This window comes from Allotamlana fucoidanivorans (genome assembly GCF_006265225.1).
In the GTDB taxonomy this organism is placed as follows: domain Bacteria; phylum Bacteroidota; class Bacteroidia; order Flavobacteriales; family Flavobacteriaceae; genus Allotamlana; species Allotamlana fucoidanivorans.
In genome coordinates this window covers 230,686-288,356 of the sequence record NZ_VDCS01000001.1, presented here as the reverse complement: position 1 = coordinate 288,356, position 57,671 = coordinate 230,686, and the positions used below count along the sequence as shown (strand labels likewise).

Annotated in this window: 53 protein-coding genes, 1 tRNA gene and 1 CRISPR repeat array (1 of these 55 running past the window's edge); of the genes, 24 read left to right on the top strand and 30 right to left on the bottom strand. The window is 34.3% G+C overall.

Translation table 11 applies throughout. From position 1 onward, the window contains the following. From FGF67_RS01245 to FGF67_RS01225, 5 genes are all read left to right on the top strand, one after another. A protein-coding gene (locus FGF67_RS01245; RefSeq protein ID WP_139694636.1) for a UvrD-helicase domain-containing protein crosses the window boundary here: on the top strand, positions 1–1,255 show its 3' portion. 1,880 nt of this gene lie to the left of the window's left edge; the window shows 1,255 of its 3,135 coding nt (coding positions 1,881–3,135); its start codon lies off the left edge, out of view; its stop codon occupies positions 1,253–1,255. Positions 1,256–1,276: 21 nt separating this feature from the next. Continuing rightward, positions 1,277–2,470, top strand: coding sequence for a glycine C-acetyltransferase (gene kbl / locus FGF67_RS01240; RefSeq protein ID WP_139694635.1), 1,194 nt, complete (start codon positions 1,277–1,279; stop codon positions 2,468–2,470). 146 nt (positions 2,471–2,616) lie between these two features. Then, entirely contained in the window at positions 2,617–3,966 is a 1,350-nt protein-coding gene (locus FGF67_RS01235) for an OmpA family protein (RefSeq protein ID WP_139694634.1), read from the top strand. 65 nt (positions 3,967–4,031) lie between these two features. Then, positions 4,032–6,788, top strand: coding sequence for a PD-(D/E)XK nuclease family protein (locus FGF67_RS01230; RefSeq protein ID WP_139694633.1), 2,757 nt, complete (start codon positions 4,032–4,034; stop codon positions 6,786–6,788). 1 nt (position 6,789) lies between these two features. Next, positions 6,790–7,635 carry an alpha/beta hydrolase family protein gene (locus tag FGF67_RS01225; protein ID WP_139694632.1) on the top strand — a complete coding sequence of 282 codons (846 nt, stop codon included), beginning with the start codon at positions 6,790–6,792 and terminating at the stop codon, positions 7,633–7,635. On the opposite strand, the gene FGF67_RS01220 is transcribed toward FGF67_RS01225, so the two are convergent. The 5 genes from FGF67_RS01220 to FGF67_RS01200 all read right to left on the bottom strand — a co-directional run bounded on the left by FGF67_RS01220 (position 7,632) and on the right by FGF67_RS01200 (position 17,665). Beyond that, positions 7,632–10,724, bottom strand: coding sequence for a glycoside hydrolase family 2 TIM barrel-domain containing protein (locus tag FGF67_RS01220; RefSeq protein WP_139694631.1), 3,093 nt, complete (start codon positions 10,722–10,724; stop codon positions 7,632–7,634). The two genes, FGF67_RS01225 and FGF67_RS01220, sit on opposite strands and share 4 nt — an antisense overlap. A gap of 257 nt (positions 10,725–10,981) precedes the next feature. Further along, a CRISPR array of direct repeats spans positions 10,982–11,710; the repeat unit is 46 nt; unit sequence GTTGTGAATTGCTTTCAGTTCTTTAAATTTATGGAGAATTCACAGG. Positions 11,711–11,819: 109 nt separating this feature from the next. Further along, on the bottom strand, positions 11,820–12,164 hold the full coding sequence (gene cas2 / locus FGF67_RS01215) for a CRISPR-associated endonuclease Cas2 (protein WP_139694630.1): 345 nt from the start codon (positions 12,162–12,164) through the stop codon (positions 11,820–11,822). A 14-nt stretch (positions 12,165–12,178) separates the two neighbouring features. Next, positions 12,179–13,099: a type II CRISPR-associated endonuclease Cas1 gene (cas1, locus tag FGF67_RS01210; protein ID WP_139694629.1), complete on the bottom strand. Its 921-nt coding sequence runs from the start codon at positions 13,097–13,099 to the stop codon at positions 12,179–12,181. Positions 13,100–13,103: 4 nt separating this feature from the next. Continuing rightward, the gene (cas9, locus tag FGF67_RS01205; protein ID WP_139694628.1) at positions 13,104–17,312 is read right to left on the bottom strand and encodes a type II CRISPR RNA-guided endonuclease Cas9; all 4,209 of its coding nucleotides are present in this window, start codon (positions 17,310–17,312) and stop codon (positions 13,104–13,106) included. Between the two features lie 279 nt (positions 17,313–17,591). Next, positions 17,592–17,665: transfer RNA gene (locus FGF67_RS01200), tRNA-Ala, on the bottom strand. Between the two features lie 242 nt (positions 17,666–17,907). Here FGF67_RS01200 and FGF67_RS01195 point away from each other — a divergent pair. Further along, entirely contained in the window at positions 17,908–18,210 is a 303-nt protein-coding gene (locus FGF67_RS01195) for a DUF3995 domain-containing protein (RefSeq protein WP_199240635.1), read from the top strand. 128 nt (positions 18,211–18,338) lie between these two features. Here the strand turns inward: FGF67_RS01195 and FGF67_RS01190 are convergent, their stop codons facing one another. Further along, entirely contained in the window at positions 18,339–18,872 is a 534-nt protein-coding gene (locus FGF67_RS01190; protein WP_139694627.1) for a hypothetical protein, read from the bottom strand. Between the two features lie 249 nt (positions 18,873–19,121). Here FGF67_RS01190 and FGF67_RS01185 point away from each other — a divergent pair, with 249 nt between their 5' ends. From FGF67_RS01185 to FGF67_RS01170, 4 genes are all read left to right on the top strand, one after another. Beyond that, entirely contained in the window at positions 19,122–19,769 is a 648-nt protein-coding gene (locus tag FGF67_RS01185) for a DUF1801 domain-containing protein (RefSeq protein ID WP_139694626.1), read from the top strand. A gap of 41 nt (positions 19,770–19,810) precedes the next feature. Further along, positions 19,811–20,044: a CBU_0592 family membrane protein gene (locus FGF67_RS17675; RefSeq protein WP_139694625.1), complete on the top strand. Its 234-nt coding sequence runs from the start codon at positions 19,811–19,813 to the stop codon at positions 20,042–20,044. A gap of 245 nt (positions 20,045–20,289) precedes the next feature. After that, entirely contained in the window at positions 20,290–21,699 is a 1,410-nt protein-coding gene (locus FGF67_RS01175; protein ID WP_139694624.1) for a sodium:solute symporter family protein, read from the top strand. A gap of 53 nt (positions 21,700–21,752) precedes the next feature. Continuing rightward, positions 21,753–22,493, top strand: coding sequence for a sulfite exporter TauE/SafE family protein (locus tag FGF67_RS01170; protein WP_139694623.1), 741 nt, complete (start codon positions 21,753–21,755; stop codon positions 22,491–22,493). 33 nt (positions 22,494–22,526) lie between these two features. Here FGF67_RS01170 and FGF67_RS01165 read toward each other — a convergent pair whose 3' ends face one another. Then, entirely contained in the window at positions 22,527–23,324 is a 798-nt protein-coding gene (locus tag FGF67_RS01165; RefSeq protein WP_139694622.1) for a universal stress protein, read from the bottom strand. Between the two features lie 188 nt (positions 23,325–23,512). Here FGF67_RS01165 and FGF67_RS01155 point away from each other — a divergent pair, with 188 nt between their 5' ends. Both FGF67_RS01155 and FGF67_RS17415 read left to right on the top strand, forming a co-directional pair. After that, positions 23,513–24,847 (top strand): MATE family efflux transporter, encoded by a 1,335-nt coding sequence (locus FGF67_RS01155; protein WP_139694621.1) that lies wholly within the window; start codon positions 23,513–23,515, stop codon positions 24,845–24,847. Positions 24,848–24,899: 52 nt separating this feature from the next. Continuing rightward, positions 24,900–25,073, top strand: coding sequence for a hypothetical protein (locus tag FGF67_RS17415; RefSeq protein WP_199240633.1), 174 nt, complete (start codon positions 24,900–24,902; stop codon positions 25,071–25,073). Positions 25,074–25,163: 90 nt separating this feature from the next. Here FGF67_RS17415 and FGF67_RS01150 read toward each other — a convergent pair whose 3' ends face one another. Next, positions 25,164–25,805 (bottom strand): 2OG-Fe(II) oxygenase, encoded by a 642-nt coding sequence (locus FGF67_RS01150; RefSeq protein ID WP_139694620.1) that lies wholly within the window; start codon positions 25,803–25,805, stop codon positions 25,164–25,166. Positions 25,806–25,914: 109 nt separating this feature from the next. Between FGF67_RS01150 and FGF67_RS01145 the strand changes: the two genes are divergently transcribed. Both FGF67_RS01145 and FGF67_RS01140 read left to right on the top strand, forming a co-directional pair. Continuing rightward, positions 25,915–26,370, top strand: a complete 456-nt coding sequence (locus FGF67_RS01145) for a 6-pyruvoyl trahydropterin synthase family protein (RefSeq protein WP_139694619.1) — start codon at positions 25,915–25,917, stop codon at positions 26,368–26,370. A gap of 156 nt (positions 26,371–26,526) precedes the next feature. Further along, on the top strand, positions 26,527–27,297 hold the full coding sequence (locus tag FGF67_RS01140; protein WP_139694618.1) for a UDP-2,3-diacylglucosamine diphosphatase: 771 nt from the start codon (positions 26,527–26,529) through the stop codon (positions 27,295–27,297). Here FGF67_RS01140 and FGF67_RS01135 read toward each other — a convergent pair. The 3 genes from FGF67_RS01135 to FGF67_RS01125 are packed head-to-tail and all read right to left on the bottom strand — an operon-like array spanning position 27,294 to position 30,717. Continuing rightward, positions 27,294–28,559 (bottom strand): MFS transporter, encoded by a 1,266-nt coding sequence (locus tag FGF67_RS01135; protein WP_139694617.1) that lies wholly within the window; start codon positions 28,557–28,559, stop codon positions 27,294–27,296. The genes FGF67_RS01140 and FGF67_RS01135 overlap by 4 nt on opposite strands. A gap of 2 nt (positions 28,560–28,561) precedes the next feature. Next, positions 28,562–30,256, bottom strand: coding sequence for a single-stranded-DNA-specific exonuclease RecJ (gene recJ, locus FGF67_RS01130; protein ID WP_139694616.1), 1,695 nt, complete (start codon positions 30,254–30,256; stop codon positions 28,562–28,564). Positions 30,257–30,270: 14 nt separating this feature from the next. Further along, positions 30,271–30,717, bottom strand: a complete 447-nt coding sequence (locus tag FGF67_RS01125; RefSeq protein WP_139694615.1) for an OsmC family protein — start codon at positions 30,715–30,717, stop codon at positions 30,271–30,273. A 55-nt stretch (positions 30,718–30,772) separates the two neighbouring features. Between FGF67_RS01125 and FGF67_RS01120 the strand changes: the two genes are divergently transcribed. Beyond that, positions 30,773–31,363: a carboxymuconolactone decarboxylase family protein gene (locus tag FGF67_RS01120; protein ID WP_139694614.1), complete on the top strand. Its 591-nt coding sequence runs from the start codon at positions 30,773–30,775 to the stop codon at positions 31,361–31,363. Positions 31,364–31,374: 11 nt separating this feature from the next. Here FGF67_RS01120 and FGF67_RS01115 read toward each other — a convergent pair whose 3' ends face one another. From FGF67_RS01115 to FGF67_RS01100, 4 genes are all read right to left on the bottom strand, one after another. Beyond that, the gene (locus FGF67_RS01115) at positions 31,375–31,944 is read right to left on the bottom strand and encodes a uracil-DNA glycosylase family protein (protein WP_139694613.1); all 570 of its coding nucleotides are present in this window, start codon (positions 31,942–31,944) and stop codon (positions 31,375–31,377) included. Positions 31,945–32,000: 56 nt separating this feature from the next. Then, positions 32,001–32,345, bottom strand: a complete 345-nt coding sequence (locus FGF67_RS01110; protein ID WP_139694612.1) for a HopJ type III effector protein — start codon at positions 32,343–32,345, stop codon at positions 32,001–32,003. A gap of 30 nt (positions 32,346–32,375) precedes the next feature. Then, positions 32,376–33,047 carry a 16S rRNA (cytidine(1402)-2'-O)-methyltransferase gene (gene rsmI, locus FGF67_RS01105; protein ID WP_139694611.1) on the bottom strand — a complete coding sequence of 224 codons (672 nt, stop codon included), beginning with the start codon at positions 33,045–33,047 and terminating at the stop codon, positions 32,376–32,378. Between the two features lie 104 nt (positions 33,048–33,151). Then, positions 33,152–33,883 (bottom strand): hypothetical protein, encoded by a 732-nt coding sequence (locus tag FGF67_RS01100; protein ID WP_139694610.1) that lies wholly within the window; start codon positions 33,881–33,883, stop codon positions 33,152–33,154. A 108-nt stretch (positions 33,884–33,991) separates the two neighbouring features. On the opposite strand from FGF67_RS01100, the gene FGF67_RS01095 reads away from it, so the two are divergent. The 6 genes from FGF67_RS01095 to FGF67_RS01070 all read left to right on the top strand — a co-directional run bounded on the left by FGF67_RS01095 (position 33,992) and on the right by FGF67_RS01070 (position 40,563). Continuing rightward, positions 33,992–34,639 (top strand): thymidine kinase, encoded by a 648-nt coding sequence (locus FGF67_RS01095; protein WP_139694609.1) that lies wholly within the window; start codon positions 33,992–33,994, stop codon positions 34,637–34,639. Next, positions 34,632–35,738 (top strand): alanine racemase, encoded by a 1,107-nt coding sequence (gene alr, locus FGF67_RS01090; RefSeq protein WP_139694608.1) that lies wholly within the window; start codon positions 34,632–34,634, stop codon positions 35,736–35,738. Before FGF67_RS01095 ends, alr begins: the two co-directional genes overlap by 8 nt. 64 nt (positions 35,739–35,802) lie before the next feature. Then, a complete protein-coding gene (gene mscL, locus FGF67_RS01085) occupies positions 35,803–36,204 on the top strand; it encodes a large-conductance mechanosensitive channel protein MscL (RefSeq protein WP_139694607.1) in 402 nt (133 codons plus the stop codon). A gap of 134 nt (positions 36,205–36,338) precedes the next feature. After that, positions 36,339–37,328: an aspartate-semialdehyde dehydrogenase gene (locus tag FGF67_RS01080; protein WP_139694606.1), complete on the top strand. Its 990-nt coding sequence runs from the start codon at positions 36,339–36,341 to the stop codon at positions 37,326–37,328. A gap of 91 nt (positions 37,329–37,419) precedes the next feature. After that, positions 37,420–39,576 (top strand): prolyl oligopeptidase family serine peptidase, encoded by a 2,157-nt coding sequence (locus tag FGF67_RS01075; RefSeq protein ID WP_139694605.1) that lies wholly within the window; start codon positions 37,420–37,422, stop codon positions 39,574–39,576. Between the two features lie 72 nt (positions 39,577–39,648). After that, positions 39,649–40,563 (top strand): ABC transporter ATP-binding protein, encoded by a 915-nt coding sequence (locus FGF67_RS01070; protein ID WP_139694604.1) that lies wholly within the window; start codon positions 39,649–39,651, stop codon positions 40,561–40,563. A 203-nt stretch (positions 40,564–40,766) separates the two neighbouring features. Here FGF67_RS01070 and FGF67_RS01065 read toward each other — a convergent pair whose 3' ends face one another. The 12 genes from FGF67_RS01065 to pdxA form a co-directional block, all read right to left on the bottom strand. Continuing rightward, complete coding sequence (locus FGF67_RS01065; RefSeq protein ID WP_139694603.1) at positions 40,767–41,120, bottom strand: DoxX family protein; 354 nt, start codon at positions 41,118–41,120, stop codon at positions 40,767–40,769. Between the two features lies 1 nt (position 41,121). Beyond that, complete coding sequence (locus FGF67_RS01060) at positions 41,122–41,982, bottom strand: SDR family oxidoreductase (RefSeq protein ID WP_139694602.1); 861 nt, start codon at positions 41,980–41,982, stop codon at positions 41,122–41,124. A gap of 49 nt (positions 41,983–42,031) precedes the next feature. Further along, a complete protein-coding gene (locus FGF67_RS01055) occupies positions 42,032–42,583 on the bottom strand; it encodes a TetR/AcrR family transcriptional regulator (RefSeq protein WP_139694601.1) in 552 nt (183 codons plus the stop codon). A gap of 145 nt (positions 42,584–42,728) precedes the next feature. Further along, the gene (locus tag FGF67_RS01050; protein WP_139694600.1) at positions 42,729–43,193 is read right to left on the bottom strand and encodes a 3-oxoacyl-ACP synthase; all 465 of its coding nucleotides are present in this window, start codon (positions 43,191–43,193) and stop codon (positions 42,729–42,731) included. After that, the gene (mtgA, locus tag FGF67_RS01045) at positions 43,180–43,872 is read right to left on the bottom strand and encodes a monofunctional biosynthetic peptidoglycan transglycosylase (protein ID WP_139694599.1); all 693 of its coding nucleotides are present in this window, start codon (positions 43,870–43,872) and stop codon (positions 43,180–43,182) included. The genes FGF67_RS01050 and mtgA overlap by 14 nt, the downstream gene beginning before the upstream one ends. Then, the gene (locus tag FGF67_RS01040; RefSeq protein ID WP_139694598.1) at positions 43,873–44,988 is read right to left on the bottom strand and encodes an NAD(P)/FAD-dependent oxidoreductase; all 1,116 of its coding nucleotides are present in this window, start codon (positions 44,986–44,988) and stop codon (positions 43,873–43,875) included. A 165-nt stretch (positions 44,989–45,153) separates the two neighbouring features. Then, positions 45,154–46,506 (bottom strand): acetyl-CoA carboxylase biotin carboxylase subunit, encoded by a 1,353-nt coding sequence (accC, locus tag FGF67_RS01035; RefSeq protein ID WP_139694597.1) that lies wholly within the window; start codon positions 46,504–46,506, stop codon positions 45,154–45,156. Positions 46,507–46,597: 91 nt separating this feature from the next. Next, complete coding sequence (accB, locus tag FGF67_RS01030; RefSeq protein WP_139694596.1) at positions 46,598–47,086, bottom strand: acetyl-CoA carboxylase biotin carboxyl carrier protein; 489 nt, start codon at positions 47,084–47,086, stop codon at positions 46,598–46,600. 33 nt (positions 47,087–47,119) lie between these two features. Beyond that, positions 47,120–48,115 carry a beta-ketoacyl-ACP synthase III gene (locus tag FGF67_RS01025; protein WP_139694595.1) on the bottom strand — a complete coding sequence of 332 codons (996 nt, stop codon included), beginning with the start codon at positions 48,113–48,115 and terminating at the stop codon, positions 47,120–47,122. Positions 48,116–48,297: 182 nt separating this feature from the next. Continuing rightward, the gene (gene rpmF / locus FGF67_RS01020) at positions 48,298–48,501 is read right to left on the bottom strand and encodes a 50S ribosomal protein L32 (RefSeq protein ID WP_109352001.1); all 204 of its coding nucleotides are present in this window, start codon (positions 48,499–48,501) and stop codon (positions 48,298–48,300) included. A 9-nt stretch (positions 48,502–48,510) separates the two neighbouring features. After that, on the bottom strand, positions 48,511–49,050 hold the full coding sequence (locus FGF67_RS01015) for a YceD family protein (RefSeq protein WP_139694594.1): 540 nt from the start codon (positions 49,048–49,050) through the stop codon (positions 48,511–48,513). Positions 49,051–49,164: 114 nt separating this feature from the next. Next, positions 49,165–50,217 (bottom strand): 4-hydroxythreonine-4-phosphate dehydrogenase PdxA, encoded by a 1,053-nt coding sequence (pdxA, locus tag FGF67_RS01010; RefSeq protein WP_139694593.1) that lies wholly within the window; start codon positions 50,215–50,217, stop codon positions 49,165–49,167. A 65-nt stretch (positions 50,218–50,282) separates the two neighbouring features. Between pdxA and FGF67_RS01005 the strand changes: the two genes are divergently transcribed. After that, on the top strand, positions 50,283–50,876 hold the full coding sequence (locus tag FGF67_RS01005; protein ID WP_139694592.1) for a riboflavin synthase: 594 nt from the start codon (positions 50,283–50,285) through the stop codon (positions 50,874–50,876). Between the two features lie 7 nt (positions 50,877–50,883). Here FGF67_RS01005 and FGF67_RS01000 read toward each other — a convergent pair whose 3' ends face one another. Together FGF67_RS01000 and FGF67_RS00995 are read right to left on the bottom strand one after the other, a co-directional pair. Then, positions 50,884–51,075 (bottom strand): hypothetical protein, encoded by a 192-nt coding sequence (locus tag FGF67_RS01000; RefSeq protein ID WP_139694591.1) that lies wholly within the window; start codon positions 51,073–51,075, stop codon positions 50,884–50,886. Between the two features lie 200 nt (positions 51,076–51,275). Beyond that, complete coding sequence (locus tag FGF67_RS00995) at positions 51,276–52,385, bottom strand: Fic family protein (protein WP_199240632.1); 1,110 nt, start codon at positions 52,383–52,385, stop codon at positions 51,276–51,278. Positions 52,386–52,962: 577 nt separating this feature from the next. Here FGF67_RS00995 and FGF67_RS00990 point away from each other — a divergent pair. Both FGF67_RS00990 and FGF67_RS00985 read left to right on the top strand, forming a co-directional pair. Then, positions 52,963–54,981 carry an IPT/TIG domain-containing protein gene (locus FGF67_RS00990; RefSeq protein WP_139694590.1) on the top strand — a complete coding sequence of 673 codons (2,019 nt, stop codon included), beginning with the start codon at positions 52,963–52,965 and terminating at the stop codon, positions 54,979–54,981. Positions 54,982–54,983: 2 nt separating this feature from the next. After that, positions 54,984–56,141: a hypothetical protein gene (locus FGF67_RS00985; RefSeq protein ID WP_139694589.1), complete on the top strand. Its 1,158-nt coding sequence runs from the start codon at positions 54,984–54,986 to the stop codon at positions 56,139–56,141. A gap of 704 nt (positions 56,142–56,845) precedes the next feature. Here the strand turns inward: FGF67_RS00985 and istB are convergent. Continuing rightward, entirely contained in the window at positions 56,846–57,571 is a 726-nt protein-coding gene (istB, locus tag FGF67_RS00980; RefSeq protein ID WP_139694588.1) for an IS21-like element helper ATPase IstB, read from the bottom strand. Positions 57,572–57,671 lie beyond the last annotated feature (100 nt).

Sequence of the window (57,671 nt, the reverse complement as noted above, 5' to 3'; positions counted from 1 at the left end):
CATTAACCAGTCACTTTCAGAGATATTCAACGATCTGGAATCTTATGGCATTACCATTTCCCATGAAAACCTATTACAACTTCCTTTATATGATTTGGTAGAAACCTTGGTGAGAAGCTTTGGTTTAACGCAACAATCTAACGCATATATTCAATTTTACTTAGATCTTATTTTAGATTTTTCTCAAAAAAAAGGGTCAGACATAGCCAGTTTCCTAGATTATTTTAACAAGAAAAAAGATAGCCTAAGCATCATTTCTCCTAAAGGTCAAAATGCGGTACAAATCATGACCATTCATAAGTCAAAAGGCCTTGAATTCCCTGTGGTCATATTTCCTTATGCCGATTTAGATATTTATGCCGAAGTGGATCCCAAAGCATGGTTTAAACTTGATAACACAAAATATGGCTCTTTACAATACACCCTATTAAATTATACGAACGATTTTGAATATTTTGGCGAAGAAGGTTACCGTATTTTCAATAAACATAGAGCCGAACAAGAATTAGATAGCATAAACTTGCTCTATGTAGCCCTAACACGAGCAGAAGAACAGCTTTACATTATTTCCTCAAAAGATATTTCGGCAAAAGGAGAAGTTAATACCAAAAGGTATTCAGGATTATTGATTAGTTATTTACAGCACAACAGCATATGGAACAATTATGAATTTACCTATGCTTTTGGAAAGCCCATAAAAGAATCGACTCCATCAAAACCAAAACACAAAACAAAAACGCAAGAGGAATTCATCTCTGTGTCTAAAAACTACCATAATATAAAAGTAGTAACCACATCAGGCTATTTATGGGATACCCGCCAAGAAAAAGCCATTGAAAAAGGGAATTTGTTACATACTATTATGTCTCATATTATTACCAAAAATGATATTGAAAGCGTTATTTCCCGTTTTATTGACGAAGGTAAAATCAACAAAGCACAAGCAACGCTACTTAAAGCGGTTGTAGATAAAATTGTTAATCATGAAAAACTACAAAAATATTTCAGTGACGCCTACACCATCTATAACGAACAAGATATTATCACTAAACAAGGCCTTATATTAAGGCCAGACCGTATAGCTATTAACTCGAAAGGACAAGCCGTAATAATAGATTACAAAACGGGTTTAGAAGATAAAACACATGCCCAACAACTACAATCTTATCAAGACGCCTTACAAAGCATGAAAATTAGCACAAAAAAGAAAATTCTTGTGTATCTAAATGAGGATATAAAAATTAAAGATGTGTAAATTTGTTAAAAATTCAAAAATATGTACGGAAAACTTAAAAATCATCTTCAAAAAGAAATTCAAGACATAAAAAATAACGGTCTTTATAAAGAAGAACGCATCATAACTTCGGCGCAAGGTGCAGAGATTACATTGAATACAAGTGAAACCGTTTTAAATTTCTGTGCAAATAATTATTTGGGCTTATCATCGCATCCTGAGGTTATTCAAGCCGCCAAAGATACGATGGATTCACATGGATTTGGCATGAGTTCCGTTCGATTTATTTGCGGCACACAAGATATTCACAAAACACTTGAACAGAAAATTGCCAGTTTCTACCAAACGGAAGACACCATACTTTATGCAGCCGCTTTTGATGCTAACGGAGGGGTGTTTGAACCTTTACTAGGCAAAGAAGATGCTATAATTTCCGACGCCTTAAACCATGCCTCAATTATAGACGGTGTACGGCTATGCAAAGCGGCAAGATACCGTTATCAAAACAACGATATGGCCGACCTCGAACAGCAATTAATATTAGCTAATGAACATGGAGCTAGATTCAAAATAATCGTTACAGATGGTGTATTCTCTATGGATGGCTTAGTAGCTCCCTTAGATAAAATTTGCGATTTAGCCGAACAATACGATGCAGTAGTTATGATTGATGAGTGCCATGCCGCTGGTTTTATTGGAGTTACCGGTCGTGGTACACCAGAAGAAAAAGGTGTTTTAAATAGAGTGGATATCATTACGGGCACCTTAGGTAAAGCCTTGGGTGGCGCTATGGGAGGCTATACTACAGGCAAAAAAGAAATTATAGATATGCTACGCCAACGCTCTCGCCCTTATTTGTTCTCTAATTCTTTAGCCCCAGCGATTGTGGGCGCCTCAATAAAAGTGTTTGACATGCTATCTACAAACACAAGCTTACGTGATACGTTAGAATGGAACACAAACTACTTCAAAAAAGGCTTAAAAACCGCTGGTTTTGATATTGTTGATGGTGACTCGGCTATAGTACCTGTTATGCTTTACGATGCTAAACTCTCTCAAACCATGGCTGATTTGTTGCTAAAAGAAGGGATTTATGTGATTGGGTTCTTTTTTCCTGTGGTACCAAAAGGAAAAGCAAGAATACGCGTACAGCTTTCAGCAAGCCATACTAAAGCCCATTTAGACAAAGCTATAGCTGCATTTATCAAAGTAGGAAAACAACTTAGCATAATCTAAACTCATTCTTAACTACTACGTAAGAAACGGGAAACAGGCATATCTAGTGATTGTTTGTACAATATTTTTATATATTTGTCTTTGTTAATAACATTTAACAACTTACATTTGTTTACAATTAACACTTAAAAATTAAACTTTTGAATATGAAAAATCTTAGCAGATTATTATGTGCTATGTTGCTTTTGTTCGTAATAAGCAACGTTAGTGCACAGGACAAAAACAATCCATGGCAGATTACCATTGGGGTAAATGCTGTTGACTTCTATCCGGTTGGAGAAAATGCACCTCGCGGTGAGTATTTCGATGAATTTTTTAACGCTACAGATCACTGGAACATTTTACCTTCATTATCTACCATCTCGGTTTCTAAATACATGGGAAGTGGATTTACATTAGGAGTTGGTGGTTCATTGAACAAAATTGATAAGTGGGGAGATTTAAACGTTGACGATTTGTCATACTACGGTCTTGATGGTACTATTAAATATAACTTCCTTCAAGGAACTACACTTGACCCTTATTTAGGTGTTGGTGGTGGTTACACTTGGGTTGATGAGATTGGTGCTGGAACTTTAAATGGAACTGTTGGTGTAAACGTTTGGTTTAGCGACAATATTGGTTTGACTTTACAAGCGTCTTACAAACATGCCTTTGAAGATTATTTAGACAAACATTTCCAACACACAATTGGGCTTTCAATTAAATTTGGAGGAACTGATACCGATGGTGATGGTATATATGATAAAGACGATGCTTGTCCAGACGTTGCTGGTTTAGCTGAGTTTAACGGATGTCCTGATACCGATGGTGATGGTATTGAAGATAGTAAAGACGACTGTCCTAACGAAGCTGGTCCTGCTGAATTTAACGGATGTCCAGATTCTGATGGTGATGGTGTTCCAGATAAAGATGACAAATGTCCTACTGTTGCTGGTTTAAAAGCACTAGACGGATGTCCTGATGCTGATGGTGACGGTGTTGCTGATGCCGATGACAAATGTCCTAACGAGCCAGGTCCTGCAGCAAACAACGGATGTCCTTGGCCAGATAGAGATGGTGATGGTGTGTTAGATAAAGATGATTTATGTCCTGATGTAAAAGGAACTGTTGCTAACAACGGTTGTCCTGAAGTGACAGAGGCTGTTAAAAAAGCATTAAACGCTTATGCTAAAACCATCTTATTCGATACAGGAAAATCTACAATCAAAGCTCAATCTTCTGAGGTATTAAAAAACATCATTGATATCTTAAAAGAATACCCTAACGCTAAGTTCACTATTGATGGTCATACAGACAGCGTAGGTTCTGAGTCATTAAACCAAAAATTATCTGAGTCTAGAGCAAAATCAGTTAAAGATTACTTAGTTGATCACGGTATTGATGGTGCTAGACTTTCTTCTAAAGGTTATGGTGAGTCAAGACCTATAGATACTAACAAAACAAGAGCTGGAAGAGCTAACAACAGACGTGTTGAAATTAACTTAGTAAAATAAGTAAAATACAAATAAACGTTTTGAAAAACGCTTCGGATATCCGAAGCGTTTTTTATTTTTATAGCATGACAACTTTCATTTTTGAAGTATTAAACGACCTTAAAAAGCAAAACGTTAATTTCTCTGAAATTACCTTTGTACTACCCAGTAAACGGGCAGGTGTTTTTCTGAAAAATCAAATTCATACGGCTTTAGAAACAACCAGCTTTGCCCCCGCTATACTGAGTATTGAAGCATTTGTTGAAGAGTTATCTTTACTTAAAAGCACCACGAATACAGAATTGCTTTTTGAGTTTTACAATACCTATTCGTTTTTAACGCCAGAAAAAGATGGTGATACTTTCGACTCGTTTTCTAAATGGGCACAAATACTCCTTCAAGATTTCAATGAAATTGATCGTTACCTCATTCCTCAGGATCATATTTTTAATTATTTAAGTGCCATTGAAGACCTAAAACATTGGTCTCTTGAAGAACCCAAAACAAACTTTGTAACTGCTTACTTAAACTTCTGGAAAAAGCTACCAATTTACTATAATCACTATACCAATCACCTGATTAAACAAGGAATAGGCTATCAAGGATTAATTTACAGGCAAGCGGTTGAACAACTACCAGATTATATAAAAAACCATCCCAATAAACAATTTGTATTTTTAGGATTTAACGCATTAAATACTGCTGAAGAAACTATAATACAGACCCTTTTAGAGCATAATCAGGCACAAATCTATTGGGATATTGACCATGCATTTATGAGCAATCAAAAACATGATGCCGCTTTATTTATGCGTCAACACAAAAAAAACTGGCATTACTTTAAAAACAACCCATTTCATTGGGTTACAAACAATTATTCCAACGCAAAAAACATCTCTATCTACGGTATTCCAAAAAATATTGGTCAGGCCAAACACATTGGTTCTATTTTAAATCAACTAAAAGTAGAACAACACACCTTACAGAATACAGCGGTAGTTTTAGGAGACGAAAATCTGCTTATTCCTGTACTAAATTCACTACCCAAGAGTGTTGATAATTTGAATGTCACAATGGGTTTCCCTTTAAAATCCATACCCCTGGCCTCCTTATTTGATGCGCTTTTTCAACTACATAAAAACACCTCAAGAAAGTATTATTACAAAGAGGTTATTAACATTATTTCGCATCAGTATATTCGTCCGTTATTAATGGTAAATGAGATTGATTTTGCCAATATCATCATAGAAACCATCAACACAAATAATCTGGTATACATTACCAATGCACGTTTAAAGGATTTGGCGCCTGAATGTTCTACAATAATTGATTTACTCTTTTCATCATGGCAAAATAGCATGGATATTGCGCTAAATAGTTGTCACAAGCTTATTTTAATCATTAAGCAACATTTAGACCAAGATAAAGACACTCATTTACTATCATTAGAATATCTCTTCCGATTCAACGAGCTATTTAATGAATTACAACGTTTAAACGCCAAACATCAGTATATAAAAGACATCGTAACGCTTTACAGTGTTTACCAGGAATTATTAAGCATTGAAACCTTAGATTTTCAAGGAGAACCCTTACAAGGGCTTCAAATTATGGGTATGCTAGAATCTCGTGTACTTGACTTTGAAACAGTGATTATTTCGTCGGTTAATGAAGGTATTCTCCCAGCAGGAAAAAGCCATAATTCTTTTATTCCTTTTGACGTGAAATTAGAAAACGGTTTACCTACCTACAAAGAAAAGGATGCCGTTTATACGTATCATTTTTACAGACTCCTGCAACGCGCTAAAAATATTTTTATTCTGTATAACACAGAAGCCGATATATTAACAGGCGGAGAAAAAAGCCGATTTATAACACAACTGGAATTAGAAAACTTACACCAGATAAATCATCAAATTGTAGCGCCTTTGGTCCCAAAAATAGAGAAGACCTTAAAAACAATAAAAAAAACAACTGCTTTAAAAGAAGCACTAATTCAGTTGGCAAAACAGGGGTTTTCTCCTTCTTCTTTAACAAATTACATAAGAAACCCGATTGATTTTTATTACCAAAGTGTTTTAAAAATAAAAGACTATAATACCGTTGAAGAGACCGTAGCAGCCAATACCCTTGGTACAGTGGTTCATAATACCTTAGAGGATTTTTACACACCGTATATTGGGCAGTATTTAAATACAGATCTTATAAAAGATTTTAAAACCAAGATTGAAGCTCGTGTTTCATACCATTTTAAAAACATTTATAAAGAAGGAGACATTTACACCGGTAAAAACCTCATTATATACGAAATAGCGAAACGTTATATTTCCAATTTCTTAGACTTAGAAATGAAATCTTTGCAACAGGGAAATACCATTAAAATACTAGCAATAGAAGCTAAAAATGAAATTAAAATCCATATTCCAGAATTAGATTTTCCGGTAACATTAAAGGGTTTTGTAGACCGTGTAGATGCGTTTAATGGGCTTACCCGAATTATTGATTACAAAACAGGTAGCGTGTTACAAAACCAAGTAGAAGTGGTTAACTGGGAAGATATAACAACAGACTACAAAAAATACAGCAAGAGTTTTCAAGTATTAACGTACGCCTATATGATGAGCAAATCAAATCAAGTTCAATTACCATTGGAAGCTGGTATTGTGTCTTTTAAAAACTTAGGACAAGGTTTCTTGAAATTTTCTAAAAAAGAACAATCATCAAGTCGTACAAAAAACACCATGATTACAGCGGAAACATTGGCCCATTTTGAAAAAGAACTTTACAAACTCATTACAGAGATTTGCAATACAAACACAGATTTTATTGAAAAAGAGCTTTAATATGAACGTCACAAAAAACATAGTCATTCTGGGTAAGCACAACAAACCTATTCTCATTGATATATATTATAATGAAACCCAACACCCTAAACCCCTCATTATATTTTGCCATGGATACAAAGGATTTAAAGATTGGGGTGCTTGGGACTTAATGGCTGAAGCCTTTGCTAAAGCTGGATTTTTCTTTACCAAATTCAATTTTTCACACAATGGCGGAACCGTTGAGCAACCCATAGATTTTCCCGATTTGGAAGCCTTTGGAAATAACAACTACTCCAAAGAACTGGATGATTTAACAACTGTTATTGATTGGATTTACAATACATCCGATTTCCAATCAGAAATAAACAGAACAAACATAACGCTAATAGGCCATAGTAGGGGAGGCGGAATAGTTACCATTAAAGCAGAAGAAGACACGAGAATTACCAACGTTGTGAGCTTAGCAGGGGTATGTGATTATGCTAAACGCACAGCAACACTAGGCGATTTAGAGCAATGGAAAAAAGATGGTGTAAAATATGTGATAAATGGCAGAACCAAACAGCACATGCCACATTTCTATCAGTTTTATGAAGATTTTAAAGCCAATGAGAAACGGTTAACCATAAAACGAGCCGTAGAACATTTAAAAATCCCTTATTTGATTATTCATGGAGACGCAGATACCAGTGTATTGATAGACGAAGCTTATCAGCTTCACAAATGGAATGCTAACAGCAAATTAAAAATCATTAAAAACGCAGACCATGTGTTCAATACAAAGCACCCATGGCAAAAAAACACATTGTCCACTGAATTAAAAACAGCGGCTGACTCTATTATTACATTTATTAAGCATGACTAATTAATAATCGGTTCAATAAAAAACGTATATTTCATCGGCTCGGGAAATATTAAATAGTCTTGATATGGTAATAGTCCCCAACTGGTATCACCTCCAACACCCATTTGTTTATAATCAATATTTAGGTTTACATGATTTCTAGGTACAATATCAATGGTATGTCTGTTTTTTCCTGTTATCTCAAAATCTTCATTATTAAAGTGATTAATATTGAAATTTAAGAGCTGATGACTTGAAAACCGCAAGCCACTATTTTTATCATTTGTAACTTCTAACCATCTTGTGTCTGTTCGATAACCATTTTCTTGCGGACGAATATATGGCACATAACATTCTTCAACCGACGCCTTATAAATACCTAAAAAAGCAGCGGTTTTGCGATCAGGGTAATTTTCATGTGGTCCTCTTCCAAAGTAACGCACATCTTTCATGCGATTAATCAATTTAAGATTCATTCCTATACGAGGCATTAACCCCGTACCTCCTGTTCTTTCAAACACATATTGCACTTTTATTTTTCCTTTGTCATCAATGGTGTAATTAACAAAAAAGTTAGCAATATCAGGATTGGATTTTTGGGTAGTCACCATAACACGATTATCCGGTAATTTTTTCCAAGATACCCTTTCTGCTTTTAAATTCGATTCTATATCCTTCCACTTAAATGATTTCTCAGGCATTTTAGCTCCCAAATCGTTATCTACTGGTGCTCTCCAAGTATTTAAAACTAATGGAGCCGTCAACCAATTGTTACCTTTAACCTCATATGCAATTAAATTTCCCGATAATTTATCGAATTTGATAATAATGTTATTAGTACTTATCACATCTATTTGACTATTAGATTCTTTAACCTTAATAGCATCAAAAGTGTTTAAATGGGTAGTAAACGCTTTCGGATTTTGTATAATAAATTGATCTTTTGCTACTTCATGCCCTTTATTCAACAAGCCTTGAGCGTCTTTTAGCTTCCAATGAAAATTAACTATATACTCCTGATTTGCTTCAAAATTTGTGATATTATTTTTTAGACTAATACTTTGCTTTGACAACGGCGCTCCTTCTAGATGTAAATTTCCACTAGATACCGAAAAACCATTCTTTAAAAGTTCCCATTCTAGATTGAATTTAGCCAAATCAGTAAAGAAGTTTTCATTAAAAATTTCGAACGTTAAATCTTCAGAATCCAACACCGTCATATGAATATTTTGATACTGTTTTTTTACTTCCCAAAGTGCCGGCTGTACTGTTCTATCAGGAAAGATTAACCCATTCAAACAAAAAGCTCCGGCATGAGGCTTGCCTTCGGGCTCAAAATCGCCACCATATCCCCAATATTCTTCACCTGAACTACTTTTCAAAGTAAGACCTTGATCAACCCAATCCCAAATAAAACCGCCCTGAACTCTTGGTTCTGTTCTTACGAAATCCCATAATTCCTTTAGATTCCCCGTACTATTTCCCATAGAATGCGCGTATTCCACCCAAATAAAGGGTCTATTAGGGTTTGCTGGCAGATGTTCTTTCTTAATATCTGCAATTGGAGCATACATATAACCTATAATATCGGTATGACGCACATGATCAAAATCTGGATCTACTTCGGCTCTATCATAAGATACTAAACGCGTACTATCCATTTTTTTTAACCAATTATAGCTATCCACAAAAGGCTGTCCTGTTCCTGTCTCGTTTCCCATAGACCATATTACTACAGACGGATTGTTTTTATCTCTGTAAAACAAACGCTGAATTCTATCGGTTATGGACTTATAATAACTAGGATCTCTTGCGACTTCGTTTACAATCCAACCGTAGCCATGGGCCTCAATATTGGCCTCATCTATTACATAGAGTCCGTACTTATTACATAGTTTATACCAATAGGGATCATTAGGATAATGTGATGTTCTAACAGCATTAATATTGAATTTTTTCATCAATTCAATATCTTTTAGCATCATCTCTTTGGTCATGACATGCCCAAGATTAGGATCATGTTCATGCCTGTTAACGCCTTTAAATAAAACTGGCTGTCCATTTATTAATAGTTGTCCATTTTTTAGCATCACAGTTCTAAATCCTATTTGATGCGACGTACACTCTAAAAGGTTATCATCACTATCTTTTACAGCTATTAGGAGGGTATATAAATTAGGCGTTTCTGCAGACCATTCTTTTACATTATCTATAAAGGTTTTAAAATTTAGTTCAGACACCTCTCCCTTTTTAACAGAGCGCTTTTGTGTTGACTCATAAACAATTGTATCACCGTCATAGAGTTTAACAACAACTTTTACTGATTTTTTAGGGCTAACATTCTTTATATCTACAGATAAATCCATTAGTCCATTTTCAAGTGATTCATCCAAAGTACTTTTTGCAAAAAAATCTTGTAGCATTAATTTTGGTCGAGCATGTAAAAACACATCTCTTTCAATTCCTGCCAAACGCCAAAAGTCAATATCTTCAATATAGCTAGCGTCTGTAAATTTGTATGCTTCAACAGCCAACTCATTTTTACCCTCCTTTAGGTATGACGTAATATTGAATTCTGCTGGTAATTTACTGCCCTGACTATAGCCCACTTTCTTTCCATTTACCCATAGGTAAAAAGCACATTTTACTGCCCCAAAATGAATATAAATCTCTTTATTAGCCCATGAGGCATCAATATCAAACTCTCTTTTATATTGACCAACTGGATTATAATCATGAGGAACTAAAGGCTTATTTTTTGAAAAAGGATAAGTAATGTTAGCATAAAAAGGATATCCAAACCCATGCATTTCCCAATTTGAAGGCACTGGTATTCTATACTTTAAAGCCTTGCTATTTAATTTATAAAAAGTTTTGTCACGTTTATCTGAATTCTCGCTCCAATTAAACTGCCAAATACCATTGAGAGATTTGTAATGTGAAGAATTAAGCTCATCTTTTAAGGCATTATCCTCTGAGTCATACGAAACAAAATAGGCATGAGGTGCTTCTTTATTAATTGCAATAACTTCAGGGTTTTCCCAGTCAAATACTTGAGAAAATGACATTAAACTAGTAAATAATAAAAGAAAGGATACTCTGGTTTTCATTTGACAGCATGTTAATCAATAGTTCATTCAAAGATAACTTTTCTTACCAAAAACCATCTTGTTAAAAACCAACAATTTGGAGAGCTATTTAACCTCACTTTTTTAATTAGTCCTTTAAAAATTAACAAATTCAAAAGGAAGCATTTTAGATGCCCTAGTTCGACTACTGAAAATAACCTAAAAATCACATAAAGACATCATAAATAATTTGGACTTGTAACAAAACATTGGACTCTAAAATGGTTCTTAAGTGAAGTGTTGTGAATTGCTTTCAGTTCTTTAAATTTATGGAGAATTCACAGGAAACTCTCCCAATAATCACCTAAGCATTGGTTGTGAATTGCTTTCAGTTCTTTAAATTTATGGAGAATTCACAGGTAAAATGTACATGCTAGGCGGAAATTTAAGGTTGTGAATTGCTTTCAGTTCTTTAAATTTATGGAGAATTCACAGGGCATCATCAGTTGCAATTAATCCATAATCAGTTGTGAATTGCTTTCAGTTCTTTAAATTTATGGAGAATTCACAGGTTACAAGATCATGGTTTCAAAGCAATTACAGTTGTGAATTGCTTTCAGTTCTTTAAATTTATGGAGAATTCACAGGCTACAGATAACATAGCTGTTACAGATTACAGTTGTGAATTGCTTTCAGTTCTTTAAATTTATGGAGAATTCACAGGATAGAGCAGGAAACACAAATGATATAAATAGTTGTGAATTGCTTTCAGTTCTTTAAATTTATGGAGAATTCACAGGTGGTGAAACACATTATCCATTCCATATCCTGTTGTGAATTGCTTTCAGTTCTTTAAATTTATGGAGAATTCACAGGGTTTTAATTTTAGACACCAAAGACACAGGTGTTGTGAATTGCTTTCAGTTCTTTAAATTTATGGAGAATTCACAGGTGGATTCTTTTTTTCTTGAAGCGTTTCCCAGTTGTGAATTGCTTTCAGTTCTTTAAATTTATGGAGAATTCACAGGATACTTGCTCTAATGGGTTGGTATCCTGTTTTTTATGGTGATGTTTAGACGGTTGCTTTATCATGGAAAGGATTAAAAACCAACAACGTTTGTATCGGTTTTTCAATTTCTAAAACAATTCTAATTGCTGTGAAGGCGGTTCTAAATGGGCTTCTTTCTGACCATGAAAGAGTTCCATCATACCAAATTGTTTATCGGTTATTTGCATGATGCAGACTTTTCCTTTTTTTGGCAACGCCTTTTTAGTACGTTTAATATGTACCGATGCATTTTCCCGACTTGCACAAAATCGGGTATAGATACTAAACTGGAACATCCCAAAACCATCATTTAATAAATTTTTTCGAAACCGTGTAGCAGCCTTACGTTCTGTAATAGTTTCGGTAGGCAGATCAAAAAACACGAGTACCCACATACATCTATATTGGTTTAATCGGGTTAAGTAGGATTCCATAGTCTGTATTCATGTTATCTGATAAAGGTTTCTAATGATGATTTGAATTCTGGGTACAACAATTTGCGCCTACTCCCTTCAAAACATTCAAACAGACTGGCCGTGGTTCGGCTCATGGCATTCATTAAGGGGCTTTGTTTACCATCAATAATAACATCTATAGCTGGAATCATTAATAAATCGGCTTTTATACTTTGGTTAAGGTCTTCAATTTGGCAACCGCTTTCTACAATGTCAAAAACAAGAGCATCTACAAAAGGTCTATAAGGTTCCATCACATCATCAGCCAAACAAAAGGCATTGTATTTATTGCTATGAAAAATACCAAACGAGGGTAAAAGGCCACTACTTACTAAGGCTCTTGCGGTTACCGCACGTAAAATAGCATACCCATAGTTGAGCAAATTGTTGGGAGCAACACCTTTTTGATTACGGCTAAAACCATTAATGTTAAAGAGGTTTTGAAAATAAAAGGCTGCTGCTAGAGCTTCTTGATTATCCAAATCACCACTTTTTACTTCTTTGGCATAACGCTTTAGTCGTAAGGCATTTTTACCACGAATCAAAAAATGATTAGCTTGATTTTCTATTTTGGCCATAACGGTTTGTTGCCATAAATTCTTTTTTAAAGGTATGCTGGCATTAAGTTGATAACGCATGCGTTCGGTTTGTTCGGTGTGGCCAACCAAGGGTTGTAACATAGAACAGGGTAAATGTTGTTGATTACAAGTAATAACAGCGGTTTTATTTTCTACCAATTTACGTAGCAACCCGTTGGTAATGGTAATTTGAGGATCTTCCAACACGATATAACCTAAATCTTCAATGGGAATGGTTTTTTCGGCCTTACCTTCTTCTGGAAAGTTCACAACTAATTGCTCATTTCGAGTACTTAAATAGGCGGGATTGCCAAAGAATAGGGTGCGTTTTATCATGGTGTTAATATTCTCCTATTTGGACTATTTGACCAATGTGATTTATTCTGACTTTTATAATTCTGTCAAGTTTTTCAGGCGTTTGAATAAAATGATATTTTTTTCCAGATAACATTTTAAGTTTTTTTAAATCATCACCATTTGTTGCCTGAGTTTCTAAATGATGTGTAAACATATAATTTTTAGTAGCAATCTTTTGAACTCTAAAGAGGTGTTGACTTATTAGATTAAAATTATTTTTATCTAATAGGTTTATTTCTTTGGGGTCAAAATCTTTCGAAGGGAACACAAACATTTCATTTTGTTTCATTGTAAATTGAAAGGTCCAACCAAAATGTTCATTTAAAGTTTTATTAATAACAGGTAGATCTTCATTAACTCGAGCAACTGCTTCATAAAACGAAACTACTTTTTCGTGTAGCTTGCCATTCGCATCTTTATATATAGCAACGTGATGATTATTTCCAGTGCTTACAAAATCTGTAGCTTGTCGGTTTCCCAAATCATCTAAAAGTTCTTTTCCTAAGTGGTCTTTTTTATGGTGTAGGGGTTCTGCATTGCTAACCCCTATTATTGTTACTCGTTTTATAGATATTCCCTTTGCTTTATTTAACCAGATTGGATTTTTTTCTAAATCTGAAAAAGCGTCTTTTGGTTTGCCATTATATTTTGAAAGCCTATCTAATAAAATTTGGCGTACTTTTAAATCGACCACTTTATTTATGGTTTTTACATCTTTAAAATTTTCTGGATTTATATCCTTTCTAATAGTAAAAATTTCCTCAAAACATAATACCTCCTTTAAAGGGTTTTCATTAAAAAGTATAAGATTTTGTTTTAAGGTATTAGTATCAAAAGCGACATCAGGGTTATTATTAAAGTTTTTTAAATGCTGTAATACTAGCTCTCGTTGCCTTTTGTCAATAATAAGACGTGCATCTTTAATGGTAAATTTTTTATTGAGTTTTGTGGCTTTGCTCAATGTTTGTTTGCTTTTACCGTAAACCGTTTCTTTATGTAGTTGCCCTCTAGGTGTTAACTGTATTTTTGTTTGGTATTTATTCTTTCCTTTTAGTTTGCTTTTGTTTATATTTTTAGTAACTACTTTATTTTTGGCCTTGTGTGAAACCAAAACAGACTCTATGTGCTTTTTGGCTTCTCCCCTAAAATTATTCATCGGCTTGATAAACTTTCGTTTACCTTCTTCGTTTTTGTAAGTGATTTTATTTCTTATACCGTAAAGTTCACTTTGTTCATTTCGTGATGCACTTAAATTGTTTAAATATTGAATATGATTATGTGATGTAAAAGCGACTGTTAAGGCGTCCATTGCATGATGTCGATGGTCATTTCTTTTAGTCCAGTCTTTAATAACTTCTACTTGTTTTAATTTTTCTGTTGATTTATCTAGGCGTTCTTCAAAAGCGGTTAAACCTAAAGCTTTATATTTAGGAAAGTTAAGTTCTTTCATCACATTGATTAAATCCCAGTCTTCACGAAGTTTATCAGTTATATTTCCAGAAGTTGGAATAACCTCAGGAAACACTTCTAGAAGCAGCTGTCTCGCTTTTTTAGCAATATATTGGCTATTGCGTAAATCACGCTCAATAAAGCCATCAGGTAGTTTAGAAAGAGGCATTAATAATTTATTGCGTTTAGCTTTTGATATGCTGCCCTTACCTTTGTTGTATAAACTTTCTACACGTTCTATATAGTTTTCTAAGTCTGACTGATATTCATCTGAAATAAAATCATAGGCAGTTCTATCTGCTTTTTTAAGATTGATATGGCGATAAGCCAAAGTTTTGTTGGAAAAAGAATCGTCAAACAATAAAGCTTTTGGTATAATGTGTTCAACATCAATTTCTTTTGAAAAGAGTTTTTCTTTTGGGATATAGGTGTTGGTGAATAACGATTTATACCCTCTTTGTTCTAACTCAAGCCACAACCGATATCTAATGACATCGTTTTTAGTTGGGTTTGGAATACCAAATTCCTTGGTAATGGACTTTTTAATATCTTCATTTCTTCTTGTTGCTGCAGCAATATTAACGGTCATTTCTCTTCTTTCATCAGCATTTTTCTTTAATTCACGAGCTAATTCTATACGCACTTCATTGGGTTTACCATACGAGTCTATCACCTGATTAATTACATTAATCATTTGATTTAGGATTTTTTCAACAACTGGATTTCGTAAACTATTCTTTTTTACTAATTCCAATTTATCGGCATATACTTTTTTAGCGCGCTCTTCTACGGTTTCAGAATTTGAATGATTGTAGCTTGCCATTTTACAGGCCTCAGAATAAATGTGTCCAGCTTTTAAATAGGGGATAATCTTTCTTATGGCTTTTGATGATAAGTTTCCGTAATCATCTTGTAGTTTTATATTGCACAAGAGGTTTGCGTATTTTGGTGCAAATCCGTATTTGGTGTGTAATTTCTTTTTTAAAGCCACATTACTGTTGCCATATAGGTTTTTATCGTCTTCTGTTATTTTTGAGTCATCTTCTGCCGAATACAGCAGGTGCCAAAGTTGATAGCTACTTTGTTTATCAAAGGCAGCGCCTTCCAACTCCGCATTAAAATCTAAAATAGAAGCATCAATACCCGTTTGAGGAAATATAGCTTTTAGTTCTTCTTTTATTTCAATAGCTGTCTTCTTATTCCAGTCGTGTCCGAAACCTTCATAGTCAGCAATTTTTTGATAGATATCAAAAAGCGCTTTGTTGGTACGATTGCCTTCTATTTTTTCAAAGTTACATTTCCATTCTTTAGGTTTTTTACCTAAAAACTTAAGAACTTCGTTGGCTTTTAAATCCCCTCTAACATTTAATTCTTCAAATAGAAGCAGTTTAATTTCTTCATCTAAAACATAATCGTTTTCAATATCTTGATTAAATAAATCATTAGTTTTTCCGTCAATTCTTTTGAATTGCAAATTATTAATATTTTGCCAAATTTTAAATTCTTGAAATAAAGGAGATGATTTAGAAATAACCCGATTACCAACAGTTCTTTTCTTTTGTTTTCCTGATTCTTTTTCGGTATAAGTTTGTTCCCAGCTTTCAAACTGACAAAAGCTCAATAACCCTTTTTGTGATTTTAATTTACGCTGATAAAAAATGATAACATCTCTAATTTCTGTTTTCAATTTTTCAGTTAATTCTGAATGAAATTTAGCTTGTGTTTCCCAAATACGTTCAAACTCATCTAAATAGTCTTGACGGTAAAAAACTTGATTTGTTAAAGATTGATGAGGGTTATTAAGAAGTTGATTATATAGATTTTCTCCAACAGTTTCATTGTTAAAAAACAGTTCTTTACTTCTGTCAGAAATAGCTCCTAAGTAACCGCTAGATTGGTTAAGATTGTTGTTAATTTCTTGTAATACAATGGCAAAATGTTCAAGAGATATTTGTTGATGCAAGGCATCAGAACGTAATTGGTAGCGTTTCAGTTTTTGTTCGGTAGCATTTCCTTCTAGTTTAATGCCTTCAATGCTAAAAGGTGTTTGACAGATTGCCCAAGTTGCTCCTTTGTTTTTGCCTTGTAATTCTTTATATAAAGCATCGGTTAAAATAGTGGGGTAATATTTTTTTTGATGTTCCCATACGTTATCAAATTCATTTTGTAAATCTGAACGATAGAAATCGGGAATATATTTTCTGTTGTCTTTTAACAATTGTAAAACATATTGCCCTGGTGTTTGATTGTTTTCGTATAGCGTTTTTGCAACAGCCATACCATCTATAGCCTGACCTTCTTCCTCATTATTTGCTTTACGACTACTTTTGTATCCTCTTTTTTTATTAATCATTAAAAAGACTCTTGCCAGATCTTCTATGCTTATTTCTGTTTTAGTTGCTAAAGCACGTAATTGTAAGGTTTGGTGCGTAGTGTTTTTCCCAATTTCCGTTAGGGGTGTTTCATGATTAATGAAGCCGTTTTTTATTAGGATTTCAATTAGGTTTTTACGACGTAATTTATAGCGTTGTAAATTTCTACGAGTACTTCTTTTTAATGTGCGGTCGGCATTGGTTGAAAGTGGACGCCCCTTTTCAAAGTTAGTTTTTTCATCTACAGTTAAGGGGTTAACACGAACGCCTAGTTTTATAATTTCTGATGTCTCATTGTTGTTTTCAGCTTCGTTTACTAACGCCCAACCTATCGAGGTAGTTCCTAAATCTAATCCTAATATTTTTTTCATATTTAAAATTTGAAGACAATTCTTTTAAACATAAGGAAAATATTTTAAGATTTAACTGACAAAAATCATTATAATTAGGGTTGAGTTACCTATATTTGTATTACTGAAAGCAATTCACAATAAGGATTATTCCGTTGTGAAAACATTTAAGCCGCCTCGACTTCCAATTCGGGGCTTTTTTATTTACTAATGTAGAGGCTCTTAATTATGCGGCGTGCAAATTGCATGTAAATAAAAAAGCTCCAAAAGAAAACATCTTTTGAAGCCTTACTGTTACTGTGGAGAAGATCGGGCTCGAACCGACGACCTCTTGACTGCCAGTCAAGCGCTCTAGCCAACTGAGCTACATCCCCGCTTACTGTTTTATAGTGTTTACAAGATTTTATACCACTACCCTATTAGGCCATCTTGCATTCACTTTCAAAAGTATGCAAATGTATACATTTTAATGTAAAAAACTACCATCAAAACACAGCCGCATTTAATTTTATTACAAAAAATGTATTGTAATACTTAACTTTTCAACCAATAGATAAACATAGCTAATTGTTTACCAAACATGTTAGTACCTCTTTAAACAAAATGAGCTAAAACTATGATTTTATCAATTTTATTAAGCGCCATTCTAGTTGGATTAGGAATGATTCATTTCAATTGGGCTATTGGAGGAACATTTGGCTTTGCAGAATCAATCCCAACCAAAGAAAATGGGCAGCGCGTTCTGAATCCGAAAAAAATAGACAGTGTAATGGTGGCGATGGGGTTAACGCTCTTTGGAATGTTTTATTTGCTCAAATCTATACTCTTAGTACTTAATCTACCTCAATGGCTTTTGAAATATGGGAGTTGGGTTATTCCAAAACTATTTTTACTACGTGCATCTGGTGACTTTAAATAGGTTGGATTTTTTCAAAAGTGTAAAACACACAACATTTGAAAAATGGGATACCAAACTGTTTTCACCTTTATGTTTGGTAATAGAAATATGTGGCATACTTATTCAGTTAATATGGTAAAAACAAGAACCTAATCTTGCTTTTTAAAAAAAACAGCATATTCCTTATCTATTCCACTTATGTCGTTACTAGGATAATCTTTATACAAGAAGAAGATTGAATCATTATTAATTTCAATTATTGGGTATGTTATAAAATCATTAGTATCGTACCCCCTGTAGTAAGTAAGTAATTCGTCTTCTATTAACCAACCATTAACACCACTGGGAAAGCACCATGGAAAATAACTAGCAGATTCTGATTCTACAAGTTTAACCAAAGATTTATTTGGATTCTCATATGGACAATCCCAACTAAAACCAATCAATTCTTTTGAATAAAATTGTATAGTATCGGTTCTGTCTCCAGTTGGCCAGTAAGTTCCAGAATCATAACTAATTTCAATTGACCCGCTAAGCATTTCACTATAGCGATATCCAAAATACCACTTACCCATTAATATTCTTTCAGAACTTGAAGATTGAGAATACAAATCCTTCCCACCAAATGGATCCGGACTTGGATGTTGATCTTTGCTATTAGATGAACACGTATAAGCAAGCATAATGATAATCAACATTATTTTACGCATAATTAACTGATATTTAATTTTTTATAAAATTACCAAATTCAATTTAAACCCCTTTATATTATTGATAATGTAAAGAAAAATCAAGAAACTACAGCCAAAATTGTAAATGCCACGACAGCTTAATTTACTATCACAAATTCAACTTGTTTTGCTAAATTTAGCACCATAGTAGTATAAAACACTCATGTCATTCTATATCAAAACCGATTAGCAAACAAAATAATGAACCAAGATGTTAATACATACTTAAACAGCCTTAAAAAATGGCAAACAGAATTAACCAAACTTCGTGAAATTGTGCTTGAATGTGCATTAAACGAAACATTCAAATGGATGCATCCATGCTACACCGATAATGGAAAAAACATTGTACTAATTCACGAATTTAAAAACTATTGTGCCTTGCTGTTTCATAAAGGTGCTTTACTAAAAGACCCTGAAAAACTGTTAGTGCAACAAACGGAAAATATGCAGTCTGCAAGACAAATTCGATTTACCAGTCTATCTGAAATAGAAGAACTCAAATCAACAATAAAAGCATACATTAAAGAAGCTATTGAAATTGAAACATTTGGAAAGCACGTTGAGAAGAAAAAGACAAGCGCCTTTAATAGACCAAAAGAGCTAGAACAAAAGTTTAAGGAAAATCCTGCTTTTGAAAAAGCATTTGATAACCTCACTGCTGGACGACAACGGGGGTATCTTTTACATTTTGACAAACCGAAACAATCAAAAACCAAAATGTCCAGAATTGAAAAAAATATGGAACGCATTATGGATGGCTATGGATTGAATGATTGTGTTTGCGGACTTTCAGAACGAAAGCCAAACTGTGATGGTTCACACAAACAATTAGAAAAAAAGGAATAGCAAAAAAGTTGTAACCAACAACTATACAACACATTAAAAGAATGAATGCAACAGATTGGATAGGTTTTGTAGGAGTATTTCAAATCTTAATAGCATATACGCTTAATGTATCAGGCAGACTAAACAACAATAGCTTAACTTTTATTCTGCTGAACCTATTTGGTGCTGTTTTAGCTTGTCTTGCGTCAGTACTCATGAAATATATGCCATTTATACTACTTGAGGGTGTGTGGTCAATGGTGTCGCTCATCGCATTGATTAAAAGAAACCATTAAATAGCTGGGGGTTATCACCATCATATTGTTGTTGACAAAAAAGACCCTGATAAAACCATTGAAGTGTTGATAAAACTATCTAAAAATCAGAAATAAACACCATGACTTTATACAACCAAATAAGATTACTCTTATCTTTAGAATGTAAAGTATTGTACATGATTTGTAAATGCCCCTACTTAATTTAATGTTTTAATTGTAGGTCTTATTTATAACGCAACGGTTTAATAATCCAAAATCTAAATATGATAAGTTTCTTCATCATAATTTACCTATTAATTACCTTGGGTATTGGGTTTTGGGCTTCTAAACGTATAAAAACCTCTAATGATTTTACACTTGCTGGAAAGAATTTATCAACGTCATTTGTTGCCATAACATTATTTGCTACTTGGTTTGGAAGTAGCCAAATCATGGGTAATCCCGGTTATTTTATTAAGGATGGTTTTTCATCTTATGTTACGCTGATTTTGTCTGGTAGCATTTGCCTATTTATTGTGGGTTGGTTCTATGCCCGTAAATTATATCGAATGAATCTGGTAACAATCAACGACTTTTTTAGGATTCGATACAACAAAAAACTAGAATTAACATCTTCCATCTTAATGATATTAGCTTATCCGCATTGGATTGCTGCACAATTTGTGGCATTAGCTTATCTATTTAATGCCGTTATTGGAATCCCCATTGAATATGGCATATTTCTAGGCGCACTTATTGTTGTATTTTACACCTATATAGGTGGCATGTGGGCTGTGGCCTATACAGATATGGTACAAAGCATCATGATTCTTCTCGGTTTGAATATAGTTCTTATAGAAGTGCTAAGTAAAACAGGAGGTATACTACCTATCTTTGAAAATAAACCTACCGAATTTTTTTATCTAGTTCCAACAGGAGGCATTGATGAGTGGTCTGATTATATTGCGCTTTTATTGGCTTTCATTATTGGTGCAATACCCGTACAAGAAATTTACCAACGTGTGTTCTCAGCAAAAAGTGAACGCTCAGCTCGTAATGGGCTTTTTCTTGGTGCTATACTTTTAGTTATCATAACCAGTATTCCTCTTATTATTGGTTTGGGAGGGGTTTACCTGTATCCTGAGTTATTAAAAGATGGTAATAATCAAGATATTATTCCCTCTTTAGTGAATACAATGACTAGTATACCAATACAAATTCTCTTTTACGGGGCTTTAATATCGGCTATTCTAAGTACCTCTAGCGGTGCTATGCTAGCGCCTGCAACGGTTATTGGTGAAAACCTTATTAAACCTTATGCAAACAAAATTTCGGATAAGAGATTACTTCTTTACACAAGATTAAGTGTCATTTTAGTCGCTCTAGCCTCTTGTTACTTTGCATATGATGATACTGATATTATACGTTTAGTTGAAGCGTCTTTAAGTCTAATTTTAGTGTGTCTTTTTGCACCATTTACTTTTGGACTTTTTTGGAAAAAGGCAAATACTCATGGTGCCTGGGCGGCTATCATAATTGGAGGTTTAACGTGGTTATTTTGTTATATTTTCAATTCAAGAATTGATCCGACAATTTATGGCACTATAATGAGTTGCACCAGTATGCTTCTGGGAAGCATGCTTAGTTTTAAGAAAGCTAAGTTAAAAAACGATGCTCTTTTAAACATTAAATAAGGAAACATTACACTAAACCCTAAAAACAAAGAACCCTGTTCTTCTAAAAATTAATGACAAACATCAATTATGTTTTTTTACTATTAGCATTAATTGCCGAAATAATTGGCACCATTGGTGGTTTTGGGTCTTCCGTATTTTTTGTGCCCATAGGCAATTTTTATTTTGATTTTTATAGTGTTTTAGGCTTAACCGCCATATTTCATTTGTCAAGCAACCTCAGTAAAATAGTATTATTTAAAAAGGGTTTAAACAAAAAGTTATTGATATACATTGGTATACCATCTGTTATTTTTGTTATTATTGGAGGTTTGGCATCAAAATTATTAAACACGTATTTTTTAGAAATATTTTTAGGATTGTTTCTGGTAAGCCTAAGTTTACTTTTTTTAATTAAAAGTAAAATTACCTTTTCAGCAAACAAGAAAAATGCCTTTATTGGCGGATCATTATCCGGGTTTTCGGCAGGCTTACTCGGCACAGGAGGCGCTATTAGAGGCTTAACTATGGCTGCTTTTAATTTAGAAAAAAGCGTGTTTATAGCCACCTCAGCTTGTATTGATTTTATGATTGACTTTTCTAGAACCTTTGTGTACTACAACAATGGTTATATTCATAAACACGACCTAAAATATATCCCCTTCTTACTAGGTATTGGGTGGTTAGGTTCCTTTCTAGGAAAGAAAATATTAGTCTATATTCCGCAAAATAAATTCAGAAGACTATCGCTGTACTTTATATTATTTATCGGTTTGGTTACTTTAATTCAGCTAGGTGTTCGTAAAATAACTTAAGCTATAAATACTCAATCTTTTAAAAATAAATACTTAGTCTTTCATACCGCTTAATACTAAAACAGGGATATTACTGTTAAAATCCTTTTTTAGAATGGTATTTTTTTCCCATTTCTTTTCAAAAAACCCTCTTTTACGCCTCACTACACAAAGCATATCTGGCTTATGTGTTTCATAGTGATATAAAAGCCCTTGAAAAACGGTGGCCTGTTCAGTAGTGGTAATTGTATTTACCACAGATTTCAAATCTTCTGTAACATCAAAATCTTCATCCTTAAAATCTGGGGTTTTCACTAGTAACAAATCAATAGAAGGATTGAATTTAGCCTTAAATTCTTTTAACGGATCTAAAGCCGTATTTTTTCTTATAATGGCAGATTTCACGGCCATTAACATATTAGTCGGTTCAGAAAACGTATACCCTTCAGGAACAATCAAGGCAGGAACCTCCATTTGTTTAATAATTTTTCCAGAGGTTTTTCCTAAATAGACTTCATCTTTTATAGAATTAGTTCTAGGCTCTACCAAAACTAAATCTACACTGGCAGCTTTACAAGCCAGCTCAAGCGTGTCTATAAACTTTCCTTTGAGTGTTTTCACAATGACCTCTACGTCTTTAGTGTCAATTTGTGCTACCAAATTGTTTAAGAAATCTATGCTTTCACGCTCAATAACTTGATCTACCTTCATTAACGTACCAGCTTTAGTGTAAACATTATACACTTGAACTACAAAAAGTTTGGCATTAAAGGCCTCGGCAAAATCTACAGCATATTGCAAGTGACTTTTCGCATTTTTTGAGGATCCTACGGGAACTAAAATATTCTTCATATGGGTAAAGCTTAAACCTAAATTTACAATAAATTTGAAACAAAAGTAAAGTATTAAATAATAAGACTAGATACCTTTTTAAAAAATCGAAGAAATCAAAAGTTTTACGAACTTCGCTGCCAGAAAAAGCTTGATGATTTTTACTTTTCAAAATAAAGTGAAACTCTCTTGAGTTAAGATTTAGTATTGTGAGCATAGATATTAGCTTAAAACACATCAATAAACTTGCTATCCCTGCATTAATTTCGGGCGTATCAGAACCTATATTATCTTTAACAGATGCCGCTATTGTTGGGAATATACCAATAAATGCCACCGAATCTTTGGCAGCAATAGGTATTGTTACCACCTTTATATCTATGCTTATTTGGGTTCTTGGGCAAACAAGAAGTGCCATATCCTCTATAGTATCTCAATATCTTGGAGCCAATCAACTCACAAACATTAAAAATCTACCTGCTCAGGCCATACTGATTATTACCTCTCTAAGCATACTCATCATTATAACGACCTACCCTTTTGCTGAACACATATTTAAACTATATAACGCCTCAGATTTAATTCTAGACTACAGTGTACTATACTATAAAATTAGAGTATTAGGCTTTCCTTTTACCTTGTTTACCATTGCCATTTTTGGCGTGTTTAGAGGGTTACAAAACACCTTTTACCCCATGATTATTGCTACCATTGGTGCCGTTTTAAACATTATTTTAGATGTTGTTCTGGTATACGGTGTTAAGGGTTTTATAGAACCTATGCACATCAAAGGTGCGGCCTATGCCAGTGTAATGGCGCAAATAGTAATGGCTGGACTCGCAGCATTTTATCTCTTAAAAAAAACAAGCATTCCCCTAAAGCCCAGCTTACCTTTTAATCCTGAAATACATCGGTTTATTTTAATGATTTTAAATCTTTTTATTAGAACCATAGCCTTAAATGTTACCTTATATTTTGCCAGCGCCTACGCCACTAGTTATGGCCCCAATTACATTGCCGCTTACACCATAGCAATAAATCTTTGGTTTTTAGGCGCGTTTATTGTTGATGGCTATGCTAGCGCAGGAAACATCCTTTCTGGTAAATTATTTGGCGCTCAGGCGTATTCCAGTTTAATATCATTAAGCAACAAACTTATAACATACGGTATTATTATTGGTATTACCCTTGGTATAACAGGTGCTATTTTATACATTCCTATTGGTAGAATTTTCACCAAAGAACCTGAGGTGTTAAATGCTTTTTATAATGTGTTTTGGATGGTTTTGGCCATGCAACCCTTCTGTACTTTAGCCTTTATTTTTGATGGTATTTTTAAAGGCCTCGGAAAAATGAAATACTTGCGTAATGTGCTACTTTTTTCAACCTTCTTAGTTTTTGTTCCTATGTTATTTTGGTTAGATAGCTACGGGTATAAATTATATGCCATTTTTATTGCGATGACCTTCTGGATTATAGCGCGGGGCATTCCACTAATTATAAAATTCAGGCGAGTATTTTTGCCCCTAGCCCAAAAGCATTAACTTTGCATCAGCCATGTACCACAAAGCCCTTAACACGTTGCTTATATAAAATATGAATCTATTTTTAACTATTTTTCAAGAGGTTAATATTGAAGAAAAAATTAAAAACGCTCCCGATAAAGCTTATGAAATTGGCGTGTTTATTGGTTCTATGCTACCTTTTGTGGTTCTTGTGACTTTGGCTTACTTGCTCTACCGCTATAATAAAAAAAGAAATTCACAATAAATCATTCATGCCATGGGAAATATACTCTTTCTTGTTCTTGCCATTTTTTTAATCATTGTATACTTTGTGAACAGATACAGAAGGCGTTAATTATCGGGTTTTTAACCACCCTGTAATACTTAAGCGCTCTTTTTTTACGGCTTTCACTTCGTGTTCAATCACTTGACTTTCAAAAACAACAATCCTTCCTGGAAACGGGTAAATAACTTTTTCTACTTCCTGGCCGTCATCATTGAGATAAAGCACCAATTCGCCACCATATTCAGGCAACCAACCGTCTTCATTTAAATAACATACAAAAGATAATTTGCGCCTATCATCATTTTGAAAGGTATCAATATGGCGTTTGTAAAAGGTGTGAGGCGGATACACCGCATAATGAAATTCTTTATGCAAAATACCCATAAAACAGGTACGGTTTAAATAAGACACCAAGCTATTTATCTTATTGAAAAACAAGGTTTCAGAAGTATTCACAGCGGTCTCATCAATCCATAAAATTAAATCGCCACGAATGGCTCTTATAATCGTTTCATTAACACGATTGCCAATAGCTGCTTTTTTAAAGGCATCCTCTTCCCGCCTTTCAATCAAAGAGTGTCTTAAGCATTCAACCTCTTCAGGGGTGAAGAAATTCTCAACAATGCTAAATTGCTGACTTCCAATATCCGAAATAATCTTTTCGTATAAAGGGTTTTCGGCAAAATCAATGGCCTCAAAAAGGTGTTTCATATGCACATCATCTACCTCTTATCTTTAATGAAATAAAAGTGCGCAAATGTAATCTAAAAACCAATTGGTAAAACAAAATGAATATCTTTGTACTTTAAATATTTTCCACATGGGAAACAACATACGTATCACCAAAAAATTTGCCTTTGAAACGGGTCATGCCCTGTATGGATATGACGGAAAATGTAAAAATGTTCACGGGCATAGTTACAAACTTTCTGTAACGGTAATTGGCAAACCTATTTCAGACAACACCAACGTAAAATACGGTATGGTTATAGATTTTGGTGATTTAAAAAAAATAGTTAAAGAAGAAATTGTGAGTGTTTTTGATCATGCCACGGTGTTCAATAAAAACACACCGCACATTGAATTAGCCAAAGAACTGGAGTCTCGAGGACATAATGTGTTACTAGTAGATTATCAGCCAACCAGTGAAATGATGGTACTCGATTTTGCAAAAAAAATCAGCCATCGCCTCCCCAGTCATATTAGCCTGCACTCGCTAAAATTGCAAGAAACAGATAGCTCTTTTGCGCAGTGGTTTGCTTACGATAATATTTAGGGCGTTACCACAAGGGTCGGGCTTTTGGTAGTCGCTTTTTTGTGTTGCATAGGTGCAACCACACAAAAAGAGCTTCAACAGTACCACAATCCCTAACGCAAAAAAGGAACAAAAATTCATACCCAGTAACCTCAACAGGAATCCTTATATTTACGCATGCAAATTCCCAAAGGAAAAAAAATATATTTCGCTTCAGATAATCACTTGGGCGCTCCCACAAATGAGGCTTCATTGCCCCGCGAAAAGAAATTTGTAGCCTGGTTAGACGCGATTAAAGAAGATGCTGCTGCTATTTTTCTATTAGGTGATTTATTTGACTTCTGGATAGATTTTAAAACCGTAGTTCCCAAAGGCTTTACCAGAACATTAGGTAAGCTGGCCGAAATTAGCGATTCTGGCATTCCTATTTATTATTTTGTGGGTAATCATGATTTATGGATGAATGGCTATTTTGAAGAAGAATTAAACATTCCTGTATTTCATCAACCTAAAGAATTCACCTTTAACAATAAAACCTTTTTTATTGGCCATGGTGATGGTTTAGGCCCTGGCGACAAAGGCTATAAACGCATGAAAAAGGTATTTACCAATCCGTTTTGCAAATGGCTATTTCGTTGGTTGCATCCAGATCTGGGCGTTCGGTTAGCCCAATACCTCTCCGTTAAAAACAAACTCATTTCTGGAGATGAAGATGCCAAGTTTCTTGGTGAAGACAATGAATGGCTTGTGCAATATTGCAAACGCAAGTTAGAAGACAAACATCGCGATTTTTTTGTATTTGGGCACAGACATCTTCCCTTAAATATTGATCTTCCCGAAAACTCAAAATACATTAATCTTGGCGACTGGATTCAATATTTCACCTACGGTGTTTTTGATGGTGACCAGTTTGAACTAAAAACATACAACCCTTTACCAAAGAATTAATCATTCAGATTAATCTGCATATCTTCTGTTAAATCCAGTTCTCGAAGCACTGGATTTTTAACTCCAATAGCAAAAACAGTAAGCAGTGTCATAAACCCGCCAAATACCACGCCAGCCACAGGCCCCATGATTTTAGCCGCCAAACCGCTTTCAAAAGCACCTAACTCATTTGAAGACCCTACAAACATGGAGTTTACAGAAGACACCCTCCCGCGCATCTCATCGGGGGTTTTTAGCTGTAATATGGTTTGACGAATAATCATAGAAATACCATCAGCAGCACCACTAATAAACAACATTAAAATACTTACCCAAAACAGAGACGACAAACCAAACCCAATAATACTCAAACCAAAAATAAAGACTGCTACTAGAAGTTTTTTACCCGTATTCTTGCTAATGGGAATATAGGTAGTAATAAACATGGTAATAATACTTCCTAATGAAATAGAGGCATTCAATATGCCAAAACCTTGACTCCCTACATTTAAAATATCTTGAGCAAACACTGATAAAATAGCTACCGTTCCTCCAAAAAGTACCGCAATCATATCTAAAGTTAAAGCCCCTAAAATGGCTTTATTTTGAAACACAAATTGAACCCCTGCTTTTAAACTATCTTTTACAGGTTCTCCAATCTTTTTATTTAAAATAGGTTTCTTTTTTATCTGAAAGGTTAAAACAAACGACAAGGCTACCAATATAAAAACCAAACAAAGTGTGGTATCTACTCCCATCCAGCTAATAAAAAACCCGCCGCAAAGCGCTCCTAGTACGGCAGCCGTTTTCCATGTACTGGTACTCCATGTAGCCGCATTTGGATATACCGCCTTAGGTACAATTAAAGCCACTAGAGAGAATATAGTGGGACCGAAAAAAGAACGTAAAAACCCACCAAAAAAAACCAAACCATAAATACCATATAAAACGGAATGTGTAGACCAGTTGCTCACTAATCTAGGCCAGGTTAACAAAAACAACCCCAAACTAATTAATGAAAACAATGCAATGCATAGTGCTAATAGATTCCGTTTTTCACGCTGATCAACAATATGTCCTGCAAACAACGCCATGGTAAAGGCTGGAATAATTTCCATAAGCCCTATAATACCCAATGACAATGGATCTTTAGTAAGACTATACACCTGCCATTCAATGACAATAAATTGCATGGACCACCCAAAAACCAATAACAGCCGCATTAAAAGAAAAATATTAAACTCCTTTATTCTGAGTGCCGCGTAAGGATCATTTTTTGCCATGGTCATGCTTTAAGATCGCGAAGTTTTAATTGAAGTGATATATTACCCTGCCATTGGTTTTCATCAACAGAATACACCGCTTTAAAAGGCTTCCCTTCAGAAATTAAGTCATATTTATCCCCCATACTAAAACCAATACAAACAAATCGGGCGGTACTATTGGGTTGTGTTGCGGTGAGTCTTAAATGGGTTTTGTCCTCACCAACACACTTGCCATAACCCGTGTCTACCAAACCATCAGTCATAAAAACAGGTGTCATATTACTTGGGCCAAATGGCGCAAACTGTTTTAGTATTCTATAAAATTTTGGGGTTATATTTTTGAGATCAATCTGGGCATCAATAGTAATTTCAGGCGTCAATAAAGTTCTATCAATAGTACCAGACACGACATCTTCAAAAGCTTGCTTAAAGGCCTCATAATTTTCTGCTTTTAGGGTTAACCCAGCCGCATATTTATGCCCGCCAAATTGCTCAATATGATCTTGACAAGCTTCTAATGCAGCATACACATCAAAGCCCCTAACCGAACGTGCTGAGGCTGCTAATTTATCACCACTTCTAGTAAACACTAAGGTTGGTCTATAATAGGTTTCTATTAATCGAGAAGCCACAATACCAATAACACCTTTATGCCAGTCTTGATGATAAACAACCGTAGTAAGACAGTTTTGTTCATTGTTATCAATAATTTGCTGGAGAGCCTCTTCAGTAATTTGTTTATCAATTTCACGTCTGTCTAGGTTATAATCATTAATTTCTGCTGCATAATTTTCCGCCTTGTCTGGCTCTTCTTCAGCGAGCAAGGTAACCGCATAGTTACCATGTTTCATGCGTCCAGCCGCATTTATTCTTGGAGCCACTAAAAAGACTACATCGGTAATGGTAAGCTCGGTTTTTTCAACCTGATTTAAAATAGCCTTGATGCCTGGACGCGGATTATTATTTATTACCTGCAACCCAAAATACGTCAATATTCTATTTTCACCATCAATAGGCACAATATCGGCACCCACAGCCGTAGCCACCAAATCGAGGTATTCTGTTAAATCATGCGCTGTTTTTCCTTCCTTTGAGGCTAGAGCCTGAATGAGTTTAAAACCAACTCCGCAACCACAAAGTTCTTTGTACGGATAGGTGCAATCATCACGTTTAGGATCTAAAACCGCAACAGCATCAGGAATAACAGCCCCTGGCCTATGATGATCACAAATAATAAAATCAATACCCATTTTTTTAGCATGCGCTACTTTTTCAATTGCTTTAATACCACAGTCTAAAGCAATAATCAGGGTGAAATCATTTTCTAAAGCAAAGTTTATCCCCTTATAAGAAACCCCGTAACCTTCATCATACCTGTTAGGTATATAGGTATACACCAAACTATGTTTAGTTTTCAGGTAAGATGCCATTAAAGCCACCGATGTTGTGCCATCTACATCATAATCGCCATATACCAAAATATTTTCTTTGTTAGCAATGGCTTGCTCAATGCGCGCTACTGCCCTATCCATATCCTTCATTAAGAATGGATCGTGCAAATCATCTAAACTCGGTCTGAAAAACTTTCGGGCTGCATCATAATTATCAACACCCCTTTGAACAAGCAGTGACGCTAAAACAGGATCAATTTGAAGCGCTTTTTGCAAGGCTTCAACGTTTTCTTTTGAAGGTTTTGGTTTTAAAGTCCAACGCATAAATTGGCCTATCGTTATTTAACAGGAAAAAAATCTACCTTGTTTATATGAAAATGTATCTGGATATCAAGCTCCGCAAACTGGCGAAACATTTCCATAACACCGCAATATTTTTCAACCGATAAATCTACCGCTTTTTGAAGTTTTTTTTCATTTAAAGCATCCCCGTGAAAATGAAAATGCATAACAACCTTATCATAAATTTTTGGGTGTTCCTCAGTGAGATTGGCCTCAATTTCAATTTTGAAATCCTCAACAGTCAACTTCATTTTCTTAATCAACGATGCCACATCCAGCCCCGAGCATCCTGCCAAAGCAGACAACATTAAAGCCTTCGGTCTGTAGCCTTCGCCTTTACCGCCATTTTCTTCGCCTGCATCAATAAATAAATTATGTCCGGATGGATTTGTACTTTCAAATCGCATATCTCCTAACCATGTTGTGGTAACTTGAACCGCCATAGGTATAATTTTTTCGTTAATTTTAAAGTCAAAAATACTACATAATAAATAAAATATGCCTTTAGTACCACCTTTATCTGCCAATCATGATTTAGAAACCAGAGAATTAGCTGAATTTTTTAATGAAACCCTTGGATTTTGCCCTAATTCGGTATTAACCATGCAACATAGACCTGCTATCAGTAAAGCTTTTATCAACTTAAACAAAGCAGTTATGGCTAATGAAGGCCAAGTAACTTCAGCCTTAAAACGTATGATTGCCTGGGTAAGTAGTAATGCAACAGGCTGCCGATATTGTCAGGCGCACGCTATTAGAGCGGCAGAACGCTATGGCGCAGAACAGGAACAACTAGAAAACATTTGGGAATATAGAACACATCCTGCTTTTAATGAGGCTGAACGCGCTGCTTTAGATTTTAGTTTGGCGGCCTCTCAAATTCCTAATGCCGTTGATGAAACAATAAAAAAACGTTTATACCAATATTGGAATGAAGGTGACATTGTTGAAATGCTGGGTGTTATTTCGCTCTTTGGTTATTTAAACCGTTGGAATGATTCTATGGCTACCTCAATGGAAGCAGGCGCCATTGAGAGTGGTGAACACTATCTAGGAAAACATGGCTGGGAAAAAGGGAAGCATGTTTAAACCTTTATTTATTAAATCAATCCCTTTACGCGGCTTCTCAATTCTGGTAAAACATCCAACTCAAACCAAGGATTCTTGGTAAGCCAAAATCGATTTCTAGGAGATGGATGTGGAAGAGGAAAATATTTTGGTAAATACGCATTATAATTTTCTACGGTTTCTGTTAAGGTATTTTTAGCTGCTTTCCCCAAATAATACTGTTGTACATACATTCCTACTAAAATTACCAATTCCACCTGTTTTAATACAGAAAACAATGGTTCATGCCATTGCGGTGCACACTCTGGTCTTGGTGGTAAATCTCCCGATTTTCCTTTACCTGGGTAACAAAACCCCATAGGAACGATAGCAAAATGAGATGTGTTATAAAAAGTTTCTCCAGAAACACCAAGCCATTTTCTAAGTTGTTTTCCACTCACATCATTCCATGGAATGCCTGAGGCGTGCACTTTAGTTCCTGGAGCCTGACCTATAATTACTATTTTTGAATCTTGATGCGCAGATACAACAGGCCTAGGCCCAAACGGTAAGTGTTCTTGGCAAATAGTACATTCTTTTATGTTTTTAAGTAGTTTTTGCATTATTCAGTACCTCTGTAAAACACATATAAGTCTGTTTTGCCTAGCTAGATGGTATACTATTTTTTAGTTAATGGCTCAGTTTCAAAACGCAATCCTTCAAAACCCGTTTTCATAAAATTCCTGATGTTTTGATGCCCTGTCCCGTTTGGATCATTTAAAACCTCATCAAAATAATACGAACCAAAACATGCTAAGGTTTCTTTCTGTGTTAATCGTTGTGCTTTAGCAAAAGCAAATAATTTGCATGACCCAGAGTTTTGCCCTGCTTCGTTTTGTAAATCACCATTTTTAAAGGCTGAAGGTTTAAAGGTATAATTGGCTTCAATGACAGCCATGGTCTCTGAAAAAGTTATATTTTTTGGATTGGTTTTTAGTTTATCTATAAATGTTGCTACGGTCATCGTATTTTTAAAATTGGAATTGTATGTCAATTATTTTTTACCTGCCACCACTATAACAATCTCACCTTTGGGTGGTTTCGCTATAAAATAATCACAGACTTCTTTCATGGTACCTCGTTGTGTTTCTTCGTATAGCTTGGAAAGTTCTCTGGAAACAGACACCTGACGTTCTTCGCCAAAATATTCACAAAAATGTCCTAACGTTTTTATGAGCTTGTGCGGACTTTCATAAAAAATCATAGTACGTGTTTCCTCGGCCAACATTAATAATCGGGTTTGACGTCCTTTTTTAACAGGCAAAAATCCCTCAAAAACGAACTTGTCATTAGGCAACCCAGAATTCACTAAGGCTGGTACAAAGGCTGTGGCGCCGGGTAAACACTCTATGGCCATATCTTGTTCTATACAGGCCCGTGTTAACAAATAACCAGGGTCTGAAATAGCTGGTGTTCCCGCATCGCTAATGAGTGCCACGGCAGTTCCTAATTTTAGCTTTTGAATAATCCCTTCAACCGTTTTGTGCTCATTATGCATATGGTGTGATTGCATGGGGGTTGATATTTCAAAGTGCTTTAACAGCTTTCCAGAAGTTCTAGTGTCTTCGGCTAAAATTAAATCGACCGACTTTAAAATCTCAATCGCCCTAAAGGTCATATCTTTTAAATTGCCAATAGGTGTTGGTACTATGTATAGTTTACTCATGTGTTAGTGGTTGTAGTGGTTAGCTTTTGGCGAGGCGGGCATCGAGCCAAAACTAGAAGCGGAAAACACGACCGCGCTTTTTGGGGCGCGGTAACACCCAAAATTTAATTAAACTTAGCTTCAATAATTTCCATAAAACGGTTTTCAAACTCTTCTTTACCTTCCCAGTTATTGTAATCTGGTTTTACAACCGATTGAATAAAATTTTTGGCATTTTCATGTAAAACAAAGGTATTGAGTTGCGACAAAACACGATCATAGTCTTCATTTTTACCTTCAAAAAGGTGTTTTATAAAAGCAATTTTATCATTGAGTCCTATTTTTAATCCGCCTACTTTAAGCGCATCATTTAGTGATTTTTTTTCATTAGATAAGCCATTGCTACTGGTTGAAGCGGGCTCAAATACAGGCAAATCTTTAAACCCTTCGGTAATAGTTTCTAAATCATCCTTTTTTTCAGATGCTTTTTCCTCTTTTGGTTTTATTTGTTGTGGTTCATCTGGCATTAACTTCAGCATAGCCTTGATTTTAGACATGGCTGGTGTGGTTATCTCTATACGGTCTGAATCATCTAAATCAATATAAATTTTGTCTTCAATCTCAATATTATCACTCACCTTATTGTTAAAAGCACTGTCTAACATCCCAAAAAAGGATGAATCATTACCAATGGTTGGTATGGCACCGTCAAAATTTTCATGAGCAAATTTAAGCACCGTTAATTTCTCATAAAGCGCAGAAACCTCGGCATGCATTTTTATAACATCTTCTTTCCCCTTCAGTTTCAAAATTCTGTGGGCTATACTTACCAGATCAGATTCTAACTTCTTCTTCATTGTTTATAATTTTTAAATTATTGCGCCTTAAGGTTTTTGATTTTTAATAAATTTACGCCACCTTTATACGAACGAATAATTGCTTTGTTTTAGTGTTAAAATTACAAAATGTTTCTTGAAAATACAGTAAATCATAAAGAACAATTTGGGTGGATTGAAGTTATTTGCGGCTCGATGTTTTCAGGAAAAACCGAAGAACTCATCCGCCGGCTAAAGCGCGCTCAATTTGCAAGGCAAAAAGTTGAAATTTTTAAACCCGCCATTGACGTACGATATGGTGAAGATATGGTGGTGTCACATGATGCTAATGAAATAAGATCTACTCCTGTTCCTGCTGCAGCCAATATTCCTATTTTAGCTGATGGTTGTGACGTAGTTGGTATTGATGAAGCTCAGTTTTTTGATGATGAAATTGTACGTATATGTAATGATTTAGCAAACAAAGGCGTTCGTGTTATTGTTGCTGGTTTAGATATGGATTTTAAAGGCAATCCGTTTGGCCCAATGCCCAATTTAATGGCTACTGCCGAATATGTGACCAAAGTACATGCTGTATGCACAAGAACTGGAAATTTAGCTCAGTACAGCTACAGAAAAAACCAAAACAACAGTTTAGTTTTGCTGGGTGAAGTTAATGAGTATGAACCTTTAAGCAGGGCTGCCTTTTATAAAGCCATGATGCGCGATAAGGTACGAAACATGAAAGTGAATGATGCCGAAGAAATAAAAACAAAACCCAAAGACCCCGATGCCTAAAGCACAAGAGACTGTGCTTGAAATAGACTTAAAAGCACTTCAACATAATTTTAACCATTTAAAATCTAAACTGAAACCCCACACCAAATTTTTGGCCGTGGTAAAGGCCTATGCTTATGGCAACAATCCGTGTGAAATTGCCAAGTATTTAGAATCTTTAAAGGTGGATTATTTTGCTGTGGCTTACATTAATGAGGGCTTAACTTTAAGAGCGGCTGGCATTGTTAGCCCTATTTTAGTGCTTCATCCACAAACGGTAAACTTTAATTTACTTGTTGAACATAGTTTAGAACCGGCATTGTACAACACTAAAATTTTAGAGGAATTTATTCAATTTGCTGAAAAAGAAAAACTAGAAAACTACCCTATACACTTAAAATTTAATACGGGGTTAAACCGCCTTGGTTTCTCAAAAGAGCAGATAGATGTTGTTGCCTCACAGGTAAAAGATAATCCTGCTTTAGAAGTGAAATCGATATTTTCTCATTTAGCCGCAAGCGAAGACCTAAACGAAAAAGACTTCACAATACGTCAAATTGAAGTATTTAAGAGCATTGCTAAAAACTTCAAATCTACTTCGGGTCTTTCTCCATGGCTTCATATGTGTAACACATCAGGAATATTGAATTATCCTGAGGCTCATTTTGATATGGTACGCAGTGGTATTGGGTTATACGGCTTTGGTAATTCTGAAAAAGAAAATCAATTTTTAAAACCTATTGGCACTTTAAAAACAGTGATTTCGCAAATTCATCATATAAAAAAGGGAGAATCGGTAGGATATAATCGCGGTTTTAAAAGTGAATCTTCCATAACAACAGCCACGCTTCCTATTGGGCATGCCGATGGTATTGGTCGCCAATACGGTAAAGAAACAGGCTACGTGATGATTCACGGTAAAAAAGCACCTATAATTGGTAATGTTTGTATGGATATGATTATGGTAAATGTTACCAAAATTGCTTGTAGTGAAGGCGATGAAGTTATTGTTTTTGGCAAAAATGAAACTGCTGAGCAGTTGGCAGAAACGGCCCAAACCATTTCTTACGAGCTCATTACCTCGGTATCACAGCGCATAAAACGCATTTTTATAAGATAAAAGTCTTAACATATGTTAAACTTTTTTACTTATTTTTGAGTGTACTAATTTTAAATTTTCTATTATGTTAAAAGAATTCAAAGAGTTTGCCATGAAAGGCAACCTAGTAGACATCGCTGTTGGTTTTGTTATGGGTGCCGCATTTAAAGAAGTGGTCACGTCATTTACTGGCGGTATAGTTTCACCGCTTATCGGATTAATTTTCAAAGCAGACTTTAAAGATTTAAAATTGGTACTAAAAGAAGGGGTTGCCAATGCTGAAGGTATTATGGAAGGTGAAGTTTCTGTGCTTTGGGGTGCTTTCTTAACTAATGTGATAGACTTTATCATTGTGGCTTTTGTCATGTTTATGATTGTAAAAGGCGTTAACAAAATGAAAAAGAAGGAAGAGCCCGCCCCAGAACCACCAAAAGGGCCTTCACAAGAAGATTTATTGACTGAAATCAGAGATTTATTGAAAAAATAACAATTTGTTAAATAAATAACTTTGTGTTATTTGTTGTTAAAAAGCCCTTGTTTTCAGAGAACAAGGGCTTTTTTTAATTTTTAAAATAGAATTAATACTTAGATTTGCACAGCAATTAATAAAAATTTAGAAAAATGAAAGTAGCCGTTGTAGGTGCCACAGGAATGGTTGGCGAGGTGATGTTAAAAGTTCTTGCAGAACGTAATTTTCCAGTAACGGAATTAATTCCAGTTGCTTCTGAAAGATCTGTTGGAAAAACCATAACGTACAAAGGAAACGATTATAAAGTTGTAGGCTTAGAAACTGCTGTTGCTATGCGTCCTGATATTGCTTTGTTTTCAGCGGGTGGCGATACCTCATTAGAATGGGCGCCTAAATTTGCCGAAGTTGGCACTACTGTGGTTGACAACTCTTCTGCTTGGCGTATGGATCCTTCAAAAAAATTAGTTGTTCCTGAAATTAATGCCTCCGAATTAACTAAAGAAGATAAAATCATTGCAAACCCTAACTGTTCAACAATTCAGTTGGTTATGGCTTTGGCTCCACTTCATAAAGCTTACACCATGAAACGTGTTATTGTATCTACATACCAATCGGTTTCTGGTACTGGTGTTAAGGCGGTAAGACAATTAGAAAATGAAATTGCTGGTATTGAAGGTGAAATGGCTTATCCTTACCCTATAGGAAGAAACGCGCTACCACATTGTGACGTGTTTCAAGATAATGGGTATACCAAAGAAGAAATGAAATTGGCTAGAGAGCCTCAAAAAATATTAAACGACAATACGTTTTCGGTATCAGCCACTGCAGTTAGGATTCCAACGGCTGGAGGTCATTCGGAATCGGTAAATGTAGAGTTTGAAAAAGATTTTGATTTGTCTGAGGTTCGTAAGTTATTAAGTCAAACACCTGGTGTGGTGGTTCAAGATAACACAGACACAAACACCTACCCTATGCCTATTTATGCACATGATAAAGACGAGGTTTTTGTTGGAAGAATACGAAGAGATGAAACGCAACCCAACACACTTAACATGTGGATTGTAGCGGATAACCTAAGAAAAGGTGCCGCAACTAATACCATTCAAATTGCGGAGTATTTAATTGAAAATGAATTAGTGTAGATTTGAAATCTTAAGTTATATTTAACAAACTCCTGTTTAACCAAGCAGGAGTTTTTTTATGTATTTTTGTTCTTTATTATTCTCCCCAATTATGACAAAAATACACCTCTACAGCTTAAGCCTGTTTTTCTTGATTGCCTGTAAAAATGACGTTCAACAAACAAAATTTACTCCTTTGAATTATCCAACGACAAAAACTGTTGATACCGTAAACACTTACTTTGGTGTTAATGTTAAAGATCCTTACCGCTGGCTGGAAGATGATAGAAGTAAAGAAACAGAAGCCTGGGTTGTAGCCCAAAACCAAGTGACATACAATTACCTTGACCAGATTCCGTTTAGGGTCGCCCTCAAAGATAGATTATCAAAACTATGGAATTTTGAAAAGCGAAGCGCTCCTTTTAAAGAAGGTGATTATACGTATTTTTCAAAAAATGATGGTTTACAAAACCAAGATGTATATTACAGAACAAAAGAGGGCTCTGAGCCTGAAGTATTTTTAGATCCCAATACATTGTCAACGGATGGCACTGTATCTTTAGATGCCTTAAGTTTCTCAAAAAATGGCGAAATATTAGCGTATTCTATTTCTGAAGGTGGTAGTGATTGGCGCAAAATTTTGGTTATGGATACCAAAACCAAAAAAATTACTGAAGACACTATTACAGATGTAAAATTTACGCGAATTTCTTGGTATAAAAACGAAGGATTCTATTATTCAAGCTATGATAAACCTAACGGTAGCGAACTTTCGGCCAAAACAGATCAACACAAAGTGTATTACCATAAATTAGGCACGTCTCAAAAGGATGATGTTTTAATTTATGGAGGAACACCAGAAGAAAAACACCGCTATATTTATGCTTTTGTTTCTGAAGATGATCGGTTTTTAATCCTTACGCCCAAAATCTCTACCTCAGGAAACAAGTTGCTTATTAAGGACCTCAATAAACCAGATAGTAATTTTACCACTATTTTAGATCACGCTAATAGTGATACTTCGGTTTTAAGTAATGATGGCAACAAGCTATTTTTAGTAACAAATTTAAACGCACCAAATAAAAAAATAGTGTCAGTTGACGCATCAAATCCTACACCTGAGCATTGGGTTGATGTTCTACCTGAAACGGAATATGTATTAACCGCAACAAAAGGAGGCGGCTATATATTTGCGCATTACATGGTTGATGCACTTTCAAAAGTTATGCAGTACAATTATGATGGGACATTGGTGAGGGACATTCAACTTCCTGGACTTGGAACCGCAAGTGGTTTTGGAACAAAGAAAGATGAAAAGATAGATTACTTTAATTTCACTAACTATAAAACCCCAACAAGTATTTATACATTTAATATGGACACTGGTGAGGTGAGCTTAAACTGGCAACCAGACATAGCTTTTAATAGTGACGAGTATGAAAGTAATCAAATTTTTTACACCTCAAAAGATGGCACTAAAGTACCCATGCTCATTACACACAAAAAAGGGGTGGCGCTTAACGGTAAAAACCCAACAATTCTTTATGGTTACGGCGGATTCAACGTGAGCTTAACACCTACTTTTAGCATTGCAAATGCGGTATGGATGGAACAGGGTGGTATATTGGCTATTCCTAACTTACGCGGTGGCGGCGAATATGGTAAAAAATGGCATGATGCTGGCACTAAAATGCAAAAACAAAATGTGTTTGACGACTTTATCGCTGCAGGAGAATATCTCATAAAAAACAAGTATACATCACATGATTATTTAGCCATTCGTGGCGGATCAAACGGAGGTTTGCTAGTAGGGGCTGTTATGACACAAAGACCAGATTTGGCTAAGGTGGCTTTGCCTGCTGTTGGTGTTTTAGATATGCTACGGTATCACACATTTACCGCAGGAGCTGGCTGGGCTTATGATTATGGTACCGTAGATGACAGCAAAGCTATGTTTGACTATTTAAAAGGGTATTCGCCTGTTCATAATGTAAAATCGGGCGTAGATTATCCCGCTACTTTAATAACAACTGGCGATCATGATGATAGAGTAGTACCAGCGCATAGCTTTAAATTTGCTGCAGAACTACAAAGTAAACATAACGGAAATAACCCAACATTAATTAGAATTGAAACCGATGCAGGTCATGGGGCAGGCACCCCTGTGAGTAAAATAATTGACCTGTATGCTGATATATTTGGATTTACACTTTATAATATGGGATATGAGGTGTTACCTAGCAAAACAGATAAAAAACTAAATGGATAATATGATATTCAAAACGGATAAAAACGCTCGTTTGCTGGTAGCGCTTTTTTTAATCAGCCATATTAAGCCCACATGCTACAGGTAAAAAACATATCTTTTTCGTATTCAAAAAACGCCGTTTTAAACAATATTTCTTTCGAAGTAAAACAAGGGGAACACCTTGCTATTATTGGAGAAAGTGGATCTGGAAAAAGTACCTTACTTAAAATCCTATATGGAGAATATGATTTAAACCAAGGAGCGATTTACTGGAATAACTCTCAAATTTTAGGGCCTAAATTCAATCTTGTTATTGGATATGACTTTATGAAATATGTAGCTCAAGAATTTGATTTGATGCCATACACAACTGTGGAAGAAAATATAGGCACCTTCTTGTCTAATTTTTTTCCTGAAGAAAAGGCCTTACGTACTCAAGAACTTATTAAAGTGGTGGAACTGGAAAACTATGCTCAGACCAAAGTAAAATTACTAAGTGGTGGGCAAAAACAGCGCGTTGCCCTAGCTAGAGCTCTAGCCAAGCAACCTGAAATTTTACTTTTAGATGAACCCTTTAGCCATATAGACAATTTTAAAAAGCAAAGCTTAAGACGAAAGGTTTTTAAATTTTTAAAAGAAAAAAACATTACTTGTATTGTCGCCACCCACGATAAAGAAGATGTACTAGGTTTTGCAGATAATATGATGGTTTTGCATGATCATAACATCATGGCACATAACACACCAAACGTTTTATTTAAACACCCAAAAACACCACTAATTGCTTCTTTTTTTGGAGAGTTCAATATAATAAATAACACGATTGTTTATGCCCACCAGCTAATTGTTATTAATGATACTACACATTTAAAAGCAACCGTAAAACAATGCTATTTTAAAGGAACATACTATCTTGTTGAAGCTCTGTTAAATCAAGACACTATTTTCTTTCAAAGTCATGCTCCCCTTAAAATTGCATCAGACGTGTTTTTAGAAATAAAAGAGTAAATCGTTTTTAACCTGTTTTATTTGAACGGATAGATAGGCTACAATGATTTCATCTAGTCCGAAATTATCCCAAAATATGTTGCTCTTTTATAATTTCTATTTTATTAAAACACAATTATCAACACAAGGAGTAAAAAAAGCAAAACCTTTTATGATTGGTGCTTTCCTTTGCCATTTTTCATAGACCAAGTTACCTATAATACTTATTTCAAAAACTTGTTCATATATATGTTGGATACTATTAGAATTCCCATAAGCGCAAGAAGTAAAAGCGTAATAAAAATGGAATCCTTATGTTTGATATGTGCAATTAAGGCTGTTATAAAAAATAACCCTACACCAGCATAAGCCCATTCTTTTAGTTGTAAAGAAGCTAACGGGATTAGTAATACTATTGCTGCTATCAATTTTAAAACAGCAAGTTCTACCCTAAAAAAGTCGGGAAAACCTAAAGCTCTAATTCCTTGAATTGTACTTTTGCTTAATAGATAGCTATATGAGCTTAAGAAGAGGAAAGCTGATATTATTGCTGTTGAAGACCAATATATTACTTTCATATTATAAGAAACTATCTTGTAATTGTTTCACTATTTTACGACCATCTCGATCAGCTTTTGTTTTTAACGCACAAAAATCTTCAGCCCATTGTGAAGTTCGAATTCTTAAGGGTGGATTTTCGTTTTGAGCAATACCTAAAGCAACTTCTGCCACTTCTATTCCTGTTTGATACACTTGCTCTTTACTTTCATTTGCCCTTTTCTGGTTTCCTGCCATATATCTTTCAAATATTGGTAAGTATTCTCCTGCTGCAAATTGTCCTTCAAAAGATGTTTTTTCAATAGCGGAAGTCATAAATTCTGTAGCTATTCCTCCTGGTTCAATGCAAGTAATTTTGATAGAGAAGGCATCACTAACATAGGTAGCAAGCCCTTCCATAAACCCTTCTACAGCAAATTTAGCACCGCAATATAATTCGTTAAAAGGTTGTCCTACTAAACCGCCAACAGAAGTTATACTGATTATTTGACCAGATTTTTGTTTTCTCATATAAGGTAGTACCGCTTGTGTACAAAAAACTACACCGTGATAATTTACGTCAGTAACCCATCTAATCTCTTCTTCGGAAGCGTGTTCAGTAGTCTTAGCAAAACCAGCTCCGGCGTTGTTGACTAGTATATCTATTTTTCCATCTTTTTCTATAAGAGTTTTTACAGCTAATTCAATGGAATCCACTTTAGTTACGTCCAAGGGAAGTATCTCAATATTAAGCTTTTCTTCCTTAATCTTCTGTTTTAACTTGTCAGACTTTTTAAGATTACGCATTGTTGCATAGACCTTATAGTTATTTTTTGCGAATAGAATAGCCATTTCAAATCCTACTCCTGTTGACGTTCCTGTAATTAATACGTTTTTTTTCATAATTGCTATTTATAGAATGAATATTCATTCCAATTTTTTTCTAAATTTTTTATTCTTTGATAGCGTCCCAAACCATTATCACTTGATTTTCAAGTGAGGTTTGATTCTTCTCTGTTTGATTATAATACCATCTTAAATAGGATAAAATGGCACCCCCTATAAACATCAAAATTTCTTCAATGTCAATGTTTTTAATAATACGTTGTTGTTTTCCTAGCATTAAAAGTTCAAAAATAGGAGTTATGGCTTTCCTACCTTCTTCCTTGCTATTTTCCGTTATAATTGGAGAAGCTTGCATTTGCTCCATAAACGCAAAATAATAGGAATTATCAATGAAAAATGTAACAGCAATAGTAAAATAGTTTTCAAATTGTGTTTTGATTGGTTTATTGGAATCAAAATTTTCAAAGAGTAAACTTTCTTGCTTTTTTATATCTGTATAAATTTCATTAATCAAAGCCTCTTTATTAGGGAAGTAGTTATAAATAGTCCCCATTCCTGTTGTCGCTGCCTTTCCAATAGCAGACATAGGTGTGTTATGTAGACCTTGCTCTGCAAGAATTTTAAGAGCCGAAGATAATATTCTTTGTTTTTTGTTCACTGTACAAATATATAAAATTCTGGAACATATATTCCAATTTTACAATTTTTTAAAATTCGTTGTTATTTATATGTTGCGGGTAATACCACAACAAAAACTCTGAATCTTAATACTTAATACTGTTCTACACCGTCCTTCAGGCTATTTAAAACACATTCGTTATGGTAAAAGCATGATTTCTAAAATCAATTCTATCCCCTAGTTGTTTTGAAATAAGCAGTTTTGCTATAGGTGTGGAAGGAGAAATCGCATAAAATGTTTGCCCCTCTATTGCAATGGTTCCAGCACTAATGCTTATAAAATAATTGGCTTGTGTTGTACATACTACCGCGCCTAAGACCACTGTATTACATGCTTTTGTTGTATTAACTTTTGCAAGTACGCTATTTAACTTCTTTATTTCGGCTAATTGATGGCCAACCTTTTCTCGTTCTAATTGTAGCATAGCACGTCCTGTTTCATGTTTATCTCCAGCTGTGCTCTTAGTTTCAGAATTTAATGCCTCTTGAAGGTCTTGAATAGTATGTTGAATAGCCAGACGCCTATCTTCAACAAACTTACAACAGAACCGATACAACTCTTGCTTGAGCTTTAAATTATTGTTCGTCATGTTTCACACGGTATTCTAGAGGTCCAAAATACCTCATTTGCCTTACAATCCATTGTTTTCTTGACTGAATATATTCTGAAGCAGGATTAGCTTTATAAACTCTAGGATTTGGTAGAATAGCTGCTATGGCTGCGGCTTCATATTTTGTGAGTTTTTTAACTGACTTTTTAAACCAAAATTTTGAAGCCGCTTCTGCTCCGTAAACATAATTTCCCATCTCTACACTATTCAAATAAACCTCCATAATACGTTCTTTAGTCCAACACAGTTCAATTAAAAATGTAAAATACACTTCAAGACCTTTTCTTAGCCAACTACGTTGTGGCCATAAAAACACGTTTTTTGCTGTTTGTTGACTTATGGTACTGGCTCCTTTTAATCGCTTACCTTTTTTATTATAATCAAATGCTTTTTTTATCGCTGCAAAATCAAATCCTTTATGCTCTAAAAAATTTTGATCTTCACTACAAATTACAGCTAATTGAAGATCTTTTGAAATGTCTTCAATAGCCACCCAATCATGATATATACTTTTTTGACTGTTGGTTTCTAAGTATCGCATTACCATAAGTGGCGTTATTGGGACAGGAACCCACTTAAAAATGAGAACCAGGCTTAATGACAATATCACGAACCATAATAATGTTTTAAAAATGCACCTAAAAATCCTTCTCATCATTCATGTAATAAGATTAGCTAAATCTGCTCCTATTAAACCACCAATAGCAACACCCATACCTCCCAAACGCACCCCACAATATACACGATTGCCTAAAGGTTTAACAATAGGTCTTTTTTGAGAGCCTAATCCCATAATGCCACTCCACCGTTGTTCAATTTCAAAAGGACGAGTTGGTAATATTACCGTTTTTAACAGGTGTTCTAATTGGCTTTGAATTAACTCTGTTTCACCAAAATTAAAGGTTTCTTCCCCTTTAAAGTCGAGGTTTCGGCCGCCGCCAAGAAGTATTCTATTGTCAATATTTCTAAAATAATAATACCCTTCATCTAAATGAAAGCTTCCTTTTATGTTTAGATTAGGAATTTGTGTAGTAATCAACACTTGAGCTCTTGCTGGTTTAACCTTCTCTTGTATTAATTGGGAGGTAAATCCGTTTGTTGCAATGAGTAATTTTGAAGCAGATAGCGTGCATAAATTCGTTTCAATATGAACAGCGTTCTGGTCTTCTGAAAACGCTTTCACTTCAATGCTATTTAGAATTTTTACACCCATTACTTGCACTTTATGCAGCAAAGCCTCCATCATGCACCCCGTATCAATTTGTCCTTCAAACGGGTTAAAAATATTATGTTCTTGAATATTTTGAAACTTGAAAATATTAGATTTTACACTAAACACATTATCTTTAAAAACAGGTTTTAGTAATATATTTATTTCTTCTTTTTTTGATAAACACGTTTCATACAATTCTGGAGAGGTTTTGGCAAATAACTCATAACCACCAAATTGTTGATACCGTATAGCTGTATCGCCCAAGGTTTTCCTTAATATAGTTAACCCCTCAACCCTTTGGGTTACAAGTTTGATAACCTCATCTTCTGAATGCGATTTTAAGTCATTTAATAGTTCACTTAAACTACCAAAGCAAGCAAATCCAGCATTTTTTGTACTAGCACCTTGAGGCAGAATGCCTTTTTCTAACACTAAAATTTTTGATTTCGGGTAGCGTAATTTAAGTTGTAATGCACAGCTTAAACCTACAATGCCACTACCAACAATACAAAAATCTATATGGCTTAACCACGATTTAATGTCCCAATAGGATAGCTTCATGTTGCTAATTTAAGGTTTTCTAATACACAAAAGTTGTGTTAAGGATAGAAGCGGCATCCTTTTTTAAGGCACGAGAAAAAGATATAGCGGATAGCCTGACTTTTGCTTTTCTGCAAAAGTAACACCATAAAAAAACTCCGAATTAAATTTCGGAGTTTTATGTGTTTATTCTTCAACTTGCTTTTCCATAACAAAATCTTCCATAAATTTTGTGGTATAGTTACCAGCTAAATAATCTGGATGATCCATAAGTTGTCTATGGAACGGAATGGTTGTTTTTATACCCTCAATAACGAACTCATCTAACGCGCGCTTCATTTTATTAATAGCTTCTTCTCTGGTTTGCGCCGTGGTGATTAACTTAGCAATCATAGAGTCATAATTTGGAGGAATAGCATACCCAGCATATACATGTGTATCTAAACGTACACCGTGGCCTCCTGGAGCATGTAAGGTGGTAATAACGCCTGGTGATGGTCTGAACCCATTAAAAGGATCTTCTGCATTAATTCTACATTCTATAGAGTGTAATTTTGGTGTGTAATTTTTACCCGAAATTGGCACGCCAGCAGCCACAAGAATTTGCTCTCTAATCAAATCGAAATCGATAACTTGCTCAGTAATTGGGTGCTCTACCTGAATACGTGTATTCATTTCCATAAAGTAGAAGTTTCTGTGTTTATCAACTAAAAACTCAATAGTTCCCGCACCTTCATACTTAATATACTCGGCAGCTTTTACAGCAGCTTCACCCATTTTTTTTCGTAAGGCATTCGTCATAAACGGCGATGGTACCTCTTCAGTAAGCTTTTGATGACGACGTTGCACAGAACAATCACGCTCTGATAGGTGACAAGCTTTTCCTGTAGAATCCCCTACAATTTGAATTTCAATATGTCTAGGTTCTTCAATAAGTTTCTCCATATACATATCGTCATTACCAAAAGCAGCTTTTGATTCTGTTCTAGCTGATTCCCAAGCGGCTTGCAAATCTTCTGGTTTCCAAACGGCACGCATACCTTTTCCTCCTCCACCAGCAGACGCTTTTAGCATCACAGGATAGCCTGTTTCTTCAGCTATCTTTTTACAGGCTTCAAAATCTTCTATCACACCGTCACTTCCAGGCACACATGGTACGCCAGCCGCTTTCATAGTTGCTTTAGCATTGGCTTTATCTCCCATTCTATCAATCATTTCAGGAGATGCCCCGATAAATTTTATACCGTGCTCTTCACAGATTTTAGAAAATTTGGCGTTTTCAGATAAAAATCCGTATCCAGGATGGATGGCATCTGCATTGGTAATTTCGGCAGCAGATATAATATTCGACATTTTTAAATAAGACTCACTACTTGGAGCTGGCCCTATACAAACGGCTTCATCAGCAAATTTAACATGTAAACTTTCTGCGTCAACTGTAGAGTATACAGCTACCGTTTTTATGCCCATTTCTTTACAGGTTCTAATAACACGTAAGGCTATTTCCCCTCTATTGGCTATTAATATTTTTTTAAACATCTTTAGTGGTTTAGATTAAAATGACAATTGGATTATTCATGTAATTAGAACGGTTACACTCTAATGGTTGATAAATCTAATAATCTAAAAATTAAGATGGGTCAACTAAGAATAGTGGCTGATCAAATTCAACAGGAGATGAATCATCAACTAAAATCTTAACAATTTTTCCAGAAACTTCAGATTCTATTTCATTAAAAAGCTTCATGGCTTCAATAATACAAAGCACATCTCCTTCAGCAATGGTTTGACCAACCTCAACAAATAATGGTTTATCTGGTGATGGTTTTCTGTAGAATGTACCTATTATAGGCGATTTGATGGTAATGTATTTTGAATCGTCAGAAGTCGCTGGGGCAGCAGGCGCAGGTGCCGCTGCAGGAACAGGTGCTTCAGCTATAGGTGCTGGCGCAGCAACAGGTTGTGCCATTTGCTGTGTAGGAACTTGATGAACAATGGTTGTTTCAGAATCTGATCCTGTTTTAATGGTGATTTTTACATCATCCATTTCTAATTTAACCTCACTTGCTCCAGATTTGGCAACAAACTTAATTAAGTTTTGAATCTCTTTTAAATCCATAATTTTATTACTAATTAATTAGTTAGTGGTTAGTTAAGAATTATAGGCCCATTTTAAATAAATAGCCCCCCAGTTAAATCCACCTCCAAAAGCAGCAAATATAATATTATCTCCTTTTTTTAGTTGGGATTCATAATCATTCAATAATAACGGTAAGGTAGCCGATGTAGTATTCCCATATTTGTGAATATTAACCATAACCTTATCTTCTTCTAAATCTATACGTTGTGCCGTAGCATCTATAATACGTTTATTTGCTTGATGCGCCGCAAGCCAATCTACATCATCTTTAGTTAGATTATTTCGTTCTAAGATTTTTACCGTAGCATCAGCCATGTTAAACACTGCATTTTTGAATACGGTTCGGCCTTCTTGAAACGCATAATGACCGCCGTTATCTAAAACATCATGTGTGATGGCATGCGAAGATCCGCCGTAGGTAGCTTGTAAAAAATCTCTACCAGAACCATCACTTCTTAAATACTCATCTTGAAGCCCTAAATTTTCTTCAGTTGGTTCAAAAAGTACGGCACCCGCACCATCACCAAAGATGATACATGTGGCTCTATCTTTATAATTTATGATGGAAGACATTTTATCAGCGCCAATCAATAATACATTTTTATAACGTCCTGATTCTATATAACTGGCAGCAACCGACATACCATATAAAAAACTTGAACATGCCGCATCCATATCAAAAGAAAACGCGTTGGTTGCTCCTATTTTCAAAGCGGTGTATGAAGCCGTAGATGCAGCTTTCATATCTGGTGTAGCTGTGGCCACAATTACCAATTCAATATCTTTAGGGTCTAAACCTTTTTTATTGATTAAATCTTGAGCGGCCTGAATGGCAAGAAAAGATGTTCCTTTTCCTTCATCTTTTAGTATACGACGCTCTTTTATACCTGTTCTTGTGGTAATCCACTCATCGTTTGTATCAACCATCGTTTCAAGAATTTGATTGGTTAATACATATTCTGGCACATAAGCACCGACAGCTGTTATTGCTGCTGAAATTTTACTCATAACTTTAGAGTTAATTTGACCAAAAAATCATTAAAATTTGGACAAAATTGTTCAAAATTTGGCGAAAACTACTAAATTTTGACGTAATAATATGCAAATTACTAGTTTTTGTCCTTCAGAAAAAGTATTTCATAAAAAAAACGCTCATAAATGAGCGTTTTAACTTATGCATGCATAGTTAGTTATGCAACATTTTCTATTTCTTCAGAGTTGTCAATTAATACTTGACCTCTGTAATATAATTTTCCTTCGTGCCAGTGCGCTCTATGATATAAATGAGCCTCACCTGTAGTAGGACAAGTTGCAATCTGTGGCGCAGTTGCTTTATAATGTGTTCTTCTCTTATCTCTTCTTGTTTTAGAGATTTTTCTCTTTGGATGTGCCATTTTATATGTTTATTTATCCGTTAATAATTTCTTTAATGTATCCCAACGAGGATCTGTATCCTCTTCTTTGTTTTTGTTTTCCTCTACTTTTGGACTTAACTCTTCTAATTTTTTAAGTATTTCAGAATCTAACGTTCCATCTTCAACTCCAGGATGCACCCTTTTGGCAGGAACAGCCAATATAGACAACTCATAGATATATTGCTGAATATTAATTTCGTAAGTACCATGTGGCACGATTAAAATATCATCATATTCATCATTATACTCTTCACCAAACTTAACAACCAAATCAAACTCATTTTCTATAGTTTGGTTGTAAGGTTCATTGGTTAAATCGCAATAGACATTAACCCATCCAGAAATTTTAAAATGTAGTTCAAGTAACGTTGTTTTCTTTTCTAAAACAACAGAAACATCAAGACTTACATCGTTAAAATCTTCATACTCAAAATATTCAAAGAACGCTCGTTCAACCTTGTACTCAAAAAGATGTTTGCCTATTTTTAAACCTACAAATGGAATTGTAAACTCTTTCAACACTTTCATTACCACATCTATTTTGAGCCCGCAAATATACAAATTTTTATTTAAGCAACATTAGTTATAAACATTTTTTTGTTTATATCTTCAACTTCCTAGTTTTATTATAGTTAAGCCGTGCTATCGGCGGTCTGTTCTAGCTACTTTTTTTAATGGGTTTGCAGTAAGCTCTTGATAATCACGTCTATTTTTATAAATTTCAATAGCACTAAAAACAGCTTCCTTAAATGAGTTTTCATCCGCTTTACCCGTACCTGCAATCTCATAAGCAGTACCGTGGTCTGGTGAGGTTCTCACCTTACTCAAACCAGCCGTAAAATTAACGCCCTGCCCAAAGGATAAGGTTTTAAAAGGAATCAATCCTTGATCGTGATAAGTCGCAATTATGGCATCAAAGTTTTTATAGTTGTTTGAGCCAAAAAAACTATCGGCTGCATAAGGCCCATAAACGAGCTTGCCTTCTTCTTTTATCTCTCTAAGCGTTGGTCGCAATATATCATCATCCTCTTTTCCAATAACACCATTATCTCCTGTATGTGGATTAATACCCAAGACGGCAATTTTTGGTTTCTGAATTTTAAAATCCTTAACAAGTGATGCATAAACCGTATTAATTTTTTGTTTAATCAACTCTGGTGTAATATGATTTGAAATTTCACTCACAGGAACGTGATCCGTAAGCAAACCCACCCTCAAATTACTGGTAATCATAAACATAAGACTTTCACCTTCTAACTCCTTAGCTAAATAATCGGTATGCCCCGGAAACTTAAATTGTTTAGATTGGATGTTGAACTTATTGATTGGAGCGGTAACTAAAGCATCAATTTCATTATTCTTTAATGCCTTTGTAGCTGCTTGCAACGATTTAAAAGCATACTCACCAATTTTAGTGTCTTCTTTTCCAAATTCTATTTTAACCTGCTCATTCCAACAATTAAATATATTCACTTTACCATGCACTACTTGATTCAAATTATTTATACTTTGAAAGGTAACCTGATAATTAAAATGTGATTTAAAAAAGGCTATGGTTTTTGTTGACGCAAAAATAACAGGCGTACAAAAGTCTAACATTCTTGAATCTTCAAATGTTTTTAAAACAATTTCTGCTCCAATACCGTTTAAATCTCCTATTGATATTCCTATACGTATATTTTCTTCTGGCTTCATTAAAAATGACAACTTTTGTTTGTAATTTTGATGTTGCAAATTTAACCAAATAAACAGAGAATAGCATGTTTACCGGAATTATTGAAAATCTTGGCGTTGTAACAAATTTAAAATCGGAATTAGATAATCTTCATATTACTGTAAAAAGTAAGATTACCTCTGAATTGAAGATAGATCAAAGTGTAGCTCATAATGGGGTTTGCCTAACCGTTGTTAACATAAATAATGATGAATATACCGTTACAGCGATTAAAGAAACCCTTGATAAAACCAACTTAAATACTCTAAACGTGAATGACCCTGTTAATTTAGAGCGCGCTATGAAACTTGGAGATCGACTGGATGGCCATATAGTACAAGGCCATGTAGACCAAACGGCTATTTGCACCCATATAAAGGAAGACAACGGAAGCTGGGTGTTTACGTTTCAGTATGACTCTGACTTAAATAATATCACTATAGAAAAAGGATCTATCACCGTAAATGGCACTAGTTTAACTGTAGTTAACTCAAAAAAAGACAGTTTTAGCGTAGCCATTATACCCTTTACTTATGAGCATACCAATTTTAAGACGTTTAAAAAAGGAACCATGGTCAATTTAGAATTTGATGTTTTAGGAAAATATGTTTCTCGGTTAATGGCAATTCAAGCAGAATAGAGAAGACCTATTTTTTTCTTGAAATAATACTTTTAGCACCATAGATTAAAGCCATAGCAATACTACAAAAAATACCACCGTCAATAGGGAAACCTGGAGCGGGTGGAGGACTAGGCGGTGGCAAACCTTGAGAAAAGCACAGGGAGCCAACCAACACAAACAAGACTGAGGCAAATATTCTTTTGTTTTGTTTCTTCATTTATAACAAATGTATAAAAAAAACAAAGTAATAAAAATTAAAAAGCACGCATTTAGTTAAATTTTTATCGATTAAAAACAAAAAAACATCGATTAAAAGCAATTTATATTCCTTTACACTCTTAATTTTTTACATTTTGAATAGACTGACCACCACAAATTCATATAAAGCTAATAACTTACATCGGATTGATTTGAATATTAAATATTTAACCAATATCTGGTACTTTTTAAAGTGCCTGTTTTTTTTAGTATACTTTTATCTAACATATCTTTTAAATCACGGGTTGCCGTTGATGCAGAAGTCTTTGCTATTCGTGTATAGTTTTCAGAACTTAAACCTCCTATAAAACCTTGAGGGCCGGCATCGAAAAGTCGTTTTACAACTTTTAGCTGACGTTCATTCATTGAAATTGAAAAGCGATCAAAAAACTTCGCTTTATCAATAATAAAATCGATTAACTTTAATGTTTCTTCCTGTGCATCTAGTATTGTTTGTCCGAAATAAACTAGCCAATCAGTAATCTCACAAGTTTTATTATTATCTGCTAAAGCATCATAATATGTATTTTTACTAGCCTCTATAGTTTTAGATAAAGAAATTAATGCAGCTTCACCGATGCTTAAAGAAATGGATTTTTCAGCTAATGCTCGTGCAATTCTTCCGTTTCCATCTTCAAAAGGATGAATACTTACAAAATAAAGATGAGCTATGCCAGCTTTAGCAAGAGGCAAGATCTCATTTCCACTTTCATAATGGCTCGTATTAAACCAATTTACAAAGCCATCCATTTCCTGTTTCATTTCACTTGACGGTGGCGCTTCAAAATGCACAATATGTTTATCTAATCGCCCAGAAACAACTTGCATAGGATCTGCATGTGTTCGATATCTACCTACATCTATTAAGTCTCGCCTTCCATTCGTTAGCATTTTATGCCAATCATACATTTTTTGATGCGTAAGCGGCTCATTGAAATTTTGATATAAATCTACCATCATTTCAGAAACGCCAAACTCGGCAGGTTTTATATTTCTTTTTTCTACACTTAGTCCGAGATTCTTTTTAATAGATGATTGAATACTATCTCTATCAAGGTACTCCCCTTCAATTTCTGATGTTTTTAAAGCTTCGTTCGATAAGACTTCAATAAGGAATTGTTCCTTTTCTTCGGTATTAACATGTTTAATAGCTCCTAAAACTGTTCCAATATTTTTAGAGAATTGTAATTCTAAAGCTTTTAATTTAGTTTCGTCATAAGTGAAGTTAGGCCATTCGTCAGATTGCCAATTCCATATTTTTCGCATCATGAGCTATAAAAAGTTAGTTTATAGCTCAAATATAACAAAATTATGAGCTATATTTTAAATGTATTTAGCTCATATAGAAATTAGAGAGTAAATGATTGAGATTAGAATTCAAGACAAATTGTTGCAAAATTCACTTGATTTAAGCATATTTAAACTTCTAAATATTGACATTCAATTACTTAAAAAACACCTAACCTATGTTGTCTACTTAAAAACAAAAAGCCTCATAAACTAAACGTTTACAAGGCTTTACGATTTCAATTTGTGGTCCCACCTGTTCTACTATTTAGTATAGCTATAAAGAGTTATATGCAGTATAATGGAGTTTTAACCCTTCTCATTTTTAAATGAAATAGCTGTGTAGAGTGTTATAGATGTATAAAGGTTTGAGCATCAAATCGAAATTTAAAGCTATGCTACTTACAACTGCTCAGTATACAAACAAATAATAAAAAGGAAATGGGGTATGTGAATAACATTTATTTTTTTAATACGGAATATTTTAACTTTCTATCTATTATTTAACCTGTAAGAGTTTTATATCATTATATTTGATTTGTCGAAACATAATCCTTGAATGAAAAAGACTATAATCTACTTTTCCATAATATTATTGACTTTTTCATCTTGCCAAAAAGATGAAAATTTACCCCCAAACAATAACAATGTTTACATAACAACCTTAGATTATAAATTACTTGATGGAGGAGGCGTTAGTTTAACGGGAAAAATTGGTAATGTAGAATTACCCATTGATTATGGATTTATAATTTCTACAATTGAAAATGACACATACAATAGTAATTCTCAAGCAAAATTTCTAACAGGTATACACAATGGTGATTTCACACTTGACTTCAAAAGTAATTTAAGAGAAGGCATAACATATTATTACAATACCATTACTTTTAAAAATGGGGAATATGTCTATGGAAATGAAAAATCATTTATTTCGAATGGAAGCGCCAATCCGCAAATTGAATCAGTAGAACCAAACAAAGCTCATTTGGGAGATACCATTACCATTAATGGGAAGAATTTCTCAAAATCGCCTCAGGTTTTTTTTAATACATGGTCATCTGAAGCATTAATTGGAAATGATACTTTAATAAAATGTATAGTAATTAACAAGCCTGAACACAATGTAGAAAAGCTACCTTTTGTAGAACTGAAAGTAAGAAGTTTTACTAGTAATGAAACAATCTACGATGAATTTGCACTGCACACTCCAGTAGTTGATTCAATAAGACCTTATGAGGCCTTTCCTGGAGACACAATAACTATTTATGGAAATCATTTTAATAGAAAGAGTCATGGTAATCGATTAATCATATCTCAAAATACAGGAACTTCTGCTTACCCTGAAGTTATAAAGGCTAGTCAAAAGGAACTTCAGTTTGTTATAAGAAGAATAAGTACATATGAACCTTCAATAACTATTGAAAGCCAATCTCAAACTATTATAGCAAAGAAAAAGTTCAAGCACATATTGCCTACTATATCAAGTATTTCAAAAAACACAGTAAAATATGGTGAAAAATTAGTTGTTTATGGATCAAATTTTCCCAACAAAAATAGCTATACAAACGATACTTTGAGATATAAATTAGGCTCAAAACAGATGTCTTTTTTCGAAAATTATAGAGATAGTTTAGTAATTGACATGAATAGCTCATTCGATTATGAGGGTTTTATTATAAATGGTCTATCAATTAATTTCTTTGGAAATGATATTAAATTAGATGAAAAAATCACACTAGATGAAAATTATGTGCGTGCTTCATTTAACACTGACAATATCATCGGATATGGAACTATTAACGAAGACTTATACGCAGTTGCTTATCCTTATTCCTTTAATGATAAGTATTTAATTAAATTTAATAAGGAGGTAAACAATTTTGAGAAATTATACCCTAACGATTACTTATCGAAAGCTCCAAAAGGTTTTAATTTCTCATTTCATGGTACAAAATTTTATTCATTCAATAATAATACTGGAACACTAAAGTTTTACAGTTATGATATTTTTACTAATCAGGAGAATGAACTTGAACCTTTTCCTGGAGAACAAAGGTTTAATCCCTTTATGGCTGTTGTTGGTGATTATATTTATTATGGTCTTGGAGATACTACTATTGATGGAATTAATGATATTTGGAGATACTCAATAAACACTAACCAATGGGAGTTTGTTTTAAATCTTCCTGAAATTGAAACTTTTGATAAAGCAAAGGTAAGGCCTTTAAGTTTTTCAATTGACTCTAAGCTTTATATAGGAGGTGGACAAAACGATTTCAAACCACAATTATTAGACTTTTGGGAAATTGATACAAACACAAATTTAGCTGCAAAAAAAGCTGATTTACCTATCACTATCTCTCAAAGGATTGAAGGAATCAATATTGATGGTAAAGGGCATTTTGATTATGGAGGATCAACATATATATATGATCCGTCTACAAATAGCTGGTCTATAAAACCTACTGGTATAAACTTTAACGGATTCAATAAGCATTTCCTTGAAACCGAAAATTTTGTTTTTAGTAAAGAAGGTAATTATATTATAAAAATTAAAAAATCGCATTTTAATTAATAATGAAAACATATCTAATCAAATACAACATTTATTTATTTTTGATTATTATCTTGAGTTGTGACAGCTCTTCTACAGAAAACATTTTCCCTTCTGTAGTCGTTACAAATAGCGAATCTCTTTCTCAAGGAGGTGTTACGTTAACAGCCGATTTTCAAAATTTTTCTGAGGGGGATATCTTGGGCTTTTATGTCGACTCAAAAGAATACTTAATACCTAACCCGAAAGAAGGTCAAAATACTGTTCAAATATTATCTGGTCTGTATCAAGATAAAAAATATTCTTTTTATGCTTTTATTAAGACCAGTGAGGGAGGTTTTTTTGCTAGCCGTACTCAAGAATTTTATGCTTTATCAGGTAGTTTTATTCCAAAAATAAATACAATAACACCAGCAATCGGTTATATAGGGGATTTAATAGAGATTAATTTTTCGGAAAAGATAATTGGAGTAAAAAAAGAAGATTTTAACATCAAGCTTCACACAAAAGATGCTGAAATAATTGACGTCATTGATGATCAAACTATAGTATGTAGGGTTCCAAAATTTTTGTCAAGGCATGAATATTATAGATACACATGGGCAAAAATGTCAATTACCTATTTAGAAAAAGTTGTTCCTTGTAACTATGAATTCAACATCAAAGCACCAATTATAGATTCGGTAAGCCCCAAATTAATTGATTGGGGAGACGAAATAATCATTAAGGGAGATTTTTATAAAGAAGGATACCCTCCTGATTTTTTGACCGTAAATATAAATGATATTCCTGCAACAAAAATCACAAAAATTTCTCCAAATGAAGTAAGCCTTGAAGTAAGCATTCATATGTTCGTAAATAATCCGAAAATTCTTTTAGCAAGTAACGGTCGTGGTGTTTTTGAAACCAATACTTTTAGATATTATCCTCCTGAAATTATATCTTTTCAGCAAGGAGGAATTGGGGATGAAATCGAAATAATTGGCAAATATTTTTGGCCAGCTTCATATGTAAATGAAGTTTATTTTGACGATTACAAAGCTGAAATTATTACTGGAGAATCAACAAAACTCGTGGTAAAAATACCTGAAGGCATCTATATTGACAATAAGGCTCTATTAAAAGTACGCACTACAGATGAATTAGTTTCAGAAGCTAAAGAATTTAATTTTCAGCTGTAATATTTAAGTTTTAATCTAACTATATAATAGATTAGTTTGAGCATATAATTGAGCTCTCAAAAATTCTACAACTATAAACTTAACTATAATAAAAGGTTTCAAAGATTTAAGGTAGTCCATCACAGCCTAAATATTATCTTAAATCACCTGCTCCATTTAATCTAGATTGCAACACAATCATTTACAAATTTAAGTACTTAAATAAAATATTAACTTAGTTGTGAAATTATCTCGTCAAAAACTGTCTCACTAATTTTAGGACCTGATTTTTCAGTTAAATAAAATGATTTGAATTTCAAGAAATTATCATTCAAAAGATACTCCTTAAATATCTTCGCGTCGAAAAGTAAATTAAAATCAATACAAAAATATCCCATTGCTGTATCAGTAGAATCATAAACAAAATCAAATAATTTTATTTTACTCGTAATTGCAGTACAAATCCATATATACTTTGGATAATTTTTAATAATCATGTTTTTCTTAACTACATTATTCAAATCTGGATTTTCAAGAATTTCATTTTTATACTTGCTACTGTCAATTAAATATATATCCCACTCTATTTCCGCTTTAAACAAAGAAGAATTATAAAGAATCGCATCAATTGGATAGGGCGGACAAACTGAGCCACGCGCGGCGGGTCAAACTGAGCATAGTAAACTAAGTGCTCAAAATCGATTCATTTGTGGTTAAATTTAGTGTTATTTTTTTAATTTTTTACGCATAGACTCGCCTTTAATATCGATACGGTGAGCTGTGTGAACAAGCCGATCCAAAATAGCGTCAGCAATAGTTTGTTCTCCTATCATTTTATGCCAGGCTTCCACAGGTAATTGAGAAGCAATAATAGTACTGCGTTTACCATGGCGATCTTCAATAATTTCCATTAAAGCATGTCGATTAATATTATCCAAAGCTTTAAGTCCAAAGTCATCTAAGATTAATAAATCTTGTTTTTCCAGTTTACTAATCATCTTTAAATAAGAGCCATCAGCTTTAGCTGTTTTTAGTAAGGTAAAAAGCTTATTAGCATTGTAGTAAACCACCTTATACCCAAGAGAACAAGCTTGATGGCCTATAGCTGAGGCCATATAACTTTTTCCAGCCCCAGTACTACCTGTTATGAGGATATTTTGGTTATTCTTAATAAAATCACAGCTCGCAAAACGCTGAATCTGGTTCTTATCAAGTGCTCTTGAAGGATCGTAATCTATAGCTTCTATAACTGCATTATACCTAAAATGTGCTGACTTTGTCAAGCGGTCTATTTTACGATTTTGACGATCATCCCATTCGGATTGGGTAAGATATGCTATGAGTTCATCACTAGTGTAATTGATACTCTCAGGTGCTAAACTACTTTCAAAAGCTCTGTGCATACCAAAGAGCCTTAGTTGCTTCATTTGTTCTAATGTTTTTGTATTCATAATCTAATTTATTTGTAATAATGACTGCCTCTGATGTTCTTATGATTAGGGATATCTATAGACGCTTCTGTATCTTCTTCATCGAGTTCATCCCATCCGT

Bases quoted from the DNA above. Each gene is read 5' to 3' on its own strand.
- kbl (WP_139694635.1), top strand. From the start codon at position 1,277: ATGTACGGAAAACTTAAAAATCATCTTCAAAAAGAAATTCAAGACATA.
- FGF67_RS01235 (WP_139694634.1), top strand. From the start codon at position 2,617: ATGAAAAATCTTAGCAGATTATTATGTGCTATGTTGCTTTTGTTCGTA.
- FGF67_RS01230 (WP_139694633.1), top strand. From the start codon at position 4,032: ATGACAACTTTCATTTTTGAAGTATTAAACGACCTTAAAAAGCAAAAC.
- FGF67_RS01225 (WP_139694632.1), top strand. From the start codon at position 6,790: ATGAACGTCACAAAAAACATAGTCATTCTGGGTAAGCACAACAAACCT.
- FGF67_RS01220 (WP_139694631.1), bottom strand. From the start codon at position 10,724: ATGAAAACCAGAGTATCCTTTCTTTTATTATTTACTAGTTTAATGTCA.
- cas2 (WP_139694630.1), bottom strand. From the start codon at position 12,164: ATGGAATCCTACTTAACCCGATTAAACCAATATAGATGTATGTGGGTA.
- cas1 (WP_139694629.1), bottom strand. From the start codon at position 13,099: ATGATAAAACGCACCCTATTCTTTGGCAATCCCGCCTATTTAAGTACT.
- cas9 (WP_139694628.1), bottom strand. From the start codon at position 17,312: ATGAAAAAAATATTAGGATTAGATTTAGGAACTACCTCGATAGGTTGG.
- FGF67_RS01195 (WP_199240635.1), top strand. From the start codon at position 17,908: ATGATTTTATCAATTTTATTAAGCGCCATTCTAGTTGGATTAGGAATG.
- FGF67_RS01190 (WP_139694627.1), bottom strand. From the start codon at position 18,872: ATGCTTGCTTATACGTGTTCATCTAATAGCAAAGATCAACATCCAAGT.
- FGF67_RS01185 (WP_139694626.1), top strand. From the start codon at position 19,122: ATGAACCAAGATGTTAATACATACTTAAACAGCCTTAAAAAATGGCAA.
- FGF67_RS17675 (WP_139694625.1), top strand. From the start codon at position 19,811: ATGAATGCAACAGATTGGATAGGTTTTGTAGGAGTATTTCAAATCTTA.
- FGF67_RS01175 (WP_139694624.1), top strand. From the start codon at position 20,290: ATGATAAGTTTCTTCATCATAATTTACCTATTAATTACCTTGGGTATT.
- FGF67_RS01170 (WP_139694623.1), top strand. From the start codon at position 21,753: ATGACAAACATCAATTATGTTTTTTTACTATTAGCATTAATTGCCGAA.
- FGF67_RS01165 (WP_139694622.1), bottom strand. From the start codon at position 23,324: ATGAAGAATATTTTAGTTCCCGTAGGATCCTCAAAAAATGCGAAAAGT.
- FGF67_RS17415 (WP_199240633.1), top strand. From the start codon at position 24,900: ATGAATCTATTTTTAACTATTTTTCAAGAGGTTAATATTGAAGAAAAA.
- FGF67_RS01150 (WP_139694620.1), bottom strand. From the start codon at position 25,805: ATGAAACACCTTTTTGAGGCCATTGATTTTGCCGAAAACCCTTTATAC.
- FGF67_RS01145 (WP_139694619.1), top strand. From the start codon at position 25,915: ATGGGAAACAACATACGTATCACCAAAAAATTTGCCTTTGAAACGGGT.
- FGF67_RS01140 (WP_139694618.1), top strand. From the start codon at position 26,527: ATGCAAATTCCCAAAGGAAAAAAAATATATTTCGCTTCAGATAATCAC.
- FGF67_RS01135 (WP_139694617.1), bottom strand. From the start codon at position 28,559: ATGGCAAAAAATGATCCTTACGCGGCACTCAGAATAAAGGAGTTTAAT.
- recJ (WP_139694616.1), bottom strand. From the start codon at position 30,256: ATGCGTTGGACTTTAAAACCAAAACCTTCAAAAGAAAACGTTGAAGCC.
- FGF67_RS01125 (WP_139694615.1), bottom strand. From the start codon at position 30,717: ATGGCGGTTCAAGTTACCACAACATGGTTAGGAGATATGCGATTTGAA.
- FGF67_RS01120 (WP_139694614.1), top strand. From the start codon at position 30,773: ATGCCTTTAGTACCACCTTTATCTGCCAATCATGATTTAGAAACCAGA.
- FGF67_RS01115 (WP_139694613.1), bottom strand. From the start codon at position 31,944: ATGCAAAAACTACTTAAAAACATAAAAGAATGTACTATTTGCCAAGAA.
- FGF67_RS01110 (WP_139694612.1), bottom strand. From the start codon at position 32,345: ATGACCGTAGCAACATTTATAGATAAACTAAAAACCAATCCAAAAAAT.
- rsmI (WP_139694611.1), bottom strand. From the start codon at position 33,047: ATGAGTAAACTATACATAGTACCAACACCTATTGGCAATTTAAAAGAT.
- FGF67_RS01100 (WP_139694610.1), bottom strand. From the start codon at position 33,883: ATGAAGAAGAAGTTAGAATCTGATCTGGTAAGTATAGCCCACAGAATT.
- FGF67_RS01095 (WP_139694609.1), top strand. From the start codon at position 33,992: ATGTTTCTTGAAAATACAGTAAATCATAAAGAACAATTTGGGTGGATT.
- alr (WP_139694608.1), top strand. From the start codon at position 34,632: ATGCCTAAAGCACAAGAGACTGTGCTTGAAATAGACTTAAAAGCACTT.
- mscL (WP_139694607.1), top strand. From the start codon at position 35,803: ATGTTAAAAGAATTCAAAGAGTTTGCCATGAAAGGCAACCTAGTAGAC.
- FGF67_RS01080 (WP_139694606.1), top strand. From the start codon at position 36,339: ATGAAAGTAGCCGTTGTAGGTGCCACAGGAATGGTTGGCGAGGTGATG.
- FGF67_RS01075 (WP_139694605.1), top strand. From the start codon at position 37,420: ATGACAAAAATACACCTCTACAGCTTAAGCCTGTTTTTCTTGATTGCC.
- FGF67_RS01070 (WP_139694604.1), top strand. From the start codon at position 39,649: ATGCTACAGGTAAAAAACATATCTTTTTCGTATTCAAAAAACGCCGTT.
- FGF67_RS01065 (WP_139694603.1), bottom strand. From the start codon at position 41,120: ATGAAAGTAATATATTGGTCTTCAACAGCAATAATATCAGCTTTCCTC.
- FGF67_RS01060 (WP_139694602.1), bottom strand. From the start codon at position 41,982: ATGAAAAAAAACGTATTAATTACAGGAACGTCAACAGGAGTAGGATTT.
- FGF67_RS01050 (WP_139694600.1), bottom strand. From the start codon at position 43,193: ATGACGAACAATAATTTAAAGCTCAAGCAAGAGTTGTATCGGTTCTGT.
- mtgA (WP_139694599.1), bottom strand. From the start codon at position 43,872: ATGATGAGAAGGATTTTTAGGTGCATTTTTAAAACATTATTATGGTTC.
- FGF67_RS01040 (WP_139694598.1), bottom strand. From the start codon at position 44,988: ATGAAGCTATCCTATTGGGACATTAAATCGTGGTTAAGCCATATAGAT.
- accC (WP_139694597.1), bottom strand. From the start codon at position 46,506: ATGTTTAAAAAAATATTAATAGCCAATAGAGGGGAAATAGCCTTACGT.
- accB (WP_139694596.1), bottom strand. From the start codon at position 47,086: ATGGATTTAAAAGAGATTCAAAACTTAATTAAGTTTGTTGCCAAATCT.
- FGF67_RS01025 (WP_139694595.1), bottom strand. From the start codon at position 48,115: ATGAGTAAAATTTCAGCAGCAATAACAGCTGTCGGTGCTTATGTGCCA.
- rpmF (WP_109352001.1), bottom strand. From the start codon at position 48,501: ATGGCACATCCAAAGAGAAAAATCTCTAAAACAAGAAGAGATAAGAGA.
- FGF67_RS01015 (WP_139694594.1), bottom strand. From the start codon at position 49,050: ATGAAAGTGTTGAAAGAGTTTACAATTCCATTTGTAGGTTTAAAAATA.
- pdxA (WP_139694593.1), bottom strand. From the start codon at position 50,217: ATGAAGCCAGAAGAAAATATACGTATAGGAATATCAATAGGAGATTTA.
- FGF67_RS01005 (WP_139694592.1), top strand. From the start codon at position 50,283: ATGTTTACCGGAATTATTGAAAATCTTGGCGTTGTAACAAATTTAAAA.
- FGF67_RS01000 (WP_139694591.1), bottom strand. From the start codon at position 51,075: ATGAAGAAACAAAACAAAAGAATATTTGCCTCAGTCTTGTTTGTGTTG.
- FGF67_RS00995 (WP_199240632.1), bottom strand. From the start codon at position 52,385: ATGATGCGAAAAATATGGAATTGGCAATCTGACGAATGGCCTAACTTC.
- FGF67_RS00990 (WP_139694590.1), top strand. From the start codon at position 52,963: ATGAAAAAGACTATAATCTACTTTTCCATAATATTATTGACTTTTTCA.
- FGF67_RS00985 (WP_139694589.1), top strand. From the start codon at position 54,984: ATGAAAACATATCTAATCAAATACAACATTTATTTATTTTTGATTATT.
- istB (WP_139694588.1), bottom strand. From the start codon at position 57,571: ATGAATACAAAAACATTAGAACAAATGAAGCAACTAAGGCTCTTTGGT.